The organism is Psychromonas algicola (assembly GCF_004378355.1).
Lineage (GTDB): Bacteria > Pseudomonadota > Gammaproteobacteria > Enterobacterales > Psychromonadaceae > Psychromonas.
Genome location: NZ_SNUB01000003.1, coordinates 115,343 through 173,013 on the forward strand (window position 1 = coordinate 115,343; position 57,671 = coordinate 173,013).

The 57,671-nt window shown below is 35.6% G+C and carries 62 protein-coding genes and 4 tRNA genes (2 of these 66 running past the window's edge); 40 read left to right on the plus strand and 26 right to left on the minus strand.

Annotation, left to right across the window (positions count from 1 at the left end; genetic code table 11):
- The 6 genes from E2R67_RS02490 to ccoN all read right to left on the minus strand — a co-directional run.
- Positions 1-1,131 carry the start of a heavy metal translocating P-type ATPase gene (locus E2R67_RS02490; RefSeq protein ID WP_134289360.1) on the minus strand. The gene continues 1,275 nt to the left of window position 1, outside the view, so only the first 1,131 of its 2,406 coding nucleotides appear in the window; its start codon is at positions 1,129-1,131; its stop codon lies off the left edge, out of view.
- On the minus strand, positions 1,132-1,608 hold the full coding sequence (locus E2R67_RS02495) for a FixH family protein (RefSeq protein ID WP_134289361.1): 477 nt from the start codon (positions 1,606-1,608) through the stop codon (positions 1,132-1,134).
- A gap of 138 nt (positions 1,609-1,746) precedes the next feature.
- Positions 1,747-2,706 (minus strand): cytochrome-c oxidase, cbb3-type subunit III, encoded by a 960-nt coding sequence (gene ccoP, locus E2R67_RS02500; protein ID WP_134289362.1) that lies wholly within the window; start codon positions 2,704-2,706, stop codon positions 1,747-1,749.
- The gene (locus tag E2R67_RS02505; protein WP_134289363.1) at positions 2,706-2,897 is read right to left on the minus strand and encodes a cbb3-type cytochrome oxidase subunit 3; all 192 of its coding nucleotides are present in this window, start codon (positions 2,895-2,897) and stop codon (positions 2,706-2,708) included. Before E2R67_RS02505 ends, ccoP begins: the two co-directional genes overlap by 1 nt.
- 49 nt (positions 2,898-2,946) lie before the next feature.
- Entirely contained in the window at positions 2,947-3,549 is a 603-nt protein-coding gene (gene ccoO / locus E2R67_RS02510) for a cytochrome-c oxidase, cbb3-type subunit II (RefSeq protein WP_134289364.1), read from the minus strand.
- Between the two features lie 13 nt (positions 3,550-3,562).
- Positions 3,563-4,993 carry a cytochrome-c oxidase, cbb3-type subunit I gene (gene ccoN / locus E2R67_RS02515; protein WP_134289365.1) on the minus strand — a complete coding sequence of 477 codons (1,431 nt, stop codon included), beginning with the start codon at positions 4,991-4,993 and terminating at the stop codon, positions 3,563-3,565.
- A gap of 220 nt (positions 4,994-5,213) precedes the next feature.
- Between ccoN and E2R67_RS02520 the strand changes: the two genes are divergently transcribed.
- Complete coding sequence (locus tag E2R67_RS02520; protein ID WP_134289366.1) at positions 5,214-5,711, plus strand: hypothetical protein; 498 nt, start codon at positions 5,214-5,216, stop codon at positions 5,709-5,711.
- Positions 5,712-5,780: 69 nt separating this feature from the next.
- Here E2R67_RS02520 and E2R67_RS02525 read toward each other — a convergent pair whose 3' ends face one another.
- The 4 genes from E2R67_RS02525 to E2R67_RS02540 form a co-directional block, all read right to left on the minus strand.
- Positions 5,781-6,236, minus strand: coding sequence for a DoxX family protein (locus E2R67_RS02525; RefSeq protein WP_134289367.1), 456 nt, complete (start codon positions 6,234-6,236; stop codon positions 5,781-5,783).
- Positions 6,233-7,030 carry an HvfC/BufC N-terminal domain-containing protein gene (locus tag E2R67_RS02530; RefSeq protein ID WP_134289368.1) on the minus strand — a complete coding sequence of 266 codons (798 nt, stop codon included), beginning with the start codon at positions 7,028-7,030 and terminating at the stop codon, positions 6,233-6,235. The genes E2R67_RS02525 and E2R67_RS02530 overlap by 4 nt, the downstream gene beginning before the upstream one ends.
- Positions 7,023-7,862, minus strand: a complete 840-nt coding sequence (bufB, locus tag E2R67_RS02535) for an MNIO family bufferin maturase (RefSeq protein WP_208379441.1) — start codon at positions 7,860-7,862, stop codon at positions 7,023-7,025. The genes E2R67_RS02530 and bufB overlap by 8 nt, the downstream gene beginning before the upstream one ends.
- 71 nt (positions 7,863-7,933) lie before the next feature.
- Positions 7,934-8,194 (minus strand): BufA1 family periplasmic bufferin-type metallophore, encoded by a 261-nt coding sequence (locus E2R67_RS02540; RefSeq protein WP_134289370.1) that lies wholly within the window; start codon positions 8,192-8,194, stop codon positions 7,934-7,936.
- 313 nt (positions 8,195-8,507) lie between these two features.
- Between E2R67_RS02540 and E2R67_RS02545 the strand changes: the two genes are divergently transcribed.
- The 12 genes from E2R67_RS02545 to E2R67_RS02600 all read left to right on the plus strand — a co-directional run bounded on the left by E2R67_RS02545 (position 8,508) and on the right by E2R67_RS02600 (position 19,298).
- A complete protein-coding gene (locus tag E2R67_RS02545; protein ID WP_134289371.1) occupies positions 8,508-9,071 on the plus strand; it encodes a sigma-70 family RNA polymerase sigma factor in 564 nt (187 codons plus the stop codon).
- Complete coding sequence (locus tag E2R67_RS02550) at positions 9,064-9,780, plus strand: DUF3379 family protein (RefSeq protein ID WP_134289372.1); 717 nt, start codon at positions 9,064-9,066, stop codon at positions 9,778-9,780. Before E2R67_RS02545 ends, E2R67_RS02550 begins: the two co-directional genes overlap by 8 nt.
- A 339-nt stretch (positions 9,781-10,119) precedes the next feature.
- Positions 10,120-10,195: transfer RNA gene (locus E2R67_RS02555), tRNA-Asn, on the plus strand.
- Between the two features lie 279 nt (positions 10,196-10,474).
- Positions 10,475-10,550, plus strand: a tRNA-Asn gene (locus E2R67_RS02560).
- Between the two features lie 143 nt (positions 10,551-10,693).
- Positions 10,694-10,769 (plus strand) — tRNA-Asn (locus E2R67_RS02565).
- A 218-nt stretch (positions 10,770-10,987) separates the two neighbouring features.
- Positions 10,988-11,063: transfer RNA gene (locus tag E2R67_RS02570), tRNA-Asn, on the plus strand.
- A gap of 530 nt (positions 11,064-11,593) precedes the next feature.
- Entirely contained in the window at positions 11,594-11,905 is a 312-nt protein-coding gene (locus E2R67_RS02575) for a hypothetical protein (protein ID WP_134289373.1), read from the plus strand.
- Positions 11,906-12,149: 244 nt separating this feature from the next.
- Positions 12,150-13,178: a CNNM domain-containing protein gene (locus tag E2R67_RS02580; protein WP_134289374.1), complete on the plus strand. Its 1,029-nt coding sequence runs from the start codon at positions 12,150-12,152 to the stop codon at positions 13,176-13,178.
- Between the two features lie 157 nt (positions 13,179-13,335).
- On the plus strand, positions 13,336-14,553 hold the full coding sequence (locus E2R67_RS02585) for an ammonium transporter (RefSeq protein ID WP_134289375.1): 1,218 nt from the start codon (positions 13,336-13,338) through the stop codon (positions 14,551-14,553).
- Between the two features lie 215 nt (positions 14,554-14,768).
- A complete protein-coding gene (upp, locus tag E2R67_RS02590; protein ID WP_134289376.1) occupies positions 14,769-15,395 on the plus strand; it encodes a uracil phosphoribosyltransferase in 627 nt (208 codons plus the stop codon).
- Positions 15,396-15,474: 79 nt separating this feature from the next.
- Positions 15,475-16,749, plus strand: coding sequence for a uracil-xanthine permease family protein (locus E2R67_RS02595; RefSeq protein WP_134289377.1), 1,275 nt, complete (start codon positions 15,475-15,477; stop codon positions 16,747-16,749).
- A gap of 134 nt (positions 16,750-16,883) precedes the next feature.
- A complete protein-coding gene (locus E2R67_RS02600; protein WP_134289378.1) occupies positions 16,884-19,298 on the plus strand; it encodes a DNA polymerase II in 2,415 nt (804 codons plus the stop codon).
- 69 nt (positions 19,299-19,367) lie between these two features.
- On the opposite strand, the gene E2R67_RS02605 is transcribed toward E2R67_RS02600, so the two are convergent.
- Entirely contained in the window at positions 19,368-20,420 is a 1,053-nt protein-coding gene (locus E2R67_RS02605; protein ID WP_134289379.1) for an aldo/keto reductase, read from the minus strand.
- A 390-nt stretch (positions 20,421-20,810) separates the two neighbouring features.
- Here E2R67_RS02605 and E2R67_RS02610 point away from each other — a divergent pair, with 390 nt between their 5' ends.
- Both E2R67_RS02610 and E2R67_RS02615 read left to right on the plus strand, forming a co-directional pair.
- On the plus strand, positions 20,811-21,062 hold the full coding sequence (locus E2R67_RS02610) for a hypothetical protein (RefSeq protein ID WP_134289380.1): 252 nt from the start codon (positions 20,811-20,813) through the stop codon (positions 21,060-21,062).
- Between the two features lie 110 nt (positions 21,063-21,172).
- Positions 21,173-21,535, plus strand: a complete 363-nt coding sequence (locus tag E2R67_RS02615; protein ID WP_134289381.1) for a DUF1294 domain-containing protein — start codon at positions 21,173-21,175, stop codon at positions 21,533-21,535.
- A 49-nt stretch (positions 21,536-21,584) separates the two neighbouring features.
- Here the strand turns inward: E2R67_RS02615 and E2R67_RS02620 are convergent, their stop codons facing one another.
- Positions 21,585-22,184, minus strand: coding sequence for a hypothetical protein (locus tag E2R67_RS02620; RefSeq protein ID WP_134289382.1), 600 nt, complete (start codon positions 22,182-22,184; stop codon positions 21,585-21,587).
- Positions 22,185-22,454: 270 nt separating this feature from the next.
- Between E2R67_RS02620 and E2R67_RS02625 the strand changes: the two genes are divergently transcribed.
- From E2R67_RS02625 to E2R67_RS02645, 5 genes are all read left to right on the plus strand, one after another.
- The gene (locus E2R67_RS02625) at positions 22,455-23,048 is read left to right on the plus strand and encodes an imm11 family protein (protein ID WP_134289383.1); all 594 of its coding nucleotides are present in this window, start codon (positions 22,455-22,457) and stop codon (positions 23,046-23,048) included.
- Between the two features lie 106 nt (positions 23,049-23,154).
- Positions 23,155-23,745, plus strand: a complete 591-nt coding sequence (locus E2R67_RS02630) for an imm11 family protein (protein WP_134289384.1) — start codon at positions 23,155-23,157, stop codon at positions 23,743-23,745.
- Between the two features lie 138 nt (positions 23,746-23,883).
- Positions 23,884-24,201, plus strand: coding sequence for a hypothetical protein (locus tag E2R67_RS02635; RefSeq protein WP_134289385.1), 318 nt, complete (start codon positions 23,884-23,886; stop codon positions 24,199-24,201).
- 314 nt (positions 24,202-24,515) lie between these two features.
- A complete protein-coding gene (locus E2R67_RS02640) occupies positions 24,516-25,070 on the plus strand; it encodes an imm11 family protein (protein WP_134289386.1) in 555 nt (184 codons plus the stop codon).
- 498 nt (positions 25,071-25,568) lie between these two features.
- A complete protein-coding gene (locus E2R67_RS02645) occupies positions 25,569-27,545 on the plus strand; it encodes a DNA topoisomerase III (RefSeq protein WP_134289387.1) in 1,977 nt (658 codons plus the stop codon).
- 164 nt (positions 27,546-27,709) lie between these two features.
- Here the strand turns inward: E2R67_RS02645 and ylqF are convergent, their stop codons facing one another.
- Positions 27,710-28,660, minus strand: a complete 951-nt coding sequence (ylqF, locus tag E2R67_RS02650) for a ribosome biogenesis GTPase YlqF (protein ID WP_134289388.1) — start codon at positions 28,658-28,660, stop codon at positions 27,710-27,712.
- A 606-nt stretch (positions 28,661-29,266) separates the two neighbouring features.
- Between ylqF and E2R67_RS02655 the strand changes: the two genes are divergently transcribed.
- From E2R67_RS02655 to E2R67_RS02680, 5 genes are all read left to right on the plus strand, one after another.
- A complete protein-coding gene (locus tag E2R67_RS02655) occupies positions 29,267-30,025 on the plus strand; it encodes a hypothetical protein (protein WP_134289389.1) in 759 nt (252 codons plus the stop codon).
- Positions 30,026-30,364: 339 nt separating this feature from the next.
- Positions 30,365-30,802, plus strand: a complete 438-nt coding sequence (locus tag E2R67_RS02660) for a hypothetical protein (protein ID WP_134289390.1) — start codon at positions 30,365-30,367, stop codon at positions 30,800-30,802.
- 256 nt (positions 30,803-31,058) lie between these two features.
- Positions 31,059-31,382: a hypothetical protein gene (locus E2R67_RS02665; protein ID WP_134289391.1), complete on the plus strand. Its 324-nt coding sequence runs from the start codon at positions 31,059-31,061 to the stop codon at positions 31,380-31,382.
- A 258-nt stretch (positions 31,383-31,640) separates the two neighbouring features.
- Entirely contained in the window at positions 31,641-32,228 is a 588-nt protein-coding gene (locus E2R67_RS02675) for a hypothetical protein (protein ID WP_134289392.1), read from the plus strand.
- Between the two features lie 284 nt (positions 32,229-32,512).
- Positions 32,513-32,950, plus strand: a complete 438-nt coding sequence (locus E2R67_RS02680) for a hypothetical protein (RefSeq protein WP_134289393.1) — start codon at positions 32,513-32,515, stop codon at positions 32,948-32,950.
- 514 nt (positions 32,951-33,464) lie between these two features.
- Here the strand turns inward: E2R67_RS02680 and E2R67_RS02690 are convergent.
- Entirely contained in the window at positions 33,465-34,508 is a 1,044-nt protein-coding gene (locus E2R67_RS02690; protein ID WP_134289394.1) for a polysaccharide lyase family 7 protein, read from the minus strand.
- Positions 34,509-34,907: 399 nt separating this feature from the next.
- On the opposite strand from E2R67_RS02690, the gene E2R67_RS02695 reads away from it, so the two are divergent.
- The 14 genes from E2R67_RS02695 (at position 34,908) to E2R67_RS02760 (ending at position 45,470) form a co-directional block, all read left to right on the plus strand.
- Complete coding sequence (locus E2R67_RS02695) at positions 34,908-35,114, plus strand: hypothetical protein (RefSeq protein ID WP_134289395.1); 207 nt, start codon at positions 34,908-34,910, stop codon at positions 35,112-35,114.
- On the plus strand, positions 35,083-36,561 hold the full coding sequence (locus E2R67_RS02700) for a sensor domain-containing diguanylate cyclase (RefSeq protein WP_134289396.1): 1,479 nt from the start codon (positions 35,083-35,085) through the stop codon (positions 36,559-36,561). Before E2R67_RS02695 ends, E2R67_RS02700 begins: the two co-directional genes overlap by 32 nt.
- 127 nt (positions 36,562-36,688) lie before the next feature.
- A complete protein-coding gene (locus E2R67_RS02705; RefSeq protein WP_134289397.1) occupies positions 36,689-37,426 on the plus strand; it encodes a MipA/OmpV family protein in 738 nt (245 codons plus the stop codon).
- Positions 37,427-37,616: 190 nt separating this feature from the next.
- Positions 37,617-39,074: a hypothetical protein gene (locus E2R67_RS02710; protein ID WP_134289398.1), complete on the plus strand. Its 1,458-nt coding sequence runs from the start codon at positions 37,617-37,619 to the stop codon at positions 39,072-39,074.
- 85 nt (positions 39,075-39,159) lie between these two features.
- Positions 39,160-39,597 carry a GNAT family N-acetyltransferase gene (locus E2R67_RS02715; RefSeq protein WP_134289399.1) on the plus strand — a complete coding sequence of 146 codons (438 nt, stop codon included), beginning with the start codon at positions 39,160-39,162 and terminating at the stop codon, positions 39,595-39,597.
- 48 nt (positions 39,598-39,645) lie between these two features.
- Complete coding sequence (locus E2R67_RS02720) at positions 39,646-40,443, plus strand: hypothetical protein (protein ID WP_134289400.1); 798 nt, start codon at positions 39,646-39,648, stop codon at positions 40,441-40,443.
- A gap of 54 nt (positions 40,444-40,497) precedes the next feature.
- On the plus strand, positions 40,498-40,923 hold the full coding sequence (locus E2R67_RS02725; protein WP_445177025.1) for a cupin domain-containing protein: 426 nt from the start codon (positions 40,498-40,500) through the stop codon (positions 40,921-40,923).
- 89 nt (positions 40,924-41,012) lie between these two features.
- Positions 41,013-41,642, plus strand: a complete 630-nt coding sequence (locus tag E2R67_RS02730) for a LysE family translocator (RefSeq protein WP_134289401.1) — start codon at positions 41,013-41,015, stop codon at positions 41,640-41,642.
- A gap of 278 nt (positions 41,643-41,920) precedes the next feature.
- Positions 41,921-42,598: a DUF3047 domain-containing protein gene (locus E2R67_RS02735; protein WP_208379443.1), complete on the plus strand. Its 678-nt coding sequence runs from the start codon at positions 41,921-41,923 to the stop codon at positions 42,596-42,598.
- 36 nt (positions 42,599-42,634) lie between these two features.
- Entirely contained in the window at positions 42,635-43,516 is an 882-nt protein-coding gene (locus E2R67_RS02740) for a DUF6279 family lipoprotein (RefSeq protein WP_134289402.1), read from the plus strand.
- 203 nt (positions 43,517-43,719) lie between these two features.
- A complete protein-coding gene (locus E2R67_RS02745; protein ID WP_134289403.1) occupies positions 43,720-44,034 on the plus strand; it encodes a DUF4144 family protein in 315 nt (104 codons plus the stop codon).
- A 137-nt stretch (positions 44,035-44,171) separates the two neighbouring features.
- Complete coding sequence (locus E2R67_RS02750) at positions 44,172-44,777, plus strand: glutathione S-transferase N-terminal domain-containing protein (RefSeq protein ID WP_134289404.1); 606 nt, start codon at positions 44,172-44,174, stop codon at positions 44,775-44,777.
- Positions 44,778-44,817: 40 nt separating this feature from the next.
- Positions 44,818-45,051 (plus strand): DUF1272 domain-containing protein, encoded by a 234-nt coding sequence (locus tag E2R67_RS02755; protein ID WP_134289405.1) that lies wholly within the window; start codon positions 44,818-44,820, stop codon positions 45,049-45,051.
- 80 nt (positions 45,052-45,131) lie between these two features.
- Complete coding sequence (locus tag E2R67_RS02760; protein ID WP_134289406.1) at positions 45,132-45,470, plus strand: rhodanese-like domain-containing protein; 339 nt, start codon at positions 45,132-45,134, stop codon at positions 45,468-45,470.
- Positions 45,471-45,555: 85 nt separating this feature from the next.
- On the opposite strand, the gene E2R67_RS02765 is transcribed toward E2R67_RS02760, so the two are convergent.
- Both E2R67_RS02765 and E2R67_RS02770 read right to left on the minus strand, forming a co-directional pair.
- Complete coding sequence (locus E2R67_RS02765) at positions 45,556-46,020, minus strand: hypothetical protein (RefSeq protein ID WP_134289407.1); 465 nt, start codon at positions 46,018-46,020, stop codon at positions 45,556-45,558.
- Positions 46,021-46,179: 159 nt separating this feature from the next.
- Positions 46,180-46,359 carry a DUF6435 family protein gene (locus E2R67_RS02770; protein WP_134289408.1) on the minus strand — a complete coding sequence of 60 codons (180 nt, stop codon included), beginning with the start codon at positions 46,357-46,359 and terminating at the stop codon, positions 46,180-46,182.
- A gap of 83 nt (positions 46,360-46,442) precedes the next feature.
- Here E2R67_RS02770 and E2R67_RS02775 point away from each other — a divergent pair, with 83 nt between their 5' ends.
- A complete protein-coding gene (locus E2R67_RS02775; RefSeq protein WP_134289409.1) occupies positions 46,443-46,943 on the plus strand; it encodes a GNAT family N-acetyltransferase in 501 nt (166 codons plus the stop codon).
- Between the two features lie 74 nt (positions 46,944-47,017).
- Here the strand turns inward: E2R67_RS02775 and E2R67_RS02780 are convergent, their stop codons facing one another.
- From E2R67_RS02780 to E2R67_RS02825, 10 genes are all read right to left on the minus strand, one after another.
- Positions 47,018-47,764 (minus strand): amino acid ABC transporter ATP-binding protein, encoded by a 747-nt coding sequence (locus E2R67_RS02780; protein WP_134289410.1) that lies wholly within the window; start codon positions 47,762-47,764, stop codon positions 47,018-47,020.
- 11 nt (positions 47,765-47,775) lie between these two features.
- A complete protein-coding gene (locus E2R67_RS02785; protein WP_134289411.1) occupies positions 47,776-48,858 on the minus strand; it encodes an amino acid ABC transporter permease in 1,083 nt (360 codons plus the stop codon).
- Between the two features lies 1 nt (position 48,859).
- Complete coding sequence (locus E2R67_RS02790) at positions 48,860-50,044, minus strand: amino acid ABC transporter permease (RefSeq protein ID WP_208379444.1); 1,185 nt, start codon at positions 50,042-50,044, stop codon at positions 48,860-48,862.
- 63 nt (positions 50,045-50,107) lie between these two features.
- Positions 50,108-51,121, minus strand: coding sequence for an amino acid ABC transporter substrate-binding protein (locus tag E2R67_RS02795; protein ID WP_134289412.1), 1,014 nt, complete (start codon positions 51,119-51,121; stop codon positions 50,108-50,110).
- 514 nt (positions 51,122-51,635) lie between these two features.
- Positions 51,636-53,333: a BatD family protein gene (locus E2R67_RS02800; protein ID WP_134289413.1), complete on the minus strand. Its 1,698-nt coding sequence runs from the start codon at positions 53,331-53,333 to the stop codon at positions 51,636-51,638.
- Positions 53,333-55,234, minus strand: coding sequence for a vWA domain-containing protein (locus tag E2R67_RS02805; RefSeq protein WP_134289414.1), 1,902 nt, complete (start codon positions 55,232-55,234; stop codon positions 53,333-53,335). Before E2R67_RS02805 ends, E2R67_RS02800 begins: the two co-directional genes overlap by 1 nt.
- A complete protein-coding gene (locus E2R67_RS02810) occupies positions 55,224-56,207 on the minus strand; it encodes a vWA domain-containing protein (RefSeq protein WP_134289415.1) in 984 nt (327 codons plus the stop codon). Before E2R67_RS02810 ends, E2R67_RS02805 begins: the two co-directional genes overlap by 11 nt.
- Positions 56,200-56,700 carry a DUF4381 domain-containing protein gene (locus E2R67_RS02815; RefSeq protein ID WP_166739295.1) on the minus strand — a complete coding sequence of 167 codons (501 nt, stop codon included), beginning with the start codon at positions 56,698-56,700 and terminating at the stop codon, positions 56,200-56,202. Before E2R67_RS02815 ends, E2R67_RS02810 begins: the two co-directional genes overlap by 8 nt.
- Positions 56,687-57,625: a DUF58 domain-containing protein gene (locus tag E2R67_RS02820; protein WP_134289417.1), complete on the minus strand. Its 939-nt coding sequence runs from the start codon at positions 57,623-57,625 to the stop codon at positions 56,687-56,689. The genes E2R67_RS02815 and E2R67_RS02820 overlap by 14 nt, the downstream gene beginning before the upstream one ends.
- A protein-coding gene (locus E2R67_RS02825; protein ID WP_134289418.1) for an AAA family ATPase crosses the window boundary here: on the minus strand, positions 57,625-57,671 show its end. Its footprint extends 913 nt past the window's final position; the window shows 47 of its 960 coding nt (coding positions 914-960); the start codon falls outside the window, past its right edge; the stop codon is at positions 57,625-57,627. The genes E2R67_RS02820 and E2R67_RS02825 overlap by 1 nt, the downstream gene beginning before the upstream one ends.

Below are 57,671 nucleotides of genomic sequence, written 5' to 3' on the forward strand. Positions count from 1 at the left end.
CTGTTTAAAAACAGGCAAATGCTCACCTGTTAACATGGACTCTTCTATATTACTTTGTCCATCAATGATCTTTCCATCTACAGCAATCGTTTCACCTGCTTTTACTAAAATTCGTTGGCCTGCAATTAATGTTTTAGCTGGAATAAGCTGATGTATTATTACACCGTCCTCTGAGTCTAAAAGCGTGGCCATTGAAGGCAATAAGCGTAACAAATTACTGCTTGTTTCCGAGGCTTTACGTCGAGCTCTTAATTCTAATAAACGTCCCAATAACAGTAAAAAAGTAAACATAGACACAGATTCAAAATAAACTTCACCTTGCTCCATGATTGTTGCATAGCCAGAAGCAGTGTAAGCGCCTAATAATGCGATAGAGATCGGAATATCCATGCCAAGCGTTTTATTGCGAATATTGCGCCATGCATTAACATAAAAGGGTTGTGCACTATAAAGAAGAACAGGCGTGGCTAAAATAAAGCTTACCCATCTAAAATAATGAATAAACTCTTCTTCCATACCTGAGAAAAAATCAGCATATAAGGCAATTGCAAACATCATGACTTGCATGGTAGCTAAGCCTGCTAGCCCTAAACGTCTTAAATAGGATTTTACTTGGGCATTGTAAAAAATTTCTTGTTGGTTAACTTGGAAGGGGTAGGCTTTATAACCAATTTTTTGTATTTTTTGAAGTATTGTACTTAAGGCAAGTTGTTCATTATCCCAACGAATCACTGCGCGGTTTAATGTTGTATTAACATTGACAAATTGCAGGCCAGCTAAAAAACGTAATTGTTTCTCGATCAACCAAGCACAAGCAGCACAACTTATACCTTCGACAGTTAAAGTCACTTCAGTGATTGAGCCAGCTGTTTTTATAAAGTCTGATTGAATTTGTTCAAGATCGTAATGCTCAAGCTGCTGTAATTCTTCGGGAACTAAAAACTCACCTTTACTCGCTACTTCTGTTCTATGCTCATAATAAGAGCTTAACCCACTATCAACAATGGTTTGGGCTACAGCTTGGCAGCCAGGGCAACACATTTCTTGTGTCTGACCATTGATAGTAACCTGAAAACTTAAGTTACTTGGATTAGGCTCTCCACAATGAAAGCAGTGATCTTTGTCTTGCATTTATAGTGCGATATTCTTAGCTGGGAATTGTACTGCTTGTTGTAAGCGCCATTGTTTATCAAAAGGCTCTATACGAAGTGTCCATTTACCTGTTAATGAATCTTCCGTTTCATAACGATAATCACCGTTTGCATCTGCTGTTAACATTTGTGCTTTATCGCGTTTCGATTGTGTAGAGTGGTATAAAGAAAAACTGATTGATGCGTTTGTTTCTAAACCTTCAAGTTTGATCAATAAACCATTTGGTTGTTGAGTGACTAAGCCAGAAATACCTAACTCTTTGGCTTTTGTTAGTAAGCTTAAATCGGCATTAATTGCTTTACCTGTTTTATAATAATCATCAACCACCATCTCAGGCTTGTTATCGGTAGCAATAATAAGCGTACTGATACTAGCAACTACGGCTGCCATTGGTAAAATAATTAAAAACCAAGGCCAAAATTGTTTAAACCAAGATTTTTTTGTATTTGTTTGCATGACAGTTCCTGTTGTTTATAGAGCGGGTGACAATGGCCAATAATTTAGCATCAACGATAAATTTTAGCTATAAAAAAGCCCCGATTGACGAGGCTTTTGATATCTATTTCACTTAAATAAAGCTTTGTTTAGTTAAGTCTATTTTTGTTGTGATAAAGAGTAAACATAAGCAGAGATAACTTGAATCTTATCTTCACCTAAAATACCGCTCCAAGCAGGCATTACACCATTTCGACCGTTGTTAATTGTATCTTCAACGGCTTTACGTGAACCACCGTATAACCAAACTTTATCGGTGAGGTTAGGCGCACCAAATGCTTCCATTCCTTTACCATCTGCTCCATGACAAGCAGCACACATAGCAAAACGTTCTTGACCAGCTTGCGCTTCGATTGAGTTAACACGACGACCACTTAATTGTAATACGTAGCTAGTTACTTCAGTTACGCCTTGCTCACCTAGAATATCTTTCCAAGCTGGCATTGCTGCAACACGACCGTGCATTAAGGTTGCTTTGATTTGCGCTGGATTACCGCCATATAACCAATCATTATCAGTTAAGTTAGGGAAACCTTTACCACCACGAGCATCTGAGCCATGACATTGAGCACAGTTTTGTAAGAAGAGGCGTTGACCTACTTTTACTGCTTCAGGATCGTTAGCAATGACTGCGATATCTTTATATGCTCCAGATTCATCATAAGCGAGTTGTTTAAATACTGCGCCATACTTAGCTTCTGCATCATTAATTTCACGTTGGTATTGCGAGTGCGATGTTTCAGCTAATTTTTCTGATTCTTCAGGAGATTTAACGCTTTGCTCTGAACTTGACCAATCCAATAAACCATTCCAGTTTGCTGTATAGCTTGGGAATGTGAACGAGTAAATTAGTGCAATGACGATAGTGAACCAAAATAAACCTACCCACCATTTTGGAAGTGGGTTATTTAATTCTTGAATGCCATCAAAAGTGTGAGGCATTGGTTCGCCTTCTTCAACACCCGTTGAGTTTGTATTTGCTGATTTCAGAAGCACTGCACAACCAATAATGACGGTTAGTGTGATAACAGTGATCCATATTGTCCAAAAAATGCTCATTATTTTTTAGCTCCCGTATGTTCGCTTGAAGTGCTTTCATACTTTGTTGTATCCAGATCGTCATCTAAAATTGAATTACCCATTTCTTCAAACGTCTGTTTATGTTTTTTACTGTAAGCCCACAAAATCAAAGCAACGAAAATTATAATTAAGAACAAAGTATATAGTCCGTTAAATGTTGCAAAATCCATTATAGCCTCCAGTAGTTGAGAAGCGCTTATTGCTAAGCGCTGTTATATATTATTTAAATGCGTGACCTAGTTTTTGTAAGTATGCAATCAATGCTTGCATTTCAGTCTTACCTTCAACCGCCGCTTTTGCTCCAGCGATATCTTCATCGGTATAAGGCACCTTGAAGTTATTTCTGAAAATCTCTAACTTACGTGCAGTATCTTCACCTGTTAAAGTATTTGTTGCTAACCATGGGAAGCCAGGCATATTAGATTGAGGTACTACATCACGAGGATTAAGTAAGTGTACTTCATGCCATGCATCTGAATAACGACCACCAACACGTGCTAGATCAGGACCGGTACGTTTAGAACCCCATAGGAATGGATGTTCCCATACATGCTCACCAGCCATACTGTAGTGTCCATAACGTTCTGTTTCAGCACGGAAAGGGCGGATCATTTGGCTGTGACATACACTACAACCTTCGCGAATATAGATATCACGTCCTTCCATTTCTAATGCTGTATACGGAACAAGTGTATCAACAGGTTCATTGGTTTCTTTTTGAAATATTAATGGCGTGATTTGAGCCAAGCCACCAAAACTAATCGCGATGATAATGAAGATAGCTAATAAGCCAACATTCTTTTCAATAAATTCGTGTTTCATTATTAACTCTCCTCTAACCTAATTCTTGAGGCTTGATAGAGCCTTCTTCAGCAGAAATCGTTTTGTATGTGTTGTAAGCCATAATAAACATACCGCTTAGGAAGATAATGCCACCTAATAAACGCATTGCGTAGAATGGGTAAGATTTTTCTAATGACTCAACAAATGTGTAAGTTAATGTACCGTCTGCGTTTACCGCTCTCCACATTAGACCTTGCATCACACCTGAAATCCACATTGCTACGATATAGAAAACAGTACCGATAGTGGCTAACCAGAAATGTAAGTTAACTAATGCCGTGCTGTACATACCATTTTGACCGAATAAACGAGGAATCAAGTGGTAAAGAGAACCGATTGAAACCATTGCAACCCAACCAAGTGCACCTGAGTGTACGTGGCCGATTGTCCAGTCTGTGTAATGAGATAAAGCATTAACCGTTTTAATTGCCATCATTGGACCTTCAAACGTAGACATACCGTAGAAAGATAATGAAACCACTAAAAAACGTAAAATAGGGTCAGTACGTAGTTTATGCCAAGCACCAGAAAGCGTCATGATACCGTTGATCATACCACCCCAAGATGGAGCAAATAGAATTAAAGACATCACCATACCTAAAGATTGAGCCCAATCAGGTAATGCTGTGTAATGTAGATGATGTGGGCCAGCCCAGATGTATACCGCAATTAAAGCCCAAAAATGGATAATTGATAAACGGTAAGAGTAAACAGGACGGTTAGCTTGTTTAGGTACGAAGTAATACATCATGCCTAAAAAACCTGCTGTTAATAAGAAACCAACTGCGTTATGTCCATACCACCATTGCACCATGGCATCAACGGCTCCAGCGTAAACTGAGTATGATTTCATTGAACTCATAGACACAGGAATTGCTAAACTATTTACAATATGTAATACCGCAACAGTTAGAATGAACGCACCAAAGAACCAGTTAGCTACATAAATATGAGATGTCTTACGTATTGCTAATGTCCCAAAGAAAACCGTCGCATAAACAACCCAAATAGCAGTAATCAATAAATCGATTGGCCACTCTAGTTCTGCGTATTCTTTAGAGGTTGTGTAACCTAGAGGTAAAGAAATTGCAGCAGAAAGAATAACTAATTGCCATCCCCAAAATACAATTGAAGCTAACGGACCACCAAACAATCTTGTTTGACAGGTACGTTGTACCACGTAAAAAGAAGTTGCCATTAACGCTGATGTACCAAATGCAAAAATAACAGCATTAGTATGTAATGGACGTAAGCGGCTATAAGTAAGCCAAGGCGTATCGAAATTTAAAGCAGGCCAGACAAGTTGAGCGGCGATAATTACGCCAACTGCCATACCTACAATACCCCAGAGGATAGTGGTAAGCGTAAACTGACGAACAACTTTCATGTTGTAATCAGGTTGTATATTGGTTGCGGTTGTCATTGTATTGATTCCATGCATTTATTTATAATGTACGTTTATTAGACGTAATAATAAGTATTCAATAATAGAAACTATCAAAGTAAATTCAAAAGTTCTATATTTGAGGCGAAGTTTACGCGACAATTGAAAAAATAAACAGATTTGCATTGCTTTAATGTTAATAAAACTAAGGTTTATGTTAAAAAATGCGCGTTAACCATTATTTTTACAGGGAATTACAATGTTAACAAAAAGCAGATTGATTCAATTGCTTATTATGCTGTGTTTGCTAATCGGGCTTTTTATCTGGCGTACCATTGAATCAATGACTGACAAACAAGCAACGACGAGTGATGAAACATCGATTGAAGCACTAATTTTAGATGAAAGTGTTTGTGATTTTTCTAAAGATTGCACCTTTAATTCCCCTTTTGGGGCATTCACGTTATCCGTTGAAGAAAGGGAAATTACACCTGAAAGTTGGTTTCATCTGACGCTAAAAAGCGAATTGAAAAATTGGAAAGTGTTGAGCGCAAAAACAATTGGCAAAACTATGTTTATGGGAAAAATACCAATGCAATTTTCTCAAGTAACAGAAATTGAAGGACAATTTATTTCAACTACAAAAAGTATGGTAGGAGTCTGTACTACTGATAGGATGTTATGGCGCTTTGATATTACTGTTGAAGTCGATAATACGCCTGTTAATTTATATTATGATTTCTTAATTATTCGATAGTTAGTAATCAAAAATATGCATAACAAGTGAAAGTAGAACAATCATTGTTATGCATATCGAGTGTATGTTTTAGAATTTATCTAAACGGTTGTTTTTTCTAGTTAATAAGTGATCAACTGAAATTTTACCAGCGCCCCACATAATGTTCATCAAAATAAGTGCTCCCCATAACTGATGGTCATAAAAACCACCTTTCCATAATACTGGGTATGAAATAACTGCCACCATATTCACCATAAACAGACCAATCGCTACCGGGCGAGTGAGTAAGCCAAGGACAAAGAAAATAGGTAATACTAGTTCAGCAGCCGTTGCTAAATAAGCAGCTAATTCCCAAGGAATTAAAGGAACTTGATATTCTTCTTTAAATAAATATAAAGTGCTATCCCAGGTGGTTACTTTTAAATAGCCTGATTTCCAAAATACATTAGCAACCCACAAGCGAGCGGCTAATAACACTAAAGGCTCTATATATTGCTGAAGAGCCTTAACTGCTTGCTCATAAAAATTGATTAATGCATTCATTGTTTTCCCTTATTTTCATTGATAGTAAATCCACTGATTAAATTTGCTGTTAATAAGTCACTTAACTGCTCTTGCAAACTGCTAGGTTGCAAATTTTCTAAAGTCACCTTTTGTTGTAGTTGTTTAATTAATTGCCATTGAGGCTCTGACAGTTCAATTACATTAATAGTAAAGTCTGGGTTCTTTTGTAATAAAAGGTAGCACTCATGGTTAAGATCAGCCTCTTTAACATCATTGTTTTTTATCATATTGAATAATAAGTAGATGTTTTGTGTGCTATCAAAAACAAGGTAATCAGATCTGATTAAAAATTGTAGTTCAGCAAAATCATCAGCTGCAACTTGTTGTAAAGCTTGAGGATCAAATGCACTTTGTTGTATTGGTAAATTTTGAGAATGCTCATATAACGATTCAAATTTAGCCATTTCTGCTATATAAGGCATCTCCGCTAACTGCGGTAATGTGCTTAGGTATTCGGGGAAGCCTTCGCCATATACTCGAATATTATTTTCCGTAGGTGGATTATTTAACAGATAGTGCCTTGCAACGCTTTCAAAAAACTCGTCTCCCACTAATTGCAGAGTACAGTTATAAACTGCTTTTAAGCTATCCGTTACGCTGATTACAAAATTATTACGATGTATCTGTAATAACTGATCCGCACTAAAGCCAACTTTTTCTTTTAATTGCGAAGCAATATCTGAATCTTGATATAATAGTGTTTGGCTAAAAGCTTCCTGGAGGGCTTTAAGTTTTAAAGGAGTAAATTTCCCCATATTTGTATCGTTATCCATGAGATGAGTCCGTTAAAATATGTTTTGCTTTATCACGTTCACTTAATAAAACAGAAATATCAGGTAAATCTGCATCCCACTCGATTAAAGTGACTGCATTATGAATTTTGCCAATATTATCTTTATATAACTGCCAAACGGGTTGGTTAATTGGTTTACTGTGTGTGTCGATGAGAATATCACCGTTTTCAAATTCTTTACGCGTATGTCCTGCTAAATGGATTTCTTGCACTTTGTTAAAATGAATTATGTCTAAATATTGCTGTGCTGAAAAATCATTATTTACTGCACTCACATAAATATTATTAATGTCTAGCAATAAACCACAGCCTGTTTTTTCACTAATTTGATTAAGAAACTCTGCTTCAGGAAGATCAGTTTCTTGATACTCTAAATAAGAAGAGGGGTTTTCAATAATAATTTGCGTTTGTAAATAATCTTGTACTTGATTGATATTGCTAACAAAACGCATTAGCGCTTCGTATGTATAAGGTACAGGCAATAAATCATTAAAATAAGCACCTTGTAATGAGCTCCAACTTAAATGATCAGAGACTAAAAAAGGGTTAAATTCATTAATTAACGTTTTTAATTGCTTTAAATGTTTAATTGAAACTGCTTCATCACTGCCCAGAGAAAGGCCGATTCCATGAAAGCTTAAAGGGTAATGTTGGCTGATTTGTTGTAGATAAGAGTAATGTAATGAGTGCGGGTCAAAATAGTTTTCACTATGTACTTCTAGAAAATCTATTGCAGGTTTAGTTTGTTCAATTACTTGATAGTGTTCAGGCCTTAACCCTATCCCTACATTAGTTGTTTTTGGACTATGCACATTTATGTCCTTGTAAATGCTGTATAATGACCGGGTTGCCCCGGTCTAAATTCATTAAACGTAAATAATTATTAAGCTGTAGGAGTTAAGCTTCCGCCTGTAATTTTTCCACATAAACCTTTTGGTACTGCGATGAATGCATCACCTTGGTTATCAACAGTTGACGTACCAGCACAAGAACTTGTGTTCGTTGCACAATCATTTTGACCAGCAAGTGCAATTCCGTAACATTTTTCTTTGCTTGCTGCCATTGCTGGAGCTGAAACTAGGCTGCCGCCAACTGTAATAAGAGTAGAAACTGTCGCTGCTAGTGCAAGATTTGATTTTTTCATGAGATGTATCCTTTATTTTTAATGTAAAATGGCACGTATTACGTGCGTAGATTATATGTTCAATGATATATACCGTATATCTAGAAAAAAAATTTCAATTAATTTAAAATTTTTTTTTACAAAAATGTAACTTTAGTTCTTTTTAGATAAAATCATTTTTTTCGACAATTTATTTAAAGGTTGGTATTTAATCATTACCAATCAAAGTACCTTATTCAGTCACTAGCTAAGACTTTAAATTAAGGCTTTATAAGATAACAACGGATAGGCTTTCTAAGTGATAACGGATATAAATAAGTAGTTAAGGAATTTAATGAATCTTTTTACAAAAAAGCGAAATAAAAGTTCATCATCCTCGGTCATTAAGGATATGGATAGAAAACAAAAAAGATACGAGTCATTAGTGAACGTCTACAGTGCCGACTTATACCGTTATGCTTACTGGGTATGTCGTGATTCTGAGGTCGCTCAAGATCTAGTACAAGAAACTTGCTTACGAGCTTGGAAAAGCATTGATAGCTTATTAGATGACAAATCAGCCAAAGGTTGGTTATTCACTATATTAAGGCGTGAAAATGCACGACGCTTTGAGCGTAAACAATTATCTTTAGTAGATATCGATGATTACGAGATCGCTGCGGAAGAAGACACTAACCATTATGATAAAGAACTTATTAACCAGAAAATAGCTGCATTACCAACGGATTATAAAGAGCCGCTACTTTTACAGTTAATTGCAGGTTTTACAGCTGATGAAATAGCTGAACAATTAAGTTTGAATAAGAACACCGTTTTAACACGGTTATTCAGAGCGAAGAATTTGCTCAAAACCAATTTGAAAGTTGAGATTGAAAATAATGGAGAAGCGCATGGATGATATATTATTTCGTCATACCGCGATTGCGACACCTAATGAAAAGTCAGAAGATTTTTTAGACAAGTTAGCAGAGTCGGAGTGTGCACAAAAGTTAGTAAAAGAAAGTAAAGAATTCGATCAACTATTAAAAGATAGTTTAAAGATCGATGTTCCAGATGATCTCGCTAATAAAATTCTTTTAGAACAAAGTTTTGCGATTGAGCAAGACAGAGCCGTGAGCAATCGCTGGCATATTGCAATCGCTGCTTCAATTGCGTTTGTTATCGGATTAAGTGTACCTGTGGTAAACAGTACTCTTAACCATCAAACACCGAATATTGGTAGTGTTGCTTTACAACATGTTCAAGAAGAGTACTTTTTAACAGCAAAAGTGAACGAGCAAGCTAGTTTACAAAATGTAAATGTTAAATTAGCGCGTTATGGTGCAGAAGCAAGTGGCGGGTTAGGTAATGTTTACTTTGTAAATTATTGTAGTTTTGAAGGTACTTCAGCATTACATATGATTTTACAAGGTGAAAAAGGACGTGTAACTGTATTTATTGTTCCGGATGATGCAGATTTCACACCGGCTGCTGAATTTGATAACCAACACTTTAAAGGTATTTCAGAACATATCGGTAAAGCAAAAGTTGTTATTGTTGGTGAGCACGATGAACCACTTGAAAAAATGAAAACAATGTTAGATAAAAACATTAAATGGGATATCTAATTTCTGCTTTTATTATAGAATAAAACAGGGATTTGCCTATAATTGTGATTGGTTGCTTGAATTATCAGCAACCAATTTTTTTATCTGCCTTTTTTGTTGACATGGGTAAACGCAAAAAATATACTGCGGCCCTCTTTAACGAGACACTGTTAATTTATTGTTAGTGTTAACGGTTTTAAAAAAAATCCTCTTTAGCTCGGTTGGTAGAGCAATAGAGACACTGTTAATCCGTATTTAGATTTTTCAGTGAAAAAGTTACAATTCCTCTTTAGCTCGGTTGGTAGAGCAATAGAGACACTGTTAATCCGTATTTAGATTATTCTGTGAGAAAGTTACAATTCCTCTTTAGCTCAGTTGGTAGAGCAACGGACTGTTAATCCGTGTGTCGCTGGTTCAAGCCCAGCAAGAGGAGCCACATTTAGTTAAGCTTGATGATTCGAGCATAACGAAGTCGCAAGACTTAAAATTGTTAGCTCAGTTGGTAGAGCAACGGACTGTCCTCTTTTGAAGGTATAGCGTGTGTCGCTAGTTCAAGCCCAGCAAGAGGAGCCACATTTAGTTAAGCTTGATGATTCGAGCATAACGAGTCTGATAATTTGAAGACTTAAAAGAACAATTCCTCTTTAGCTCGGTTGGTAGAGCAATAGAGACACTGTTAATCCGTATTTAGATTATTCAGTGAGAAAGTTACAATTCCTCTTTAGCTCAGTTGGTAGAGCAACGGACTGTTAATCCGTGTGTCGCTGGTTCAAGCCCAGCAAGAGGAGCCACATTTAGTTAAGCTTGATGATTCGAGCATAACGAAGTCTGATAATTTGAAGACTTAAAAGAACAATTCCTCTTTAGCTCGGTTGGTAGAGCGATAGAGACACTGTTAATCCGTATTTAGATTATTCAGTGAGAAAGTTACAATTCCTCTTTAGCTCAGTTGGTAGAGCAACGGACTGTTAATCCGTGTGTCGCTGGTTCAAGCCCAGCAAGAGGAGCCACATTTAGTTAAGCTTGATGATTCGAGCATAACGAGTCTGATAATTTGAAGACTTAAAAGAACAATTCCTCTTTAGCTCGATTGGTAGAGCAATAGAGACACTGTTAATCCGTATTTAGATTATTCAGTGAGAAAGTTACAATTCCTCTTTAGCTCAGTTGGTAGAGCGATAGAGACACTGTTAATTCATTGTTAGGATTAACAATTTAGAAAGACAATTCCTCTTTAGCTCAGTTGGTAGAGCAACGGACTGTTAATCCGTGTGTCGCTGGTTCAAGCCCAGCAAGAGGAGCCACATTTAAAAGCCTACTCATTTGAGTGGGCTTTTTTTTGCTTTCGTTTTGTAAAAAGATCAAAAAATAATTCCTATTTTGCTCAGTTGGTAGAACAACGGACTGTCCTCTTTTGAAGGTATAGCGTGTGTCGCTGGTTCAAGATCCGTAGATAGTCGTATTTACAATCCTGCTTAGATCAGAATAATAAGGTGGATTAAGGAGTTATTATTAAAGAATGAAATTAGTTGGTAGTATTGCCAGATAAACTGTGTCATTTTACATTCAGTATCATAACTTGAAGTTTAATAAGAGTGTTTGTGACATTAAAGTTAAAATATCCAACACAATGATTTATATATTTTAAAAGGTGAATACTCGCTGTCGTTATGGCCTATATTCAGGCTGAAAATAACCTTGTATTATGGTGTTATTCATTGAGAATAAAAACATCTATCAATCAGGATATAATCTTTATTTCTATAGCATTAAATTATATTGGATTTTATAAGTTGATATCTCATTAAATGATAAAATATAAAAAGGTATCATTGTGAATGAGAATAAAGTTGGCAAAAAAGTAGTAAGAATAGCTGAAATTCATTTAAAGCATATTGAGCGAATTATTGGTGTTGAAGTTGATGTAAACGAGAAAGCTAAGTTTGCTAGTTTTTCTGATATAGATGAACTCACTAAATCACGAGTGAGAGATATTTATTCTCAATCGGATGAATTGAGAGCTCAAGCTTATCTCATTTATTTACTGCCTAAGAATATTGATCGTAGCAAAGTTTTTAGTTTTTTATTTGAAGTGATTATTGAGGGGGTAAGTCAAGAAGAATGGGAAGTTAAGTATGATGAATAAAGTACTTCTGAATACCCTCATTGCTTGTCATAAAATGTTACGTTTTTTAATCAGTATTTTTCTGAATCTTAACTTGAAATAAAACACCTGCACATATGGTCGATAGCTTGCATTCACACTTAATTGTTGTGAATTGCTTCATAGGTGTGCAACCAGTTAAAGAGAAGAGCGCCTTTTTACTGTTTAAAGGGGGCATTATGTTGTATAAATTAAGTACGATTTTAAATGGAGTACTTAATTCTCAATGACACTACTTATAATTTATCTTAGTTTGGCTATTGGTATCTCTTTCATTTGTTCTATCTTGGAAGCGGTTTTGTTATCTGTTACCCCGATTTATATTACTCAGATAAAAGAAAAACAACCCGGTGGTGCTGCTGTACTTAGTAAAGTAAAAAATAAATTAGATCAGTCTATTTCAAGTATTTTAATTCTTAATACTTTTGCTCACACAATGGGCGCGGCAGGTGTCGGTGCTCAAGCAATTCGTATTTATGGTGAGCAATCAGAAACATTAATTGCACTATTATTAACTTTAGCTATTTTATATTTCTCTGAAATTATTCCTAAAACACTAGGTGCCACATTCTGGCGTCAATTAGCGATCCCTTCGGCTTATACCATCAGTTTTTTAGTGAAATTAGTTTTCCCATTAGTTTGGATATCAACTCGTCTTACACAATTATTTAGTGGCAATAAAAAAGATTCAATAAGTCGAGATGAAGTATTAGCCTTCACCGCCTTAAGCTATAAAGAAGGTGCGTTAGCAACGCAGGAAAATGTACTCGTTGAAAATATCTTAAAATTAAGGGAAGCCAAAACAGGCGACATTCTAACGCCGAGAACCGTCATGCATGCTTTATCTGAAGAGTTAACCGTTGAAGCTGCATTAAATGAAGAGAAAACCGCAGTATTCTCTCGTATCCCTGTATTTCAAGATAGTAAGGACTCCATTACTGGACTGGTTTTAAAAAACGAACTTTATAATTATGACAGGCAGGGTAAAGGCGATGTTTTATTAAAAGATATTTGTTCACCCGTTCATAGTATTTCAGAAGCTTTTCCTGTTTTAAATTTGCTAGATTTATTTATAAAACGGCATGAGCATTTATTTGTAGTTGAAGATCACTTTGGCCAAACCTCTGGTGTGGTGACTTTAGAAGATGCAGTAGAGACCTTACTAGGGAAAGAAATTGTTGATGAAAGCGACCGAGTTGAGGATTTACAACAGATGGCAAAACAGCAATATAGAGAACGACTGCGCAAGAAATAAACACATCCAAACCATAAAACCAGTAATACAAGATGTATTGCTGGTTTTTTTATTTAAAAAAAGGTAAAACCGACATAAAAAGCATAAATTTCTACTAACGAGGGCATTGATCAGTTAAAGTTGCGTGATTTTTTTAAAGGGCTTGAAAGAGGGATTCATGGAGTTAATAGAGAACCACGTTACTGCTTTAGTGAGTAGTGCAGATACATTATTTATTTTATTAGGTGCAATCATGGTTTTTGCCATGCATGCAGGCTTTGCTTTTTTAGAAGTCGGCACCGTTCGTCACAAAAATCAAGTTAATGCATTAGTTAAAATCATGTCTGATTTTGGCGTTTCTGCATTAGTTTATTTTTTCTTTGGTTATTGGCTTGCTTATGGCGTGACCTTTTTTGATAGCGCATCTGTGCTAGCTGAAAATAACGGCTACGAGTTAGTGAAATTTTTCTTCTTAATGACCTTTGCTGCTGCGATCCCTGCCATTATTTCAGGTGGTGTGGCTGAGCGAGCTAAGTTTAACCCTATGTTAATCGCTGCCGCTTTATGTGTTGGTTTAGTTTACCCATTTTTCGAAGGTTTAATGTGGAACGGTAACTATGGTTTTCAAGAGTGGTTAGAAGTTACTTTCGGTGCACCTTTCCATGATTTCGCAGGTTCAATTGTTGTTCATGCCGTTGGTGGTTGGATTGCATTTGCAGCGATTATTGTTTTAGGTAGCCGTAAAGGTCGTTACCGTAATGGTAAATTAGTTGCCTTTGCACCATCTAATATTCCATTACTTGCTTTAGGTGCTTGGATTCTATCAATTGGTTGGTTTGGTTTTAATGTAATGTCAGCACAAGCGATTGAAGGAATCAGTGGTTTAGTGGCAATGAACTCATTGATGGCAATGGTTGGCGGTATTATTAGCTCGCTTGTTATCGGTAAAAAAGATCCTGGTTTCATTCATAATGGACCGTTGGCTGGTTTGGTTGCTGTATGTGCAGGTTCTGACTTAATGCATCCTATGGGCGCATTATTTACAGGCTTGGTTGCTGGTGGCTTATTTGTTTGGTTATTTACTTATGTACAAAATAAATTCTCTAGTTTTGACGATGTACTAGGTGTTTGGCCATTGCACGGCGTGTGTGGTTTATGGGGTGGGGTTGCTGCTGGTATCTTCGGCCTAGAAAGTTTCGGCGGTTTAGGTGGTGTTAGCTTTATTAGTCAGTTCATTGGTTCTATTCTAGGCGTGGTATTTGCAATGGTTGGCGGATTTATTGTATATAAACTTGTCAGTGTGTTTGCTCCACTTCGTTTAAGTGAAGAAGAAGAGTTTAATGGTGCCGATATAGCCATTCATAAGATTGGTGCAACCAATATGAATAATAACTAAGATTATTATTAAAAGTTAAAAAATAAAAAGGCTAAGAAGAAATTCTTAGCCTTTTTTTGTCGCGCTTTATTTCTAGTAAATAAACTGAAATTATCTATATAATAGCTACCCAATATGTGGCTAAAGTCGACTAATAATGATGTAACACATTATTTGAATCTTTTAGCGCTGCTATTATCACCCGATTTTAAATTTTACCCATTTGGAGAAACATCATGAAAGTAGTTGAAGTAAAACATCCCCTTATCCAACATAAATTAGGTTTGTTACGTGAAGCGGATATTAGTACCAAACGTTTTCGTGAGTTAGCTCGTGAAGTAGCAAGTCTATTAACCTATGAAGCAACTAAAGATTTAGAGTTAGAATCGGTAACAATTCAAGGTTGGGAAGGCGAGTTAGAAGTTCAACAAATAGCAGGTAAAAAAGTAACCGTTGTGCCTATCTTACGTGCCGGTTTAGGTATGATGGATGGTGTTTTAGATTATATTCCAAGTGCAAAAGTAAGCGTTGTTGGTATTTACCGAGATGAAGAAACGCTAGAGCCTGTTCCATATTTCCAAAAATTAGTGAGCCAAATTGATCAACGTTTAGCGCTAGTTGTAGACCCAATGCTAGCAACGGGTGGTTCAATGATTTCTACATTAGATCTAATTAAAGAAAGTGGCTGTACTAACATTAAAGTCTTAATTCTCGTTGCCGCTCCTGAAGGTTTAAAAGCATTAGAAGAAACGCATCCAGATATCGAAGTTTATACTGCTTCAATTGATTCACACTTAAACAAAAGTGGTTATATCGTACCGGGTTTAGGTGATGCGGGTGACAAAATATTTGGTACTAAATAAGTAAACCGATAAAGCTTAAATTATTAACACCAACGAATACTTGAAACCTGTAATCTAAAACCATTAAATGGAGTGTGAAATGTCGGTAAGTCCTTCAACCGAACAAGAAAAACAACCAGTGGAAGATATCACCAAAAACCTTAACGTTTTCCAGCAAGCACTTGCTGGTTCACAAATGTTATTTGTTGCCTTTGGTGCCTTAGTATTAATGCCATTAATCACAGGGCTAGATCCAAATGTAGCCTTGTTTACTGCGGGTATTGGTACCTTATTATTCCAATTCGTTACCAAAGGTCAGGTGCCTATTTTCTTAGCATCTTCTTTTGCATTTATCGCTCCGATTGCTTACGGCATTCAAACTTGGGGCATTCCTGCGACTATGTCTGGTTTATTTGCCGCAGGTGTTGTGTACATGCTGATGTCTTACGCAGTGAAACTAAGAGGTGTTGAATTTATTCATCGCTTATTACCACCCGTTGTTGTTGGTCCGGTGATCATGGTGATTGGTTTAGGACTTGCGCCTGTTGCCGTTAACATGGCATTAGGAAAAACTGGTGATGCTAGTGCGATATTGATGGATCAAAATACCGCGATGATTATTTCATTTTCATCGTTAATCACGACATTATTAGTATCAACATTAGCAAAGGGCATCTTTAAATTAGTGCCTATCTTTTGCGGTGTCATTGTCGGTTACGTTTTATCACTTGGTTTTGGTGTATTAGATTTTTCAGTAATTAGTAATGCTGCTTGGTTAAGTTTCCCACAGTTTGTAACCCCTGAGTGGAATTGGCATGCAGTGTTATTTATGATCCCTGTTGCGATTGCACCTGCCGTTGAACATGTTGGTGATATCCTTGCCATTAGTAACGTAACGGGTAAAGATTACCTTAAAAAACCAGGGTTACATCGCACGCTATTTGGTGATGGTATTGCAACAAGTGCAGCTTCATTATTTGGTGGTCCACCTAATACCACTTATTCAGAAGTAACGGGTGCGGTCATGTTAACACGTAACTTTAACCCTAAAATTATGATGTGGGCGGCTGTTATTGCCATTTTATTAGCCTTCGTTGGTAAGTTTGGTGCGGTATTACAAACAATTCCAGGTGCAGTAATGGGTGGTATTATGATGCTGTTGTTTGGTACGATTGCATCCGTTGGTTTAAATACAATGATTCGTCATCGTGTTGATTTATCACAACCACGTAATATGTGTATTGTTTCTGTTACGTTAGTATTTGGTATCGGTGGAATGGCATTAGGTATTGGCTCGTTTAGTCTACAAGGCGTAAGTCTATGTGGTATCGTAGCTATCTTACTTAACTTATTATTACCTCGTCATAGAATATAAACTTTACTGTTTATATTGATGATTAAAAAAGACTGCTTGCAGTCTTTTTTGCTTTTAGTCGCCTTATTTAAGGTAAAGCTTAAAGACACTATTTAAAGGTAACGCTTAAGCTTAAAGTACTTTAAAATATGCTTATGACAGAAACATCTATCACTTCACTCTCGGGTTTAATCTTATCGCGTCAGCAAGCTGAAACCGCGAATGGTGTTGATCTTATCTTTTGGTTAAGCACTGAACGTGGTCCTTGTCGCGTGGTTGTTCCTCAACAACGTTATGTGTTTTTAATCGAGCAAGATCAGCTTGAACAAGCTCAAGAAATTTGGGAACAAGAAAACTGTCGTCCAGATTTTATTAGACCTGTGGATATCAAAACCTTTAATGGCAAAACCGTTTGCGCAATTTACACGTTGAAACAGCAACTTCATAAATGGTGTCAGCTTGCCTTAATGCAAAAAAATATCGCTACTTACGAAGGCGATATTAAATTAAGTGACCGCTTTTTAATGGAACGCTTTATTTATGGTTTAGTAAAAGTGTCCGGACAAATTGATTGGTTAGGAAACTACTGGTCATGCCAACAAGCGACTTTATCAAGTGAAACTAGCGTTGATGTTATTGAAGCAAATACAAAACTACGTATGGTTTCATTGGATGTTGAATGTAGTCCTGAAAGTGAGCTATATAGTATTGGTTTAAGCTACGGTAACACTGCTAACTCAAAGCAAGTGCATCAAACCGTACTAATGATTGGTAAACCTCAAGTAGCAGAAGATATTAACATTGTGTGGGTGAAAGATGAACGTGCGCTATTAAGCAAGTTGATTGAGTGGTTTATTACGCATGATCCCGATGCAATTATTGGTTGGGCCGTTGGCAATTTTGATATGCGTTTATTAGCTAAACGAGCGCAGCTTCTAAATATCCCATTAACCATTGGACGGGATGGTAGCGCCTTAAAGTGGTTAACACATAGAGATGATCCTAACGCTGGTTCAGTCATATTAAATGGGCGAGTCGTATTAGATGGCATAGATGCATTAAGAAACGCAAGCCTACATTTCGAAAGTTACAGTTTAGAGTTTGTCAGTCAGGCGTTATTTGGAGAAGGTAAATTAATCGCTACGAATAACGATAAAGGATTAGAAATCAAACGTCAGTTTGAACAAGAGCCTGTGACATTAGCGCGTTATAATTTACAAGATTGTTTATTGGTAGAGCGCATTTTCGAAGACAAACAACTCGCAGAGTACACCATTCAACGAGCACGTTTAACCGGCTTAGCTTTAGATAGACGTGGCGCTTCAGTGGCTGCATTCACTAATTTATACTTACCTTTATTACATCGTAGCGGTTATATCGCACCTAATTTAGGGGATATTCAAGCGCAACATTCTCCCGGTGGATTTGTAATGGATTCATTACCTGGGTTGTATGAATGGGTATTAGTATTAGATTTTAAATCGCTTTATCCCAATATTATTCGTAGTTTTAAAATTGATCCACTAGGTATGATCGAAGGATTGTTAGAGCCTGAAGATAAAACTATTCCGGGGTTTAGAGGAGCAAGGTTTAGCCGAACACAACATCATTTACCTAAAATATTAGATGCGCTCACCAGTGCCCGTGAGCAAGCTAAAAAAGAAAAAAATAACGCCTTCCAGCATGCCATTAAAATCATAATGAACAGTATGTACGGTGTATTAGGATCTTCTGGTTGTCGTTTTCATGATACGCGTCTTGCTAGTTCTATTACTCTTCGCGGTCATCAAATAATGCAACAAACCGCTGCTTTTATTGAGAATAAAGGCCAACGCGTTATTTATGGTGATACCGATTCTACTTTTGTATTCCTAAAAGATTGCCAAAATTTACAACAAGCGAATCAAGTTGGGCAAGAGCTTGCTTTGCAAATCAATAAATATTGGTCTGAATTATTGCGTGAAGAATTTGATTTAGACTGTTACCTAGAAATTGAATTCGAAACCGCTTTCTCTAAGTTTTTTATGCCCACGTTACGTGGCCAAGATACAGGCTCTAAAAAACGCTATGCAGGTTTAAAAGCTACAGAAGAGGGCGAAGAGATGGTGTTTAAAGGTTTGGAAACGGTACGTTCAGATTGGACTGAGCTAGCACAAACATTTCAACAAACCTTATATCAAAAGATATTTGCAGGCTTACCTGTTGATGAATACATCATAGAAACGATTGATCAGCTCAACCAAGGTTTATTGGACGATAAGCTGGTTTATCACAAACGATTACGTCGACCATTAGCCGATTATGTGAAAAACATCCCTCCGCAGGTGCGTGCAGCTCGTTTAGCAGACCAAAAAAATGCACAGTTAGGATTGCCACTACGCTATCAAGAACGAGGCAGAATAGGGTATTTGCTCACAATTAACGGTCCTGAGCCAAAAGAGTATTTACAGTCTAACATAGATTATCAACAGTATGTTGACAAACAGTTGAAGCCTATTGCCGAAGCGATCCTGCCTGTATTAGGCAAGGATTTTAATATCATTACCTCAGATCAGATGTCACTGTTTTAATTTTCTAAAAAACAAAAAAAAGCGACTTAAATTAAGCCGCTTTTTAAACTAACTATTATTTAATATCAATTAGAAAGGTGCAGGATACTTTTGTAATACTGCACGAATATCCGCTAATGCCTGCTCAGATAGTGGCTCTTTAAAGGCATCAATATCTTCTTTTAATTGTGCAATACTGGTTGCACCAATAATCGTAGACGTTACTCCATCAATTTGATCACACCACTTCAAAGCTAACTGTGCGGCTGTAATACCATTAGCTGCTGCAATTTCTTGGTAGGCAGTGATCGCTGCTGTGCTGGCTTCAGTATCACGGAATAAGCCATTACGTTGTTGAATCGTCCAACGGCTACCTTCAGGACGTTGTCCGTTAAGGTATTTACCACTTAGCATACCACCAGCCAATGGTGACCAAGGTAAGAAAGCAACATCTTCATGAACACAGTTTTCAATTAAATAAGGCCAATCCTTTGCGTGTAACAAGTTGAATTCATTTTGAATTGAAACCATGCGTGGCAAATTATGTTGTTCGCTTAATTTTAAATAAGTATTAATGCCCCAAGGCGTATCATCAGATAAACCGCAATGGCGAATTTTACCGGCTTTAACACAGGCATCTAAACCTTGTAATACGTCTAGCATCAATTCAGTTTGTTGAGCGCTATCGCTGTCTGAAAATTTGTAATGGTTCGGCGCGTGTTGACCAAAGTGCGGAGATTGACGATTTGGCCAATGTAATTGGTATAAGTCAATGTAATCTGTTTTTAAACGTTTTAATGATGCTTCCACAGAGCTGATCACTGCATCACCAGTGATAATCCCACCATCGCGTACCCAAGCCATGCCAGGACCTGCAATTTTAGAGGCCAATACAATATTTTCACGTTGGCTAGGGTTATTGGCTAAATAATTTCCTATGATAGATTCTGTTTTACCATAGGTTTCTGCAGAAGGGGGAACAGCATACATTTCAGCAGTATCAATAAAATTAACACCTTGCTCTAAAGCATAAGCTATTTGTTGGTCTGCATCTTGTTGGTTATTTTGAAGCCCCCAAGTCATACTGCCTAAACAAACTCGAGAAACGGAAACCTTGCTACTGCCTAATTTTGAAAATTGCATGTTTACCCTTTTTGGTTATCTAATCTATAGTAATAGAACTTATGATTATTTAATGAATAGTTATCTAAATCAACAGGCTTAATGTAACTGGTTATCATGCACTTGTATATTAACTAGGGGCGATTCAAACGATTTAAACATCAAAAAACAAATAAAATCCTGATGTAAAAAGCGATAAATTGTGATGTTTTATAAGGAATGAATCAGAAGCTCAATTTAGTTGAATTTTTTTATCGATTTTTATTTAATTATGAGTTAAAAAGACAATATATGGTTTTTTATTCATAGGGAATAAAAGCTTCTCCATATTTATTTAGTATTTTTTAAAATTTTTGTAGTTATAAATGGCCTGTAAGCGATATTCATAAATCGCATAATTGGAGAATTAAAATGGCAAGTACTAACAGTAACTCTCTACAAATTGAAGACGAGACTCAAGATCAAGAATCTGCTGAATTCTTTTCAGAAGAGGATTGGGAAGAAGAGGAAGAAAACCAAGCTTCATCTTCTAAAAAGAAGCAGATCTTAAATGATAGAAAACGAGGCAAAATTCGCCGCAATATTGAAGAGATTAAAGAAAGAAGACGTTTAAAAGAATTATTAGGTGATGACTACGACGACTTTGATTATCTAGATAGTTAAAGCAAAGATTTACCTGATTATCTTAACGCTATTTCAGAAAGGGCTGATGACAACATCGGCCCTTTTTTTTGCCTTAACATCATTGATGATTGAAAAGAGTTTCCTTTTGCATGAAAAATTTATTACTTATTATTCTCTCTGGACTTCATATTGCAGGTTTAACTTATTTGCAATCCATTGAACAATTACCTTTATGGTTCTTGTTGTTTTTTATTGCTTGCAACGTATTGAGTTTTATTTTCTATGGAATGGATAAATTAGCTGCTGTGAAAGGTTGGCAAAGAACGCGTGAGCGTCATTTCTATGCTTTAGCGTTATGTGGAGGTTGGCCGGGCAGTGTATTAGGGCAAATCATTTTTAATCATAAAACGAGCAAAATCAGTTTTAGACGATGGTTTTATTTTATGTCTAGCATTAATCTTTTATTAATGGGTTGGTACTTGAATCACTATCTGTTTCATTTATTGTCATAGTCGCGGCTTCCTTTATATAGTCACGACTTAACAAAAATTTCAGCTTCGCTTAAATCTCGTCACTATCAAAAGCTTCATTTTGTTTATTAAATGCATCGGAGGCACTGTCTGAACTATCGATATCAAACTTCTTAAACATTTCTTCCATTTTATTACTGTTTTCTTGCCAGATTTTTTCGCTCGACTCTTCAATCACTTCCCATGTTTCAGCTGTTTTCTCTTTGCTTTTTCCCCAAAGCGCTTGGCTCTCTTTTTTACTTTCTTGCCATAATTCTTGACCTGATTCTTTACTTTCTTCCCAAAGTTTTTTACTTGTTTCCTTGCTTTTTTCGAAGGCTTTTTTGCTTGTATCTTTACTTAAAATCCAAACGTCTTCTCCTGCCACTTTACTTTTTACCCAGATTTCTTTGCCTGCTTCTTTAACATCATCCCATGATTTTTTAGTTTCACCATTTTCAGCCGTTTTACTTTCTATAGCATTACTTTCTAAAGCTTTGGAATCATCAACGACAGCTGTTTGCTTTGTTACGTTTTCTGACTCCACTGGTGTTGTTTCATTTTCTGGATCGCCATAACAGCCTGAAATAAACAGGGCTGAGGCAAGGCATAAAGTCGTGATTATATTTTTAGCTATATTGGCAGAAGTCATTTTTATTTCTATCTTTTATTTAAGTAAATAGTCTGATTTAAAGTTTGAATCCAACTCGATTGTAAGAGGAACTGTTTATTAGTCAAACATTAGTCTCTTTAGTTGCAATAAATTAAAAGGCATAGGATGGAACAATGGGACTTTTAAATCCAGCTTGGGTACAATCTGTCATCGCAAAAGTAGAAAAAGTAAACTGTCACTCACCCGTGAAGATAAATAAGCCTTAGGTGATAAAGGCAAATATGACTCATTGCAGTTGGAGAATTTCAAATGAAATATTGGGTTTTTAAAATCTCGGCGCCTGAAGGTGGTGCTTATCTTTCAAGAGTGCCAAGTAAGGGGCCTGAATCTTATCGATACAAAAAAGGTGAAAGCCTTATTCAAGAATTTAAAAAACATGAAAGTTTGGGGATGTACTTTGATCCGGATTATCCAGACGATACGGAGTTGTTTGATTTTGTAGACAATATCAATGACTTGATCATAGCTAACCAAAAAATACGTGATGTTTTTGTTGCTTTAGATTTTCCAAATATTGAGTTTTTACCCATCTGGTTGTATGACCACCAAGATCAAGTTGCGTCAAAAGAATATGCGATTGTGAACGTCTTGGGTAGCGTGGATTGTATTGATATGGAAAAGTCTACGATCAGGATGAATTCTTTAATAAAAGATCAAGTTAGTCGAATTAAAAATTTAGTGCTTGATTACGATAAAATCCCCGAAGATGCGAGCATTTTTCGCGCAACGACTAAATTAAATGAAATCTTTGTTCGTGATGATGTGAAAAACGAGATGGAGTCTGCGGGGTTGGAAGGATGTGTATTTATTGAAGCCGATGGCTGGAATGGTCTGGTTTTTTAATTGGTGTTTAATACAAGTTGAGAACATCCATTAGTTATTTGAAATAAAATCAAATGGTTAAGGCTTAAAGTAATTGGGTATCATGTAATTAATAATAGGTGGTTTTATGAAATACTGGGTATTTAAATCTGATTTTGGTGGTGATGGTGTTTATTTGTCGTCTCTTCCTGGTGAGGGACCTGAAGATTATGAGTATTCTGATGGTATTGTTTTGGCCGATAGGCATCCTAATGGGAAAGCATCTGCAATGTATTATGATCCGAGTTATCCTGAACGCACCAAACTTTTTGATTTTATAGATAATTTGGATGGTGTGTTAATTGCGAATCAAAAAGTTGTTAATCTTTTAAAAGATTTTGGTGTTGATAATGTTGAATATCTCCCTGTTTGGCTAATGGATCATCAGGATAGTCTGGTATCAAAAGATTATTTTATTTTGAATGTCTTGGGTGGTGTTGAGATTATTGATATGGAAGCCTCTACCTATAGAATGGGTGTTTTAATCGAAGATCAAGTGGATCGTATTAAAAATCTTGTTGTTAGTTATGAAAATATTCCGAAAAATGCTCATTTGTTTAGAGCTTCTAAAAAGACAAATGCATTTTTTATTAGTGACGATCTTAAACAAGCTTTTGAGCAAAATAAGGTTAAAGGCTATCGGGCTATTGCAGCTGATGGGTGGAATGGTCGAGGTTAATTTGTAAATCGTGAATAGGTTGCGGAGATGCGGTTTATGAAATACTGGGTGTTTAAATCTGATTTTAATGAAGAGGGCGTATATTTATCATCCCTTCATGGAGAGGGGCCGAAGGATTATGAGTATTCTAAGGGGATAATGCTTTCTGATAGGTACCCTAAGGGGGATGCGTCGTCAATGTATTACGATCCTGCTTATCCCGAAAGAATTAAACTCAAGGATATTATTGATAACCTAGATGATGTATTGATTGCAAACCAAAAGGTTAAAACATTATTGTCTGAATTCGGTGTTAAAAATATAGAATATCTGCCAATTCTATTAAAGGATCATCAAGATAAACTGGTTTCTGAAGATTATTCCATTCTAAATGTATTAGGTGGTGTGGGTATAGTCTATATGGAAGCGTCTGAATATCGGATGGACGTATTATTAAAACTCAAATTAGCTGGATAATCAGTCTTACTGTGGATTATCAAAATATTCCTGAAGGTGCTCACCTATTTAGAGCCTCTATGAAATTGGATGAGTTTTTTATTAGCGATGAACTTAAGAAAGCTTTCGAAAAAAATAATATTACCGGATATAGCGTCATGGCTGCAGATGGTTGGGATGATTAGCATTTTTAATTGGTGTTTAAAAAGCATCTGACTATGGAGCTAGAATGTAATTATAGCTCGAACTATTTTTATCAATGAACATATTATTTTATGATTGATGGCTAAGCTTTGTAACCCTTATCGTTAGTGTTTTTTAATAGGAATTAAATAATGTACTTTACCCTAGTGAATGATATTTTAAGTCATTCACAAATCAAATTTAAAGAACCAGATAGCCTTCCCGTTGAATTGGATTTTATGGGAGGAGAAACGATTAGTTTAGATATTGAACTGCCGATGGTTTTTTCCACTAACGCAAAATCCGGGGATAAGCTTCCAGACTTTAAAAAAGGAAGTTTTACTATAATGTCTCAGCGTTTTATCGACTTACTCCAGTCTGCTGGCGTCGATAACTTACAAATATTTCCGATCATTATTAAAAGTGAAGTCGATGGCACCGTTTGGGATGGATATTTTGGGGTTAATATTCTAGGAGTGATCGAGTGTGCGGATTTAAATAATTCAACTTACGATGAAATTATGCCTGAACATTATATTTTTGATGAGTTGGCTATTCACGCTGAAAAAGCACAAGGCAAGTTGTTGTTCCGTTTAAAACAACACCTGCCGACTATTATTATGCACAGAAGTGTAGGCCGATACATTAAGGATTCTGATCCAGAAAAAACCTTGTTAGGCTGGACTGTTAAAAAGATTATTCAGTAAGCGTATTCATTCAGAATTTACACTGTTTGAGAGCATAAAGCGTAAGCGGCAAAGCAATTACGACGCCGCATAACTACATTCTAAATCATTAACATGCTCTTCATTAATCTATTAGAATAAACAGCATTCATAAAGTTGGTATATATTCCATTTCTGGATAAGGTATAGAACGATGAGCTAAAGTACTTCAAGCAGATGCCTCGTTATTTTCCTTTATGGGTATGCTCATTTCTTAGGTTTTTATTGAAATTAAAATAAAAGTACCATTTATCTCCTTTCGTTTTATTGCTGAAACTTCACTTTCTCTGCTTATTGAATCGCTTTTATTTAAATAAAAACGATTCAATTCGATGATAAGTGGAACCATTTGTTAGCCAAATATTAGTCACAGATAAACATCTAGTTGTAAATAAAAACATCTAAAACTTGAATTATTGATGTTTATAAAATACTGTTCATAAAGACAGTGTTTAAAATGTAAAAAGATGCGAGATAACCGTGAAATTATATATTGCTGAAAAACCAAGTTTAGGACGTGCCGTTGCCGATGCATTACCTAAACCACATCGTAAAGCCGATGGCTGTATTTATGCAGGAAATGGTGATGTGGTCAGTTGGTGTATCGGGCATTTATTAACACAGGTTGATCCTGAAGCTTATGATCCTAGTTTTAAACAATGGAAGTTTGAACACTTACCGATTATTCCTGAAAAATGGAAACTAAAATCTGTTGCACAAACTAGCAAACAATTAAGCATTTTAAAAAAACTAATCAAACAAGCGGATCGGCTTGTTCACGTTGGCGATCCAGATCGTGAAGGGCAGCTGCTGGTGGACGAAGTGATCCATTTCAGTGGCGTTAAAGGTAACAAGTTAAAACAAGTGCAGCGTTGTTTAATCAGTGATTTAACCGTTAATGCGGTTAAACGTTCTATCGGCCAATTACGCTCAAATCAAGATTTTATTCCGCTTTCAACCTCTGCCTTAGCGCGTACACGAGCAGATTGGTTATATGGTTTGAACCTAACGCGTGCTTATACATTACTTGCACAGAAATCAGGTTATCAAGGCGTTATATCAGTAGGGCGAGTGCAAACACCATTATTAGGTTTGGTCGCAAGGCGTGATAAAGAAATTAACGCCTTTGTCAGTAAACCTTTTTATGAAGTGTTGGCGCATTGCAAAGTGAATAACAATGCCAATGAAATGCCCTTTACTGCGAAATGGCAACCTAGCGAAGCATGCGAACCTTATCAAGACGAAGAAGGGCGAGTATTAGTTAAAGCCTTAGCGGAAAATGTAGCAAACCGTATTACCAATCAGCCTGCAACCGTTAAAAGCTTTACTAATAAAAACAAAAAACAAATTGCGCCTTTGCCTTATAACTTATCAGGGTTACAAATCGATGCCGCGAAACGTTTTGGTTATAGCGCACAACAAGTATTAGATGCCGCACAAGCACTTTATGAACGTCATAAACTCATTACTTATCCGCGCTCTGATTCGCGTTATTTACCGCGTAATCATCACCAACAAGCAAAATATGTTACGCAAGCCATCGCTAACAACGAGCCTATGATGAAACAAGCTGTGCAAGACGCTAATTTATCAATCCGAGGTCGAGCATGGAATGACAGCAAAGTGGACGCTCACCACGCTATTATTCCAACGGACACCAACAAATCCACAAGCTCATTAGATCTGGTTTCAAAGAATATTTATCAGTTGATTGCTCGTCAGTATCTTTGTCAGTTTTACGATGATTATTGTTATGCGGAATGCATTGCTGAAATCGAAATAAACAAAGGCTTATTTATTAGTAAAGCTAAGTCTAAGCAAAGCGATGGCTGGAAAATACTCTTCCCACAAAAGGAAACGGAAAGCTTTTTACCGCCACTTAAAAAAGGCCAAGTGATTCATTGTGAACGTGGTGAAGTAGTAGATAAAAATACGCAACCGCCAGCACATTTTACCGATGCAACCTTACTTGCCGCGATGAGTAATATCGCGCGTTTTGTACAAGATCCTGAATTGAAAAAAGTGCTTAAAGAAACCGATGGGTTAGGAACGGAAGCAACACGAGCAGGCATTATCGAATTGTTATTTAAACGCCAATTTTTGCAACGTGTTGGCAAAACCATTCAAGCAACGGAAGTGGGAAGTAAGTTAATTGAAAGCTTGCCCGACAGCTTAACGTTGCCAGATATGACCGCTTTATGGGAAATGCAATTAAACGCAATCAGCCAAAAAGAACAAAGTTACCAAGGGTTTGTTGCACCATTACAAGAACGTTTGCGCGGAATCATTAATAAAGCGATAGAAGATGGACCGCAAGCCTTAGTGAATTTACCTGCCGGAAAATCGCCTTTTAAAAAGTCGTCATTCAAAAAATCATATAGTAAAAAAGGGACGGCTTCTAAAAAGGCAAGTACTTACAAGAAAGCGGGGACTTACAAAAAATCCGTGAAGAAGTAATTAATCATGCGTTAAGCCGTTAACGATAAACAATCACTAAGTATGAATTCCCACGGAGGACCATGGGAACTAGATCGAAGCTAAAAAACAACACTAACAAGCATGATCACAAAGCAAAATATAGCATAACATTTTGCTTAAAGACTTGGTCTTACGTTGAACATTTAGTGCTTGTTTTTATTTTTCTTGTAACGTTTACGTCGCGCTGCTTTCACTTCAATTTTATTTAAACGTTGCGCTTCTATGAGTGCTGCGGCTTCTACTTTCTCAACGGCTGCCATCTCTGGTGTTTCAATACTTAATGGACCTAACGCACCTGAGCGTAATTCATTGAGTAAAATAGTCGATACTTTATAAATATCAAAATGACCACCTGCACGTAACGCGCCACGACGTTTAGCAATTAATTCCATTAATTCATGGTCAGAGGTTGGCGTTTCTTCAAACTCATAACGTGCTTGTAAGCGTGGTAAATAATGTTTAATCAAATAATCTGCAGCGTAATAGGCAATATCTTCATACTCAATCGCCGTATCTTTGATCGCGCCTGTCACCGCTAAACGGTAACCTGAGTGGGCGTTTTCAATCTTAGGCCATAAAAATCCCGGTGTATCAGATAACATAATGCCACTCGGTAAACGGATACGTTGTTGGTTTTTAGTCACCGCTGGCTCATTACCTGTTTTAGCGATAATACGATCCGCTAAAATGTTGATAATAGTCGATTTACCTACATTCGGAATCCCCATGATCATCGCGCGGATCTGTTTATCTTGTCCTAATCGGTTAGGTAACATTTTTTCACAAAGCTTAGTAATTTGATGTACTTGCTCTGGCTTGCTTGTCGTGATCGCCAAGGCTTTCATATCTTGCTCTTGCTCAAAATAATCAATCCATAATTTAGTGATGTCTGGATCCGCTAAATCAGATTTATTAAGCACTTTAATACAAGGTGTTTTTTCACGAATAGCGGCGATCAGTGGATTTTCACTACTGTAAGGAATACGCGCATCGACAACTTCAATGATGATATCAACCTGTGGTAACACTTCTAATATTTGTTTATGGGCTTTGTGCATGTGACCGGGAAACCACTGGATATTCGCTTTACTCATTTTATTGCCTTTAATTTTTTACTTTGATGACTGTGAGCAGTCTTATGCGCGGTATTTTAACTGATGATGAAGGAGATAGACATTAATGTTTTTAAGGTGTTTACCTTGAATGTTAGCTCGTCTGCGCTCGTTGGGGCTGTTTGGTATTTATTAGCTTTGGTTTCGCCCTGTCGGCGATACCCTTTCTTTTGCCAGAAAAGAAAGGGTACAAAGAAACTGGCCACCGAATCGCTTTCTGATCCAAAAAATGCAGAACTTTCTTAACGCACCAGTTCATACGACACGTCCGTGTGTCGGATGAACTTACAGCAAACGTCCTGTTTGCTGTTGCTGAAAGTTATCCATTATTTGGGAAAGCTCAACGGCGGGGATATCGTAGCCGTATTGAGTGTTGTTTAATTCCATATTTCTGTCGTAAATACGGAATCTTTTCGTTTATCTACATGATAAAGGTTTTATCTTTTTCTTTAATTAATTGATTTAATGTTTTATTACGCTATCGTAAGGTAAATTTTTTAAAATTAAACTATTTCGCCTTTCCACCGTAAATGCGGAATAAATCGGCTTAGTTAGGCTGTTAGTTACTAGTGAGATATTTGAGACTACATGATAAATCCTTGGGTTAGATATGACGATGTTGAAGAAAAAAGAGATGGATATTATGTCTCGTATAGCCCTGTCTTTACCGATCAAGAATTTGCGATAGTAAAGGTCTATATTTACGACTCAAATCTATCGAGTAAGATCAAAAATATTGCAGAGTCAGAGTTAAAATATTGGGCTTTGAAATACCCGACTCCCATCATGTTAATGATTGATAATAAAACGGATGAAGAGTGGCGTACGAAAGATAAATTAGGTCATAATTTTTTGCTTGGCTATCCAAAGCTTGAAAAAGTAATCTTACATTGGGATAAATACCCTGAAAGTGAAGAACCTGATATAGATCTTTCAAAAGAGAGCTTAGCTAAGATTTACTCAGGGTTAAATTTTTCCACATACGAAGAGGTTGTAGCTAAACAAAAAACAGAGGCTAGAGGCAGAAAGCTGCTGTTACTCATTTTAACATTATGGGTTTGTGTTATACCTGCATTAATAGCATTTCTTGGTTGGTCTAATCCTATTGTTTCATTATTAGCGCTTGCATACAGTTGGTATGTTGCATTTAGTAAAGCACTAGAACTTTGGGGTCGTAAGAAAAAATCAGAAAAAGAATTAGCTAAAGACAAAGAGGAATTAGCTAAAAATCATCACCACTATCATTGCCAGCTTAACCCTGAAGCGTTTCTTAGGTTAAAAAATGAAAATTTCAAAAAAGAGCGCTTGGAAAAAGAAAAACTTAAAATCGACAGTATGCGCAATTAACAAGCTGTTAAACAATGCAAGTTGTGGACACCCGTTAGTTGGTTACAATAAAATCAAACAAGTAAGTTGTGGATACCCAATCATTTAACTAAATAATATCGCAAATAAGTTGTGAGTTCTCATTTGTTTTTTGATAATAAAATCATGTGGTTAAGGTTTTAAGTGATTGGTGTCCTGTAATTATTTATAACAATCGCAAGCACGCTCGCCCGCAAGCGTAAATTAACGGCTATCCAAGTTTGTTATGGAAAAACAGCGAGAAAAAGCTCGACTTGAAGCAAGTGCATATGAAAAAATTGTTGCATTTTTTAGTGTAAATAAATTTAAGGAATAAAATATTTGATTCAAAAAAAACCAATACATTCGGCAATGGCTACACTCAATTTATTAACTGGTCTAATTTTCTTTTTTGGCATTTTTTGTGCCTATGTATTTTTCACGAGTAATGGAGGAAGAAGTATGGCTATAGCAGCTATAGCTGTTATTGGATTAATATCATTAGCCACTTTACCATTGTTCCTTCATGGCCTCTTATTCCGAATACATTTGAATAGTTTTTATAAAATGAATGAAGTGTTGACGCTAATTATGATTGCAGAATTGTTGTTTATCTATTTTAGTACGCAGGGATTTTTCGATATTTTCTATAATAATGACCCTTATGAATTGTCTGAGTTTATTGTTTTTTTGCTGATGCTATCTTACTTAATCGTTCAATTTTTTATTTTCTCTGGCGTATTAAAGTCTTCTATCGGATCAGTTTTTAAGTCAAAATAATTATATTATTTATATCTCAATAAGTAAGTCGTGGATACCTATTAGTTCATTGCAATAAAATCAGGTGGTTAAGGTTTAAAGTGATTGGGTGTTCTGTAACTATTATTTGTAACTATTTAATTTTTTTAGATCCTTTTATGGGTTCCAAATGCATTACTCAATACATTAAAATTGGTTAGAATGCATTACAGGTGCTCGATTTTTAGTTATTTTTTGCTGTAGGAGTCATTCTACAGCCTCATTAGGTTTACACTGTATGACTTGCCAATATTTAAAATTAAGCGACGATTTTATATGGATAAATATCGATCAACAGTTCTCTGAAGAAAAGTTTTTAAGTGTTTTAGAAAGACATTCAGAGCTCAAAATTCTAGATAAAAAAACAACTTATAGCGCAATTGGCCCCTTGGAGCTGGAACGTGAAATTTCGACCAATCTTGGGGTAATAAATATAAAAAGTGTGTTTGAAGGATATGAAGAGGACTGTGGAACAAGCATTTCGTCTACCAGTAAAACGCTAATGGCTAATGTTTTTTCAGCTTTGGATAAATCAGATACTATTGTTGAAGGTCAAACCTAACAAATAAAAAGTTGCTGGCACCCATTTATTGTTCATCAAAATATAGAGGGTGATATTTTCTTCCCTCAAATTCCCAAAATAATTACTGTAATGTATTTGAACAGCACTTCACCTCAAACCTAGATTACACTTATCGTATTTGGCAGAAATTGGACTGAAGGAAATAGATTCATTTACTTTAAAGAAGATTGTTAACACTTAAACCTTGAATTCATTAATTTCTGCGTTTTTTAATTTTTAATAGGCTACTGACTGTACATGGAATTCCTTTACGTTCTTATCATTGTTTTATCGCCTGTCTTGCCATGGGTTTTTCTTTTTTTACTTGTTCGATATTTTTATAAAAAAGTACCTAGACCATATCTTTTGCCAATGGGGTTCTTTCTCGTTATTTCCCTTATCTATATTTATGAGCTGTACCATAAAGAATTGCTTTTTGAGTCAGTGCCTTATGGATTAATACCTGAAAAAATTATTTACAGCAATGAGGATTATAGTGGCTTTACTCCAAGTGGAAGAGAGTCTGGTGTTAGAATATTTCGAATTGCTGAAATGACAAAAGACGGGAAGTCACTTGAAACGTTAGCTGAAACTTTTTCTAAAACCCCTGTTATAGAAACCGCTGATTGGGGGCTACAGATGGGAGACTGGGTACCAAGTAATACTGAGCTTGATATTGACGATTTTATATGTAGATATGCTTTTTGTCTTGACCTTAGGCCTGATGTATTAAAATTGTTGAATGAAATGATTAATGAACCTGGTCATTTTTATTCTCTTGGCCGATATTCTTTAGTTATTTTAAGTCCGAGTAAAAAGTTATTTATCTATGTTTATGCTGATTAATAAATGGAAGTTTTTATATCTAAACCTTGAACGTATCAATATCAAAGGGTAATTAAACTTTTCCATAAAAATAATGACGGTTAATTTTACATTTTGCCAATAACTTCACAACGGGAAATTCCTCTTAATTATAAAATAATTAATTCTGGTATATCTTTTTCCAGATTAAATATTACGTAGGTTTTATTCTGTTCGCTTTATAGAAATAACCGCAGGCAATGTTATTTTCTATTTTAAAAACTTTAACTTAAACCTACTACCTCAAAACAACATGGATGTATGAAATGAAAACACCTTTATTTTTTATTACTGTTTTAACGCTAGTTTTCAGTTCTGTAGTGAGCGCTAAAAGTATTGATTCATTAGCTGAGTATGAAACCGACCTAGTCGCTTGTTTAAGTACAGCTAAAGCTAGTAAAGTATGTTTGACAAAGCTTAGTGGAGAATACTTTTATACTGAGGGGACGCTTGAAAAGGGTATCGATACTATCGTTAATAGCTATTTAACTTGGATTGGTGAAAATAGTGTTTTTCATGTTTATAAAGTGAATGATATTCATAAAGGGGACTTTCAGGTTAAGCAGGATTTTATAGTTGAAAATACTAAAGGTAATCTTTTTGTTGTTAGTATTTCTTATAGGAAGAAGTTAGGCATGTGGCAGCTCAATAACATTACTGTTTCAAGTAAAAAGAATAAAATTTCAGAAATTTTAAGTCTTTAAATTAAGTTTTATTGTTTTTAAATCCTATGAATATTCAGGAATATATTTTATGTTTTTAGTTTAATGAGGCTTTAAAGTGGAAATAAAACCAATACATAAAGCTAGTTGCCATTGTTGCTTCATTTTATTAGGAAATTTAAGGGTAATGAAGTGTGAATATAGCCTGTCGTTGTATTAATTTAATACGATGACAGCGAAGCGTTATTTCTGTGGAACCTGTGGTATTTATACATATCACCAAAGACGTTCTAAGCCTCACCAGTTTACAATCAATGTTGCTTGTTTATATGGAGGTAATGCCTGTGAACTTGAACCCGTAAAATTTATGATAGAACACATCATCTCAAATACACTATAAAGCTATAACAATATCATTGTCGTTTACGAATAAAATGAAGTGTATTTAGTGATAAATGTAATTGGTAGAAAGAAGTGTTTGATTGGAGATGATGGTTTTTTATCAGCATGCTAATAAAAAACCATCCTAGACAATAAGCTTAAAAAATTAGGCTTATTATTTACTTAACTCTAAAGCTGAGAACGTTGCGCTGTTGTAGTCGCCATTAGCTTTATCTGTTTTAAAGTCGCCTGTACCTGCACAACCAGGACCCCAAACTGGGTGCGCTTCTTGAACACTACATTGGCCGTATACACCTGCTTTGTAGTAGAAAGAGTCTTGTGCGTAACCTGTTGCAGAATCTTTAGCATCAACCCCTTTGCTTAAGTCTATTTCATACTTAACCGTATCGTGTTTTGCTGTTTCAAATGTTAGTGACATGATTGTGCCTTTAACATCTACTTTGTAACTAAACTCTTCACCTAGTGCAATACCTGCGTTACCTGGTTCATTTGGGTTTTCCCAAGTGTTTCCCCATACTGGATAAGCAATATCTGCACGGTTTGGATCTTTCTTTTCTAAGTTACGTTCGTATGTCCAAAAAACTGATCCCATTTTATGCTCTGGGAATTTTTTGTAGAAGATTTTAAGTGGCTCGTTACCGTGGCCATAACCTGTTTTTGCTTTAATTTGTGCTTTATCTTTATCTGCATGAATTTGACCTACCACGACAGAATGCGCTGGGAATTTTTCTGGGTATTTTGCATGTTCAGAAACATGGTTCACTTTTAATGTTGCTGATAATACGCCACCGACGCTACCATATTGGTCTGCATCTGGATGGCTTGCAAGTACCCAGTTATTTTTAGGTGCGTGTGTATCAATAGAGAAGTCTGCACCACGTAACATTTGACGTAATTCAGAGCGTGCATTTTTTGAGTTTTTAGTTGTGATCGCTTTGTTTTGTACTTCAAAAACCATGTTGCCATCTTTATCTACATGAAAAAAATCTTCATGCGAATAGCTCATCATTGCTACGCCTTCGATTTCATCAACACGTCCATCTTGGTTGATATCGGCAGGAATGGTGATTTTCCAGTTCTTCATATCAAATTTATCAGCAGGAACAGGATATGAAACGCCATTATTAGCCACATCTGCTAACACAGTTAATGGTAGGGACAATAATAGTGAACTGGTGATGATATTTAACTTTTTCATTTTTACCTCTTATGTAATATTTGTCTTATTGTCAGACAAACTAATTGTTCGACATAATAGGGATACAATCATTTAAAGGAATGCAATAAAAGGCAATTTGTTTGTTTGATCACAATTCAAAATCTAATTTTATTAGCTAGATCATATATTTAGACTTCTTGATTTTTATTAACCAAGTCATTGAAAAGTAAAGTTCTAAGCGTTTTTAAATGATTTTAAAAGAATAGGAAATAGGGAGGGGGAGGTTTAACTAAGCTTTCTTTATTGATTTGAAAGGACTAAATGAATACAAGATAGTGCATAGATATTTAATTAACCTTATTTTTTTAATGAAAAACAAGAGTTTTTTGAAATAAGTGACTAAACTTTAAATTCTAACTATTTGATTATTGGTGACATATGAAAAAATTGTTAAGTAAGATCATTCCATCGCATATCACCATTAAACTATCTTTGCTTGTTTCCTCGTTTGTTATCGTAGCTTTTACCACGCTTGAAACCTACAATTTTTTACATGCTAAGTCAGAAATTACACAAAAAATAAATACTGAACAATACGCTCAAGCAAAATTTATTGCTAAAGATATTAAAGAAAAAAATAATTGACCGAGTTAGGTTTCTCAATGGGTTAGCTAATATTATTGCGTCAGAAAAAATACAATCAGAAGCTTTATTATTAGAAACAATAAAAAGTCACCTTAATCTTACTACTATTTTTCCCCAGGGATTTGCAGTATTTCGTCCCGAAGGTGTTGGGGTTTTTGCAGAGCATCCAACTATCATTGGTAGAAACGAATTTTCATTTGCAGAATCAGAATGGTTTATTAAAGCTAAAAATAGTCAAACTGTGATTATTGGCACTCCTAATATTTCTAAAGTGAATGGTAAATTATTGATGCCTATTGCAAAGGCGATTAGGAATGAAAATGGTGAAGTAATAGGGGTGCTTGCTTCACCTGTTTTCTTAGATGATCCAGGGCTTATGGATTATGTTTATGATGAAAATCATAGGCAACAAGGTGATATTTTAGTTATTTCAAGAGAGAAAGGCATTTTTATAGGCTCTAGTAACCGAGCTTATTTATTAAAGCCAACACCGGCATCAGGAGAGAATAAATTTCACGATGCAGTTATGAATGGTTTTAATGGTTACGATGAATCTATTATTAATGGTAATCAAGTTATGTTAACCGCAGCGGCTGATGTTGATTTTCCTGATTGGTTTGTTGTTGTTAGAACGCCTATCGAAGATGCATATGAAGATTTATACGAGCAATTATACTCAACTATTGTTAACGGTTTATTAGTTAGCTTGATCGCACTTATAACCATCACTCTTACTTTATACCTCTTTTTTAGACCACTTAGAAAAGCAGCAAGCTCTGTTAAAGAAATGGTTGAAAATACCCACCCACTAACTCAAATAAAAATTTACAAGGACGATGAAATTGGTGATTTGATTGCTGGTTTTAATTTATTGATTGAAATGGTTAACGAACGGAATTTAAACCTTAAAAAAGCAAATATTGTCCTTGAGTCATTATCACAAACTGACGGATTAACTGGAGCTGCTAATCGACGTTACTTTGATGAAACTCTTCAACACGCTTGGCGTGTTCAAACTCGTCACCAACAACCTTTAACTCTTTTGCTGATCGATATAGATTATTTCAAAAAGTATAACGATACATATGGCCACACAGCGGGCGACGATTGTTTGAAAAATGTCACTAAGGCAATACAAGGCGTGATTAATCGCCCCACGGATTTCTTTGCTCGTTATGGCGGGGAAGAGTTTGTGATCTTATTACAAGGAGACCTTAAAGAAGGAAGTCTTGTTGCTGAAAAAGCACGTCTAGCTGTGAGTGATTTACAGATAGATCATACGGGCTCTACTTGTAAATATCTCACTATTAGCTTAGGTGTTACATCTGTTATTCCTCAACTTCATCAAGATCCTGTTGATTTAATTAAACAAGCCGATCAAGCTTTATATCAAAGTAAAGCAAATGGTAGGAACCGTTATGAGTTGTATGAAAATATAAAACATTAATTTTTTTGTTATTTGTTCTTTTCTCTGAAATTAATACTTCTCTCTTATCTTTTCATGATCTTGAAATTTTTTATGCCTGACTTTGTTCTTGTTAATGAGTTATGGATAATAAAAATTGGAGAATCGAATGAAAAAAATAAAGTATTTAGGATTGTTAATTGGTGCATGTTCTTTAGCTAGCTTTCAAGTAAACGCACAAGATCAATATTATAATTTCGGATTCGTTGGTGGTGCCGCAAGTGTTGGGCAATCTGTTTTTTCTGATGAAAGTGGAGCGACCGGCAGCGTTGGACCAAATTTATTTTATAACGGCGAGTTTGGCTTTATAGATGGCCCTTTAATTAATGTGTCTGTATTGCCTTATTTTGGTCTTACTGGGCAATGGCGATTTGCTGAAGTCACCGATGATAATGTTTCATTACCCAATGGTATTGATGATCGCGATGGTAATGGTGAGCTAGGATTTACTTTAGGTACTGTGGGCGCGCGATTAACCTATTTACAAGATGTTACCGATGAACATGATGGCTATGAGTTACAGCTCCACTTAGGTTATGCCTTTGATAGTGTCATTAAAGATCTTACCTTAACGCCTTATGCCGAAATTGATTATAGAGATAAAGATTTTTCTCAACACCTTTATGGTATTTCTGCCGCAGAATCTACTCGCTCAGGGTTAAGTCAATTTGATGCTGACAATTCGTTTGTTTATAGAACGGGTGTGATTGGGCTTTATCCAATCACATCAAATTGGTTAGGGTTAGCTAGGTTTGATGTTGAACATCATGATAGTGATAGTGCACTTGTACAGCGTGATGTCGGGTGGAATGTCAGTTTAGGCATCACTTATAAGTTTACTGATTAATTTTATTACCTTCTATTATTTATGGTTCAAGCGAATGGATTGATGCTTGAACTTTTTTTCATTGCTTATTGATGTTGTTTTCATTTATTAGCCACTCTGATAGTATTTGTCGAAATACTTTTATTAATTGATTATTCAAATCTAGTAATACACTCATTTCTCTCATTTCTGTTTATTCTCTAGGAACATTATGGATACTGTACCAACACTTTCTGATAACTCGACCGTGTTACTGATCATGATAGCCGTCGCGATGTTTATCTTTTTTCCTACTGCTTATTTTGGTGGTAAAAAAAGCTTAATTATTGCTGTTTGTATTTTGACTGGACTCACTGCATTTGTTTATCTTTATGCTCTCGGTTTAGGGCGCTCCTTTGCAAATAGTAATGCAAGTGGTGCTATCGATTCATCTCAGCTTATTATGTTTGTGCTTTTTACTTGTTTTTATTTGTTAATGGCTTATGGCAATTATAGTCTTGTTCAAACCATAAAAGGTGAAAGTGGTTATGGTATTCAACTGGTGGTTTGGTTAGTGCTTTGTGTCAGTTACCCTGTGTTTGATTATGCCAGCCAATCTTACCAATATAGCCAACATTTAGCGGAACAAAAAAAGTATTACGAAGCGGAAATTGTTATTGCTCACCCGGTCAAATTTCCCGTTTTGATTGATCACATTCGTTTCTTGAATGTTGAAAGTGGCTCTTCATCTGTTATGGACAATCCATTTTCTCGAGATGACGAAGAAGAATATGTTTATGATTTTGAAAAGTTGAGAGGAGAGTCAGAGGAACATTTAAAAGGACATGTCTATTATGCGATTGATGATCCTCGACATGATTATTCTAAAGGCCCTTTTTCTAAAGGCGCTTTAAAAGTGCCCGTTGATTTTGATGCGTTTGAGCTTTCTTGGTATTCCATTGCAGATAAAAAGTTTTATAAAGATGTCTTTCCGTTAACTCAAAATAAATTAGAGATTAGTGAAATACATGGTACTCACGTAAAAAAAATTAACAATTTATTAATCAATATTTTACCCACAGGCCAAGTCGATTTATTAAAACGTAAAGGCAGGGATATTTTACATACAGTTCCGTATTGGGATATTGCTTATACGGATGTGGGAAGTGATGATTTATCTGACATATTAACGCACTTTACTAGCAAAGAAATCGATGGGAAAAGATTAGAGGAGTTGACTGAAACGTATCAAAAAGCATTGAATGATACCGCTGAGAATAACCCTGATGAAGTGTTGAGATACCGCAGTGTGCAACCCTATGGTATCGAAGTGAAGTTTGATGAAAGCCAGAATACTTTGTATAAAATGCAAAAAATGACACTAGTTGATTTTTATTTGGGGCAATATCGCCGCAGTATTAATGCTTTCCAACCAATACGTGAATTACCTTTACCCAGTCATTTAATGATTGATATCACTGACCAAGCTAAAAAGTGGTCAGAAATACATATCACTTTTAATAAGGCTTCATTGTTTGAGCAATTTAAGACTTTTAGTGCTGAAAATGAAGGTGATATTTACTTTGAGCTTATTTTGAATAAAGATGATTTAACAAAGACAAGCATTTCACTTAACGCGAATGGTGTAAGTAGAAAATTGACTGATTTCAAAGTGTCATCGCCGTATTAGGATTTAAGTATTTGTTAGTATGTTTTTAATATTGCTCGATAAATAATACGCCCTGAACTGTATTCGATCTGTTAAAGGAGAATAAATGTCGATTCGTCGATATCAAAAATCTGATTTTAATCGCTTAGCTGACATTTATGATGCATCACGACCAGATGAGTTTTATGCAGAAAAGGGGGATTTTACTTTTGTGCCTTGGGCTGAAAATAATTACATGATGACGATTTTTAAAGGATCTGAAATTTATGTTTATGAAGAAGAAATGGTATTAGGGTTTTGTGGTTTCACTGACAATCATATCAATTGGTTCTTTGTGCATCCAGACAGTCGAGGTAAAGGTATTGGCGATAAACTGATGACGCATTTGTTAACTAAGCTTGAAAGGGGGGCAACGCTCTCTGTTTGGAAATCCAATGAACGTGCTAAGTCCCTTTACAAAAAACATGGTTTCTTAGTGTACAAAGAATTTTATATGAATTTTCAAGGGGAAAAGCTGTTTTTAAATAGAATGGTTTATGCCTAGTCGTTATCAATTTCAGCTTAACTCTCCTTCATTTAATTAAGGAAATATATGGAAGTTTCATTAGATATTAATGGAAAAATTAGCAACTTTACCTTTAAAGTGGATTGTATTGAATCAGAAGAAACCCTCAATAAACTGATTGATGCTTATCTCGAAATATTCAGTAAAATTGACCAACATCTTAAGCATTATTCGCTAACCCCTAGTTTTAAATCAATATATCTTTGCTTTACTATTCTTACTCCAACAGAAGAAATATCTGAAGAACGCTTTTTTCATTATTTAACTGCTTATCCTTCGTTGTTGAAAAAAAGTAAAGTGTTTATTGAAAACGTCATAAATTGGATGGAAATCAATAATATTCGTTTATGGCAAGACGCAGAGAATCCTTTTGCTGAAGCTGCGGCCTATTCTTTAGCCTTGTTTGATCAAGAAAATATTGATTTATATATTCGACGATTAATTTTATGCGATATGAATCATGAGGTTTATCAAGTCGAGCACATTAGCTCTTTAGTTGAAAAGTATGGATTTACTGAAAATGTCATTCGCTTATTAGCTTATAGATTAGGCGAAGTGGGTGGACAATTTGGCTGGGAACAATTGGATGGATATAAAACTGATTTGTTAGCCTTTTTTGATGAAAATATTGAACTTAGAAATTTGTTTTTTGAAGTCGCATTCAATTCAATTATTAAACTGCATAAAGGCAGGCCTTTTTATTTTGAGTATATTAGGATCTTAGGAGAATTCATCGCTGACCAAGAAATAAGAAAGCAATGGCTAGTAACACAAGAAAAATTAATTAAAGATACGTTTGGTGAGAATGCTGTTGATATGTCCTGATTTTTATAAGCGTATTCATTCTTAAACAATATTTATTTTTTACCTTTATAAGGAATGCTTATTTTGACTCATATTACCGTCCCTATTTTATCTTCGGTTGTTATTAGTAATGAAGATAACACTTCAAGTTCTGGTTGTTCGGTTTTTAATGATCAGCAATATTCTTTGGAAGATTATAATGGCTTATGGATCACCGATAGAATGAATGCGCTTAATTTTCGTCATCGAATGAGCGAGCCTGGTTACTCAAGTTCATGGCATGTCGCAGGGGATCCGACCTTAATTATTATTCGTGCTGGTATTTTACGTATTGGTTTGCGTAATGGTAAATCTCGAGACTTTAAAGCTGGCGACCAGTTTATTGCCATGGATCGTTTACAAGAGGGTGAAACTTTTGATGATCAAGTTCATGGGCATACCGCTGAATTGATTGGCGATCAAACCTTGTTCGCTGTTCATATTAAGTTAGCGAGTATATAAGAACTCATTTGTAAATTTATCTTTGTGAATATGATTAACTTTATTGCTAGTTCATGACTGTTTTATTAAAAATGTTATAGGAAGGTTTAATGGAATTTATACACGGTTTATTATTGATCACTTCAATCCATATTCTAGCCGCTGCTTCACCTGGGCCGGATTTTGTGTTGGTTTCACAACAAACATTATCTAATGGAAAGAAAGCGGGATTAATGTGTAGTATTGGTATCGCACTTGGGTTATCTATTCATATTATTTATTCTGCCTTTGGGTTAGCGGCGATTATCGCTAATTCATCTAATACGCTTTGGGTGATTAAATTATTAGGGGGCGGATATCTTATTTATTTAGGTATTAAAGGGCTGATGTCCAAAGCGGCTGCTAACGAAGGTGGAGAAGCGAAACAAGCGGTAAAATACTCAACTAAGAAAAGCATCGGTATTGGTTTTTTATGTAATGCTTTAAATCCAAAAGCGCCTGTTTATTTTGTTTCTTTATTTACTTTAGTGTTATCGCCAGATATGCCGTTACATCATATTGCTTTTTATGGTGTGTGGATCATGCTGATCCAATTTGCTTGGTTTGCCTTTGTAGTGACTTTATTATCTCACCCTAAAGTGAATAAAAAATTCAAGAAAATGGGGTATTTGATTGACCGAATATTAGGCGGAGCAATGGTGGTGTTAGGGCTGAAACTACTATTAACTCGTGCTAATTAGTTAAGTTTAATTGCTTTATCACACGCAAAGGAATGTGAGTGATATCGTTTAATATTAAAACCTAATTGTAATAGAAATAACCTTCATTCTATTCAACAAATCTGAATAGATATCTACTCTGTTAATCATCAATATTGTTCATTTTTTGTCATTTACTCTATTCATTCAACACTATCCGTGCTTTTATATGTCTATTAACATTAATTTAACCTTTATTTTTATTCTTTTAATTGGTCATTACTATGTCAGCTACTATGCGAATTACTAGGCAATTTGTTATGCAATCGAGTAGATATTTATTTTGTCTGTTTGGGTTATTGTTTGTTATTCATCCAAGTATCGCTGCGGAGCAGGGGGATGTTTCTATCAATCAGCGGTTAATGATTGGTGAATTTTCTAAAGCGAATTTAACGGATTGGCAAGAAAAAGAATTTAATGGCAATACCGATTATAAAATTATTAGCGATGTAAATGGCACAAACGTATTAAAAGCGAACAGTCATAACAGTGCGTCTGGTTTGTTTAAAGAGCAACGTATTGATTTGCAGAAAACACCATATCTTAATTGGTCTTGGAAAACCGATAAATTGTATTCAGGACTTAATGAGAGAGTTAAATCTGGCGATGATTTTGTTGCACGTATTTATATTGTTATTGATGGTGGAATGTTTGTTTGGAAAACGAAAGCATTAAATTATGTTTGGTCATCCTTTTCCGAAGTTGATACGTATTGGCCTAATCCTTACATTGATAATGCGACTATGTTTGCTATTGAATCTGGTGAAGCAAACTTAGGTAAATGGTTAAGTTATAAACGCAATGTAAGTGAGGATTTAAAAACCGTATTAGGCAAAGATATTCGTTATATTGATGCGATTGCGGTAATGACGGATAGTGATAGTTCAGGCCAGCAGGCTGTTACTTATTATGGGGATATTTATTTCTCGAAAAATTAAATAGTTGTTTTTACTTTTTGTAAATAGGAGCTTCACTTGATAAAAAATAAAAAGATTAGTGTGGTTTTACTGATATCACTTTTGTTTGGAGTGGCATCATGCACCAGTAAAATGGCTTATAACAATCTCGATTGGATTGCCGCTTGGTATGTTGATGATTATGTCACCTTAACGGATACACAAGAAAAAGAATTCGACAGTGCGATTAAGTCCTTTGTTTCTTGGCATCGAAAATCTGAGTTACAAAATTATATTCTGCAAATTAAATATATAAAAGTAGATGTTAAAAATGGAATTAAACATTCAAATGTCAATAATTATACGGACTCTCTGAGGCAGTTTTTAGACGTGGCATTGACCAAGTTTGAACCTGAAATCACTAAATTTGCCTATTCATTATCTGATAAACAAGTCGATCAATTTCTAGCTGAAGTGGAGCAACGAAATATTGAACGAATAAAAAAGGCTGCAAATGAAGGTAAACAAGAGCGCTTAGAAAACAAACTTGAACGCATTGAATCTCGTGTTGAATCTTTTATTGGTGACCTTAATACTTCTCAAAAACAACTGCTTAAAGAAACCAATCAAGCCCTTTTACCTACTTTTGATCATTGGATTGAATTCCGTCGCAATTGGGCTAACGCTATACGCAATGCGTACACTCTAAGAAGTGAAGTGATTGCTATTGAAGGACTGGATAGTGAACATGCGAAAACTGTATTTAGAGAAGCCTTAAAGCCAACCATTTTGGAAACCAACTCATTGCGCAGTGAAGCTCATTTAGCTGTCTTAGAGCATAATCAAGCAATATGGGCAACGACTATTGAAAAACTGGTCACTTCTTTAAGCAAAAGACAGTTAGCAGCGTTAAACGATAAATTAAATGAAACTATTGAAGATTTAGAAGCCCTGATCTGAGTGCTAAATTGAATTGCCATTAAGTACATATTGCAAACTTTAGTGTATTTTTGATGTCCATTATTTGTGTTATTGGTTACTGAAGTTTTACTTATTCATTATCAAGTTCAAATAGTTGGCATTTGCTTGTTAACAATCCTTCAGTCTGAGCAGCTTGCTCTTGTTAGGCTTATTTAAAATGTTATATTTAATGAGGTGTTTTGATGGTTTCTTGGCCATGTTTGTTAAAGCTTGAAGGTGATGACGAACTTATCTATTTAAAGGATAAACAAGATCTTATTTCAGAATGTCAGGAGTTAATTTTTAGCGATGATGATCATGTTATTGATTCTTCTGGTCTCAGTTACATCATTAAAACAAGCTTAAATGAATTAACGCTGGTGGATAATCAAAAAATATTTACCGTTGAACAGGTCACTGACTTAATTCGTTCACATGAATTTAACAAAGCAGAAGTTTGTCTTACTAAAATTTATTTTGAAACCACTTCTGATGCTATTGAATCATTAAATAGCTAAATAATAGTTTAAAAAAATAAAGGTGATAGTGGACTGTCATCTTTTTTATTGTGCTTAAGAACAACCACAATAAGAAGGACTTATTGGTTGAGTAACAATAAAAGATAAACATAAATTTTTAATAATGGAGATCAAAAATGGAGTTAGTTGTTGGAACGGATTCAACATGGTCGTTAAGAGTTTGGATATGTTTACAAATAGTCAATGTCAAAGCAACAGATGTTGTTATTGACTTAACGGATGCAGATTATAAAGCAAAAATATTAACGCATTCGTCTACGGGGTTAGTCCCCGCTTTTATTGACGGCAATATTGAAATACATGATTCTTTAGCGATTACTGAATACCTTAATGAAAGTTCGCAGGGTGGTTTATATCCCGATAGTGTTAAGCAAAGAGCTTTTGCTAGAAGCTTATGTGCTGAAATGCATTCTGGTTTTATACATCTTCGTCAGCAATTTCCTTTTACATTGAAACCTGTTGCAAAGAAGGCTGAATTAAGCGATGAAGTGAAACAAGAAATTGCACGTGTTGAAGCTATTTTTGAGTTAGCTGAATTGCCTTATATGTTTGAATTTGCAGGTGCTGTTGATGCTTTTTATGCAATCCTAGCATTCCGTTTAAAAAGCTATGGCATTAGCTTAAAAGGGAAAGCAGGTGAATATCAACGTAGCTTATTAAAATGGGGGCTATTAAAGCAAGCCATTGCTCAAGCTGAAGAATGGGAAAAAAGCGTTAAATAGTTAAGTATTGATAATACATTAAATGGTTGCAAGGGGAGCGATGTTAGCGTTGATACCTAATTGTGAGTGTTGTGATAAAGATTTACCAGCAGACTCACTGGAAGCGATGATTTGTACTTTTGAATGTACCTTTTGTTCAACTTGTGCAAGTGGTGTGTTTAATCATGTGTGTCCGAATTGTTCAGGCAATTTCACACAACGTCCTATTCGTCCTGCTGCAGCTTTGATCAATAATCCTGCTTCTACAAAACGAGTTTTAAAAAAGCATATTTAACTTTATAATCGTTGAACGCAAGGAATAAAATACGTCAAATATGTTAAATTTAGACTTGATGAAATACCAAGGAATGGATCATGATTAAGATTAAAACGCCACTGTACGCTGCGGCTATTATATCGGGAATGTTATTTAATTCATTCGCTTACGCAGAGCAAATTTGGGTAGACGTACGAACGGCAAGGGAAGTTAAATTAGATCGTATTGAAGGTGATCTTCAAATATCACATTTTGATATAGACAAAGAAATCATGCGTCTTTATCCAGATAGAAATACTGAAATTGGCATCTATGGTAGCAATGGTTCGCGCTCTGGTCTTGCTATGTTTTTCTTGAAAGCCGCAGGATATGAACATGTATTTAATGCTGAAACGATTAATAATGCCCGTAGAATTAGAGGTATTGTTAAAGAGTAGGTTGATGATTTTAAGTAAAATACTGTAGTGTAAACAACCAAAGCTATTGATGGTAAACATCAATAGCTTTTTTATTTTTGCTAAATTAGTTAAGTTTATTTTTAACTTTACCTAACCAAAGTAAAACCACAATAAACGCAAAGAAAACAAGATGTAGCCAAAATTTCGGACCAATATCAGTATTGATCGCAGATAGATTGGTAAAGCTAGGGAAGGACTGTGAATTAATCATTTTTACAACCCATTCGTTAGCCGGTGTTGCTGTCATCGTTGTTATCCAACCTAATGCAACAACTTGTCCGATACTTGCCAATATCGTGTTATTTGCGTTAAAAATAAGTATTGAAATAAACGCATAAAAAACAGAAACACTAATATGCACTATCCAAGATAAAACAATCGCCACTGTTTCGTTATAACCTCCTGTCATATAGGCTGCTGCATGACGAGACGTTAATGTAGACATGCCAAAAAATGGCTGAGCAATAATAAAGGCGATGCTCGCAATTAAACCGACAAACAGTGCTTTAACTATAGTGTTTTTATTCATAGTGTTATCCAATTAATAAAAGTAAGCGATGCTTTGTAAAACAGCACAAAGGCAAATACTAACAATTATTAATTTAATTAGCTATAAGTTTTGAACGATCGTTCTTTTTGGTGTCGAGTTATTAAAGCTGTTTATTTTTATACCAATATCTGAAAAAAATTATGCTGTCTGTTTATTTTCTAGTGCTACGATTTGTTTGTCTATTTCTTCAGCCTCGGCGCTCAGTTGTGAATAAGTTCTAATGTCACCATTGCGTTGTGCATTCATTGCCTGTTCTAATTTGATAGAAAGTTGTTTGTTCAGTTTTTTGATTGGATCTTGTTTGAATATTGAGAACATAGTTGACTCCATTAATTGTATTATTGGTTATACGCGCTAAGTTCTCTCTAGGTTTACTATTGGTATAACATTAAAGGTAAAAAATGCTACGTTTTGAAATTTGTAATGCAAAGTCCTGTGCTGAAGAGCTATTAGCATTAGGGAAAATCAATATGAAAATGTGGTATCTATTTGAATGGCTTACATTACATGATGAATTACGTCATGGCACACAAGCCGAAGTCGTTAAACTGTATATCGATGAACAGCTTGTTGCTTATAGTTTGTTAGAAAATTATGAAGCTTGCACAGATAAAATTAAAAGCTTTAAGGGGAGGGTATATCAAGATTTGGGGGTAATACACTTTGTCACTGTACCTGCGTACCGTAAAAAAGGTTATGCAAGTTTATTAGCTGAAAAGATGTACCAGGAAGTGATTAAGCCATTGTTAGCTCGCTATCCTGATGTTATTGCCTATGTGACCGCTACGGGGCGTGCAGTGCCGTTAATGCAGCGTACAGGCATTAAAAAAACTCAGCTGGTGACTCAATTTTATTCTGACCTGACTTTTGAACAAAAAGTGGTTATTCCATTGAGTTGTTAGTTCTGTTTAGATAAACCGAAGATATAAAAAAAGGGCTAATGAATTAGCCCTTTTTTTGTTATTCAATCACATGATTAATGCGATAGGATTTGATCCAAGAATAATTTTAATCGATCTGATTGAGGGTTATCAAAGAACTCATTTGGTTCATTCTCTTCAATAACTTGTCCTGCATCCATGAAAATAACGCGGTCTGCTACTTTTTTAGCAAAGCCCATTTCATGCGTTACACAAATCATTGTGATACCTTCATCAGCTAACTCAACCATCACGTCTAATACTTCCGATACCATTTCTGGATCAAGTGCTGATGTTGGTTCATCAAATAGCATGATTTCTGGGTTGATACATAGACAACGAGCAATCGCTACACGTTGTTGCTGACCACCAGATAATTGGTTTGGGTATTTATGTGCTTGATCTGCGATTTTTACACGCTCAAGAAAGTACATCGCCGTTTCAATCGCTTCTTTACGAGGTTTTTTATGTACCCAAGTTGGCGCGATTAATAGGTTTTCTAACACAGATAAATGAGGGAATAGGTTAAAGTGCTGAAATACCATTCCTACCTGTGAACGAATGTGGCGTACTACTTTTACGTCTTCAATCAATTCAGTACCATTGATATTGATGCTACCTTCTTGAAATTTTTCAAGATGATTTAAACAACGAATAGTGGTTGATTTACCTGATCCAGAAGGACCACAGATAACCACTTTTTCGCCTTTTTTAATATTTAGGTTTACATCTTTTAGTACATGGAAATCACCATACCACTTGTTGACGTCCTTCATTGATATCATAAATTCTTGTTCTGACATGACGATTCCTTTTAATGCTCGGTGTTAAACTTGCGTTCAATTGCTTTAGAGTATTGTGACATTGAGAAACAACATACCCAGTAAATAAGTGTTACAAAAACATAACCTTCAGTTTCAAATCCAAGCCAGTTCGTATCACTGTTTGTTAATGTAACCATTGCTAAAATATCGAATAATCCAATAATTAACACTAAGGTTGTATCTTTAAATAATGAGATAAATGAACCCACTAGGTTTGGAATAGATATTTTTAATACCTGTGGAAGAATGATTAAAATCATACCTTGCCAGTAGCTTAATCCTAGTGCTTCACTTGCTTCATATTGACCTTTAGGTATTGCTTGTAAACCACCACGTACTACTTCTGCTATGTAAGCGGCTTGGAATAAAGTAATACCAATTAAAGCACGTAATAACTTATTAAATTCAATTCCATCTTGGAAAAATAATGGCAGCATAACTGAAGCCATGAATAAAATAGTGATAAGTGGAACACCACGTACAAATTCAATAAAACCAATACATAAGTTTCTAAGCACTGGCATATCAGATTGACGACCTAGCGCTAAAACAATACCGATAGGGAATGACGCGATAATACCCACAGCAGCGACTAAAATTGTGAGCATTAATCCGCCCCATTTTTCAGTTTCTACTACTTCTAAACCAAACCAACCACCACTAATTAAGACGAAGCAAACAAATGGAAACGCAATAATTAATCCGATTTTTACCTTATTGTTTTTTAATAACTTTAAAGAAACTAATAGAGCAACAGATAAAAACGCTACAAGGTTAGGGCGCCAATGTAATGATTCAGGGTAAAAACCGTAAATAAATTGGTCAAATTTCTCAACGATAAATATCCATCGAGCTCCACCATCTGAAGGAAGTTCTGCTTTTGTACCACTCCAAGTCGCATCAAAAATAGCCCAGTTCAATAACGGTGGGATTAAAGCATAAAGAATATATAAACCAAATAACGTTAATAATGAATTTTTAACATCTGAAAAAAGGTTTTCTCGTAGCCAAAAAACAACACCTTTATTTGCTGACGGTGCTGGCTTGGCTTCTTTCATTGTATAAGTTGCCATTTTATCGTCCTTTTATAGCCATTTTAGCGTTAACCCAGTTCAGTATTAGGGAAATAACAATACTGATAACAAGATAAACAGCCATGGTCATTAATATAATCTCAATGGCCTGACCTACTTGGTTCAATGTTGTACCAGAAAAGAGGGTGACTAATTCTGGGTAACCAATTGCAGTTGCTAAAGATGAGTTCTTAGTTAAATTCAAAAATTGATTAATAACAGGGGGAATAATTACGCGCAACGCTTGCGGTAATACAACTTTAGACAGAATGACATGATCTTTAAGGCCTAATGACTTAGCTGCTTCTTTTTGTCCTTTAGGCACTGACTCAATACCTGCACGTACCGCTTCAGCAATATAAGTTGCTGTATAAATACTTAATGCAAATAATAAAGCTAATAACTCAGGAACAATCGTTAAACCGCCTTTGAAGTTAAACCCTTTTAAAACTGGATATTCAGCTGTTACAGGTTGTCCTGAAACAAAATAAACCAGTGTGGGAGCAAGTATTAAAATCGCAATTGATACTTTGACAATAGGAAATTCTTCACCTGTATCGTCGTGGCGTTTTTTTGCCCAACGTTTCAGGTATATCACACCTGCAACAGCAAGAATGAAAGAAATCAAAATTGCACTACTACCTGCTTCAAAAATAGGTTCTGGCAGTAGTAAACCTCGGTTATTTAAGAAAATGCTATCTAGGTAGTTAAAACTTTGGCGTGGGCTCGGTAACGCCGCAAGTACCACGTTATACCAAAATAAAATTTGTAATAAAATTGGAATGTTACGAAACGTTTCAATATAAATTAAAGAAAGTCTAGAAACTAAGTAGTTATCAGATAAGCGGCCAACACCAATTAACAAACCGATGATAGAGGCAAAAATAATACCTAATATTGATACTAATAATGTATTTAATAGACCAACAATAAATACATCTCCAAAAGTAGAGGTGCCATCACTGTATTCTATTAATGTCTGGCTAATACCAAAGCCTGCAATGTTATCTAAAAATCCAAAGCCTGTTGTAATATTACTCGCTGCAATATTATTAAACATATTGTTAGTGAAATAAAACGCTAAGAATAAAACGATTGCTAAAGCTAAAACTTGGAAGAAGATAGAGCGATAAAGAGGATTATTTAACAATCCAACATTGTTTGATGATACTTGTTTATTTTTCATAATGTGCCTTTTAATCAGCGGGGAAAAAGGGGGCAGAAGAGCCCCCTAAGATACTGTTTAAAATTAACGAACTGGCATTGGGTACATTAGACCACCTTGATTCCATAGTTTGTTTAAACCACGGTCAATTTTTACTGGAGAATCTTTACCTACATTCACATCAAACATTTCTTTGTAGTTACCTACTTGTTTAATGATTTGGTAAGCCCAGTCAGATTTAAGACCTAAGTTTTCACCAATTGTACCTGAAGTACCTAGTAGACGTTTGATACCTGGGTTTTCTGATTTTAGCATTGCTGTTGCATTGCTTGAAGAAACACCTAGCTCTTCCGCTTCTAATACCGCAAATAAGCTCCAACGAACTACGTTGAACCAAGCATCATCACCTTGACGAACTACAGGACCTAGAGGCTCTTTAGAAATGATTTCAGGTAATACTGTAACAGATGATGGATCATCCATTTTTAATTTCAAACCGTATAACTGAGAAGCATCTGATGTTACTGCATCACAACGACCGTTTTTGAAACCATCGATTGTTTGGCCTGATGTATCATAAGTAACCGCTTTGTATTCCATACCGTTAGATTTGAAGTAATCAGTTAAGTTTAATTCAGTTGTTGTACCAGCTTGAATACAGAAAGTTGCACCATCTAATTCTTTAGCAGATGTTACGCCTAATTTGTTACTTACTAGGAAACCTTGACCATCGTAGTAGTTAACACCAGCGAAGTTTAAACCTAGAGATGTATCACGTGTAGCTGTCCATGTAGTTGCACGAGATAGAAGATCAATCTCACCACTTTGTAATGCTGTGAAACGCTCTTTTGCTGTTAATGGGATATATTTTACTTTATTTGCATCACCAAATACGGCTGTAGAAACGGCGCGACAAAAATCTACGTCAAGACCTTTCCATACACCTTTTGAATCTGCAGCAGAGAAGCCTGGGATACCTGTTGAAACACCACAGCTTAATACACCTTTTTTAGCGACATCTTCTAATGTGCCCGCTTGTGAAAGCGTAGGTACTAATGCTGTTAGACCAAATAATAGAGCTAGTTTTGTCGATTTCATTTTATTTTCCTTGTGGCTTTTAAAATAGTTATACAAATCAATTATGAATATAAAAATACATGGTTTAAAAATATTCACATGTAATAGCTAGAGCAAGTTGCATGCCATTTATATATTGAACTATATTCATACTAAGTAGTCGGAGCAATTTATATGCCACTCCAAGTTTGAACCATATTCATCATATGTAAGAGATACGCTATTATCATCCCCTAGTGTAGTTATCTGTTGGCTTTTTTGATTTGAGTCATGTTTTATTGCAGTTTTTAACGAAAACTGCGTTTTGAGTTTAATTAGTGAACAATTGGTTGTTACAAAATATTACAATCGATTACAAAATCTTACTCACTTAGGAGTATGGGTTTAAACAGGAGAGGAAGTTTACAAGTGAGTTGCTTGTTTTTTTGCAACTTCATGGTGCGGATTTTCAGTGTGACCTGTCTTTTTTGCCTCTAATTAGTGCGTTTTAATGCAAACTAATGCTTAAATTAGTTTGCATTAAGCATGGTTATTTTTAAGGATTAATATCTGAAAGGGGATTTAACTCATCACGATTTCTTAATTGATGTTCTTGTTTAATCAATTTAGTGAGCTCTCCAGCATTCCATTGATGTGTTTGACCAGAGCACGCTAATTCAAGTTGTTTTAGATTTAACAACAATTGTTGCTTTTTCTCTTCATTCAATCTGCTGTAATTTTCTATTTCTTGAATTTGAGTAATTGCTGGATATTTAGATTGTAAGTATCGCAACAAGCTATTATAGACAAGTTGAGGTTGTGCATGTTGCAACGCGATTAATAATGCTTTGTATGGTTGTTTACTTTCTACAACATTATTTACACTGTTATTATCCTTTATAGTCATCCCTTTACGCTGCGTAAAGTGATAAATCGTACCGATAACCAATAATAAGAAAAGTACTAGGGTGCTGATTTTCCAAAATAACAACTCAGCGGTATTATTTACTGGCTGGTTATTACTTGTATTTAATTTTGCTTGATCAAGTGCTGCATTTCCCAGTAAAGGTGTTGAATTGCTTTGATTGTTGTTTGTTGATGGCGCCGCTTTAATTGTTAATGTTTGTGCTGGTAACGTCGCAAACTCTTGTTTGTCGGTAACACTATTCCACCATGGTATTTTTATTTCGGGTAAAACTAATTGCCCAGCTTTATTAGCAATAATTGCATGTGTGATTGTGCGTTGAGTATAAAGTTTATTGTTAATTTCACCCTGTTTTAAATCATCTTTGTCCGGGTAATAGCGCATTGAATTATTATAATTTAATTTGATTTGTGGCATTTTATCTAGGCTGATAGAAGCAACCTGTAAACTAATACTACGGGTAATAGGATCACCAACGGCGTATTCTTTACTATGTAAGTCATTGTTTTCTATTATCCGAACATCATCACTCACCAACCAGTCACCTTGGAAGTTACTTGGAATGTCTTTTACCGTTAATGCAACGGTATTCCCTCGGATATTGATTGCTTGATAAGCTGATTGACCTTGCCATTGGTTTACTCGGCGATTCATTTGCCCTGTTAATAAAGGCGATGGGATCACCATTTCTTTGGCGATAGAAGGCGTTATCTTGTATTGATATGAGAAAACTTGATAGCGGATGCCATTACGTATTATTTGAGATTGAGGTTTAGGATCAATGCGTTCAACGTCAACCGAGTCAAGTGCAGGTGGAAGTACATCGGCATTGCTTATGTTTTCTGATACATAAATTTTAGTATCCAAAATAACTTGTTGTCCCAAGTATATCTTCGATTTGTTGAGTGAGTTCTCAATAAAAATGGCATCTCCCTGTACTGATTTTTGTTGCGCACTCGGTTCAATAACTTGAATTTTTATTGCTTGAGTTTGTACATCACCAATTTTAAGTGAGGGGATCGTAAAAGTACCAATTTTATTAGCTTGTAAACGAACTTGCCAAGTTGTTTGCGCTTTGAATTCGCCATTGATGTACATCTGCTTCTGACCTCTAGAAGGCAGGAATACAGTGAACTTATCTTTTAATACATCAGTATCTAATTGATATTCTGAGCCTGTGTCATCAACTTCCACATTTAGCATGAAGATATCGCCAAGATAGACTTGATTGTTACTCACTGATGCCGTGGCTTGTGTCGCAGCAAAAGCGTGCATAGTCATAGTGAATAGTATTAAGGTAATACTTAAACATTTTTGTAAAAACGTCATTACCAGATTTCTCCATTTTCTTTTCGTATAACTGGTTGGTCAGCAGAGCGTTTTTGATACTCGAGTCGCATTTTATTTCTTAATAACAAAGACGGATCATCTGGCATATTTTTTAACCAAGTAGGTAGGTCTTCATATTCTTGATTTGCTTGCTCTTCTGTATTTATTGCTTGTGAAGCTGCTTGCTGTTCTTGTTCGTTTTGTTGATTATTTTCTTCTGCTGCTGCTTGTTGTTTTTGTTGTTCAGCATCTTGCTGTTTTTGTTGTTTAGCATTTGATGGTTGGTTTTGCTGTTGAGACTGCTGTTCATCTTGCTGATGATCACCTTCATCTTGGTCAGAAGATTGTTGTTGGTTTTGTTGCTGATCACTTTGCTGTTGTTCAGAGGCTTGTTGCTCATTGCTCTGTTGATCGTTTTGCTCTTTTTCAGAGGATTGTTGATCGTCATTCTGTTGTTGATCAGAGGATTGTTGGTCCTTATTATTTTGCTGTTGCTGTTGCTGTTCTTGCTGTTTTAATAAGTCTTCAACGGCTTTTTTATTCGCTTGTGCTTCTTTAAAATCAGGATCGATAGCTAATGCTTTATTAAAGCTATCTAATGCTTGTTGATAGTTTTGCTGCATTGCTTGGCTATTACCTAAGTTATATAGCGCCTGCTTATTGTTTGGATCTGCATTGTATTGATCTGTGTAAACCGCTTCAGCCTGTTTATATTGCTTATCTTTAAATAAAGCAGCGCCTTTCCATTCAGGGGTTTCAAAATGTTCAATAGCTTCTTGGTATTGACCTTGCTGAAATGCTTGGTATGCGTTTTGTTGATCGTTTTTCCAGATTGAAGCTTCTACTTTAGATGTTGTTAATGGCAAAGTGACAGCCAATACGAGAGCATAAAAAACACCTTTTCTGAAAAATAATAAAAATAAAGGAAGCAATAAAAAGCTTAGCCAGTAACCATCATCAATTAACTGTTTATTATCTGTTTTTTGTTGTGCCTGTTGAGTCTCTTTCGACTGAGTTTTATTGTCGTAGTGCTGTGTTAACAATTGAACATCTTTACCTTGCGCATCAATATTCAGATATAAACCATTGTTTATACTTGTAATTGGGTAGAGCATATTAGTTTCAAGTTTTGGGATAATGATATTATCTGAAGCATCTTTTAATAAACTATCATCAGGTAATTTAATCGGAGCACCATTAGGCGTCGCTACTGCGAGCACTGACACCATCCAATCGGTTCCTTCGATCATATCCTTCATTTTATCTAGACTATCTGAATCAAACCCATCGGTGATAAATACAATATGGCCTTGTTGATAACCTGCATTTTTAAGTAATTCGATAGATTTTTGCAACGCTAAATCGGGTCTTGAACCACGCGCAGGCATTAACAAAGGGGAGAGGTTGGGAACATGGTTAATAATCGAATTACTGTCACGCGTTAAGGGAGTAATTGCAAAGGCATCTCCAGCGTAGGCAATCAGTGCTTTGTCACCTTCAGTCCATTGTTTAAGTAAATCAATTGCTTTGTATTTTGCTTGGCTTAAACGATTAGGTTTTATATCGGTTGCATACATTGAAAAAGATAAGTCAAAGGCAATAACCTGTGCTTTTTGTATTTCATAAACCGGGAGTTTAATACTGCGAATACTCGGGCCTGATAATGCAATACAAGCGATAACAAGCAGACTATTTAAAACCCAACGATTGCTTTTAGTTGTTTCGGGTAAGGTCACCAAATGTTCGCTGAGATGACTAGCTATGATGTTTGTCTTTTTAGATTTATTGCGCTTGAACTGCCATAAACTAAAAGCTAATACCACAACAATACCGAGTAACCAATAAGGGCGCATAAATTCTAATGCTGTAAATGTGCTTTCAAAGGCGTCTTTAAAGTTCATCTTCACCTCTTATTTTTAACCAAAGAACAACACTTAATAAAATGAATACAGCCAAAGAAAGTGGCCAATAAAAAAGATTCTTCTCAGGACGAAATTCCAAAAACTCACTATTAACCGGTTGTAGTTGATTAATTTCTTCGTAAATTTTTTCAAGGTCGTCTTGGTTTCTTGCGCGGAAATATTGTCCGTTAGTGACTTTGGCAATTTCACTTAACGTCTTTTCATCTAAATCAGCAGAAGGGTTAACTCGCTGACTGCCAAAAAAGCTGCGTTTAACCATTTCATCGGCACCGATACCAATGGTGTAGATCTTAATACCATTTTTAGCAGCTTGTTGCGCTGCGGTGATTGGTTTTATGGTGCCTGAAGTATTTGCTCCATCAGTTAATAGAATCAATACGCGTTGTTCATTTTTATTTTCAACAAAACGTTTAATTGCCATCGCAATAGATTCACCAATCGCGGTTCGATTACCTACTAATCCTATTTGAGTTTCATCTACCATGGTTGAAACGGTTTTTAAATCAAAGGTTAATGGTGTTTGCAAATAAGCATGATCGGCAAATAAAATCAGCCCTAAACGATCACCTTCTCGTTTAGCGACGAAGTCTTTGACTATCGATTTTACTAGGGTTAACCGATCAACGGTTTTCCCATTTAATGGCATATCCACTTCTTCCATACTGCCAGATAAATCTAACGACAGGATCATATCGCGGCTTTTTTGTTGAATACGTATTGGCTCATCAAACCATATTGGTTTAGCAACCGTTGCTAATAATAAACACCATAATAACCAAGGGATCACAAAGCCTATTAATGGATTCGCTTTCGTTGATTTTGGCTGTTGCAGTCCCTCTGCTAAGGGTATCCAAACTTGAGTAAAGGATTGTTTTTTTCGTTTTAATAAATAGCGAGCGAGTAAAGGCAAAGGCAATAAAACAAACACCCAGATATAGCTAAATTCAAACATTGTGTTTACCTACTTGCATTGATTTTTGTAATACGAGCACCTGTGCAGGAAAGTCTTTTATCCATTGTTTTGCTGCTTCAAAATCCTGTGATGTGCACAGAGAATGTTGCTTATATAAACGTTGGCAAAAGGTGTCTTGATCCTCAAATAATAGGGATTGTTTTTGGGCATTATGCTGATTGATAAAAATAAACCATTCTTTACCAGCTAATGAAGCCACTTGAGGACGCGGGTAATATTGCAAACATAAGCCTTTAAATAATTGATTTAACGCTACAAAATCAGCTTCACTTTTTTGTAATCGTTTTAATGAAGCAAGTGCTTGCTTAACTATTTTTTTATTATTTTTACGATGCTTAATAAACCAAATTAACCCTACAATACTAATAATAGTTAAGCAGAGTATTACCCAATAAATGGGAGCTGGAGGCCAAGCAGAAGGGGCTTCATTAGGTAAAATTATTTGTTCAAAAGGGTTGTTAGGCGTTGCCATTGAATTGCTCCAATAGTGGTGTCGCAGCACTAATATGGTAATGCGCAATACCATATTTAAGTAAGTTACTTTCCATAATTTGTTGGCGTTGACTGGCAGCTTGTTGATATGATTTTTGTTGTTTTTGATTGCGTAAAAAACCACTTCCTTTAAGCGAATCAATTTTTAAACCTGAATGTAAGGCTTGTTTGGGCAAATGCGATTCAATGGGATCGCTGATTTGCCACACTGTCACTTGGTTATGACGACGCATCAAATTAATCAATTTATAACACGCTTCATCCAACTGTGAAAAGTCACTGATCAAATGAACTTGGCTACCTGTTTGTACTAAATGAGAAAGTCGTTTTAGTTGATCTAGTAGGGATTGTTGTTGCGTTGATTTAAAAGCGACTTTCTTACAGAGCAGTTGGCTTTTGTGTAAAAAAGCCATTAAACCTTTGCTACGAGAAGTTGGTTTTAATTCGGCCACTTCTTGTTGATTAAATACAATGCCACCTAGCCTGTCATTGCGTTGTTTAGCTTGCCAACTTAATAGCGCTGCTAGATGACAAGCTTGGACTGATTTGAAAACCAGTTGGCTACCAAAAACCATACTGTCGGAGACGTCAACTAACAAAAATACAGGACGTTCTTTTTCTTCTTGGAATAACTTGGTGTGTGCTTTACCTGTTCTTGCGGTAACCGCCCAATCAATTGAGCGAACGTCATCTCCTGCTTGGTAGTGACGCACTTCCGCAAACTCCATTCCACGACCTTTAATATTCGCTAAATAGTTGCCTGATAATTGCCGAGAAGCGGGTAAACGTTTTGCATTTAAAGTTAGTTTACCGTGTTGTTTATAATTTAATAATTCAGCTAGTTGTATATCTACGCCCGTCGTATAGGGCGTATTTTTTAAAATAGCTGGTGTATTAATATCCATTATCCTGCAATCGCCACCTGATTAATGATTTCTTTGATAACTTGGT

Excerpts from the sequence above, each read along its gene's own strand:
- ylqF (WP_134289388.1), bottom strand. The coding sequence starts at position 28,660 with ATGAGTAAAGCGAATATCCAGTGGTTTCCCGGTCACATGCACAAAGCC.
- E2R67_RS02610 (WP_134289380.1), top strand. The coding sequence starts at position 20,811 with ATGGCAAGTACTAACAGTAACTCTCTACAAATTGAAGACGAGACTCAA.
- E2R67_RS02625 (WP_134289383.1), top strand. The coding sequence starts at position 22,455 with ATGAAATATTGGGTTTTTAAAATCTCGGCGCCTGAAGGTGGTGCTTAT.
- E2R67_RS02600 (WP_134289378.1), top strand. The coding sequence starts at position 16,884 with ATGACAGAAACATCTATCACTTCACTCTCGGGTTTAATCTTATCGCGT.
- E2R67_RS02680 (WP_134289393.1), top strand. The coding sequence starts at position 32,513 with ATGAAAACACCTTTATTTTTTATTACTGTTTTAACGCTAGTTTTCAGT.
- E2R67_RS02820 (WP_134289417.1), bottom strand. The coding sequence starts at position 57,625 with ATGGATATTAATACACCAGCTATTTTAAAAAATACGCCCTATACGACG.
- E2R67_RS02750 (WP_134289404.1), top strand. The coding sequence starts at position 44,172 with ATGGAGTTAGTTGTTGGAACGGATTCAACATGGTCGTTAAGAGTTTGG.
- E2R67_RS02580 (WP_134289374.1), top strand. The coding sequence starts at position 12,150 with ATGACACTACTTATAATTTATCTTAGTTTGGCTATTGGTATCTCTTTC.
- E2R67_RS02635 (WP_134289385.1), top strand. The coding sequence starts at position 23,884 with ATGCTTTCTGATAGGTACCCTAAGGGGGATGCGTCGTCAATGTATTAC.
- E2R67_RS02620 (WP_134289382.1), bottom strand. The coding sequence starts at position 22,184 with ATGACTTCTGCCAATATAGCTAAAAATATAATCACGACTTTATGCCTT.
- E2R67_RS02520 (WP_134289366.1), top strand. The coding sequence starts at position 5,214 with ATGTTAACAAAAAGCAGATTGATTCAATTGCTTATTATGCTGTGTTTG.
- E2R67_RS02710 (WP_134289398.1), top strand. The coding sequence starts at position 37,617 with ATGGATACTGTACCAACACTTTCTGATAACTCGACCGTGTTACTGATC.
- E2R67_RS02800 (WP_134289413.1), bottom strand. The coding sequence starts at position 53,333 with ATGACGTTTTTACAAAAATGTTTAAGTATTACCTTAATACTATTCACT.
- ccoN (WP_134289365.1), bottom strand. The coding sequence starts at position 4,993 with ATGACAACCGCAACCAATATACAACCTGATTACAACATGAAAGTTGTT.
- E2R67_RS02505 (WP_134289363.1), bottom strand. The coding sequence starts at position 2,897 with ATGGATTTTGCAACATTTAACGGACTATATACTTTGTTCTTAATTATA.
- E2R67_RS02720 (WP_134289400.1), top strand. The coding sequence starts at position 39,646 with ATGGAAGTTTCATTAGATATTAATGGAAAAATTAGCAACTTTACCTTT.
- E2R67_RS02725 (WP_445177025.1), top strand. The coding sequence starts at position 40,498 with ATGCTTATTTTGACTCATATTACCGTCCCTATTTTATCTTCGGTTGTT.
- E2R67_RS02695 (WP_134289395.1), top strand. The coding sequence starts at position 34,908 with ATGAAAAAATTGTTAAGTAAGATCATTCCATCGCATATCACCATTAAA.
- E2R67_RS02790 (WP_208379444.1), bottom strand. The coding sequence starts at position 50,044 with ATGAAAAATAAACAAGTATCATCAAACAATGTTGGATTGTTAAATAAT.
- E2R67_RS02675 (WP_134289392.1), top strand. The coding sequence starts at position 31,641 with ATGGAATTCCTTTACGTTCTTATCATTGTTTTATCGCCTGTCTTGCCA.
- E2R67_RS02545 (WP_134289371.1), top strand. The coding sequence starts at position 8,508 with ATGAATCTTTTTACAAAAAAGCGAAATAAAAGTTCATCATCCTCGGTC.
- E2R67_RS02775 (WP_134289409.1), top strand. The coding sequence starts at position 46,443 with ATGCTACGTTTTGAAATTTGTAATGCAAAGTCCTGTGCTGAAGAGCTA.
- ccoP (WP_134289362.1), bottom strand. The coding sequence starts at position 2,706 with ATGAGCATTTTTTGGACAATATGGATCACTGTTATCACACTAACCGTC.
- E2R67_RS02795 (WP_134289412.1), bottom strand. The coding sequence starts at position 51,121 with ATGAAATCGACAAAACTAGCTCTATTATTTGGTCTAACAGCATTAGTA.
- E2R67_RS02640 (WP_134289386.1), top strand. The coding sequence starts at position 24,516 with ATGTACTTTACCCTAGTGAATGATATTTTAAGTCATTCACAAATCAAA.
- E2R67_RS02605 (WP_134289379.1), bottom strand. The coding sequence starts at position 20,420 with ATGCAATTTTCAAAATTAGGCAGTAGCAAGGTTTCCGTTTCTCGAGTT.
- upp (WP_134289376.1), top strand. The coding sequence starts at position 14,769 with ATGAAAGTAGTTGAAGTAAAACATCCCCTTATCCAACATAAATTAGGT.
- E2R67_RS02765 (WP_134289407.1), bottom strand. The coding sequence starts at position 46,020 with ATGAATAAAAACACTATAGTTAAAGCACTGTTTGTCGGTTTAATTGCG.
- E2R67_RS02780 (WP_134289410.1), bottom strand. The coding sequence starts at position 47,764 with ATGTCAGAACAAGAATTTATGATATCAATGAAGGACGTCAACAAGTGG.
- E2R67_RS02525 (WP_134289367.1), bottom strand. The coding sequence starts at position 6,236 with ATGAATGCATTAATCAATTTTTATGAGCAAGCAGTTAAGGCTCTTCAG.
- E2R67_RS02690 (WP_134289394.1), bottom strand. The coding sequence starts at position 34,508 with ATGAAAAAGTTAAATATCATCACCAGTTCACTATTATTGTCCCTACCA.
- E2R67_RS02705 (WP_134289397.1), top strand. The coding sequence starts at position 36,689 with ATGAAAAAAATAAAGTATTTAGGATTGTTAATTGGTGCATGTTCTTTA.
- E2R67_RS02665 (WP_134289391.1), top strand. The coding sequence starts at position 31,059 with ATGACTTGCCAATATTTAAAATTAAGCGACGATTTTATATGGATAAAT.
- E2R67_RS02755 (WP_134289405.1), top strand. The coding sequence starts at position 44,818 with ATGTTAGCGTTGATACCTAATTGTGAGTGTTGTGATAAAGATTTACCA.
- E2R67_RS02550 (WP_134289372.1), top strand. The coding sequence starts at position 9,064 with ATGGATGATATATTATTTCGTCATACCGCGATTGCGACACCTAATGAA.
- E2R67_RS02770 (WP_134289408.1), bottom strand. The coding sequence starts at position 46,359 with ATGTTCTCAATATTCAAACAAGATCCAATCAAAAAACTGAACAAACAA.
- E2R67_RS02730 (WP_134289401.1), top strand. The coding sequence starts at position 41,013 with ATGGAATTTATACACGGTTTATTATTGATCACTTCAATCCATATTCTA.
- E2R67_RS02540 (WP_134289370.1), bottom strand. The coding sequence starts at position 8,194 with ATGAAAAAATCAAATCTTGCACTAGCAGCGACAGTTTCTACTCTTATT.
- E2R67_RS02760 (WP_134289406.1), top strand. The coding sequence starts at position 45,132 with ATGATTAAGATTAAAACGCCACTGTACGCTGCGGCTATTATATCGGGA.
- E2R67_RS02615 (WP_134289381.1), top strand. The coding sequence starts at position 21,173 with ATGAAAAATTTATTACTTATTATTCTCTCTGGACTTCATATTGCAGGT.
- E2R67_RS02595 (WP_134289377.1), top strand. The coding sequence starts at position 15,475 with ATGTCGGTAAGTCCTTCAACCGAACAAGAAAAACAACCAGTGGAAGAT.
- E2R67_RS02530 (WP_134289368.1), bottom strand. The coding sequence starts at position 7,030 with ATGGATAACGATACAAATATGGGGAAATTTACTCCTTTAAAACTTAAA.
- ccoO (WP_134289364.1), bottom strand. The coding sequence starts at position 3,549 with ATGAAACACGAATTTATTGAAAAGAATGTTGGCTTATTAGCTATCTTC.
- E2R67_RS02585 (WP_134289375.1), top strand. The coding sequence starts at position 13,336 with ATGGAGTTAATAGAGAACCACGTTACTGCTTTAGTGAGTAGTGCAGAT.
- E2R67_RS02785 (WP_134289411.1), bottom strand. The coding sequence starts at position 48,858 with ATGGCAACTTATACAATGAAAGAAGCCAAGCCAGCACCGTCAGCAAAT.
- E2R67_RS02630 (WP_134289384.1), top strand. The coding sequence starts at position 23,155 with ATGAAATACTGGGTATTTAAATCTGATTTTGGTGGTGATGGTGTTTAT.
- E2R67_RS02655 (WP_134289389.1), top strand. The coding sequence starts at position 29,267 with ATGATAAATCCTTGGGTTAGATATGACGATGTTGAAGAAAAAAGAGAT.
- E2R67_RS02735 (WP_208379443.1), top strand. The coding sequence starts at position 41,921 with ATGCAATCGAGTAGATATTTATTTTGTCTGTTTGGGTTATTGTTTGTT.
- E2R67_RS02495 (WP_134289361.1), bottom strand. The coding sequence starts at position 1,608 with ATGCAAACAAATACAAAAAAATCTTGGTTTAAACAATTTTGGCCTTGG.
- E2R67_RS02805 (WP_134289414.1), bottom strand. The coding sequence starts at position 55,234 with ATGAACTTTAAAGACGCCTTTGAAAGCACATTTACAGCATTAGAATTT.
- E2R67_RS02745 (WP_134289403.1), top strand. The coding sequence starts at position 43,720 with ATGGTTTCTTGGCCATGTTTGTTAAAGCTTGAAGGTGATGACGAACTT.
- E2R67_RS02810 (WP_134289415.1), bottom strand. The coding sequence starts at position 56,207 with ATGTTTGAATTTAGCTATATCTGGGTGTTTGTTTTATTGCCTTTGCCT.
- E2R67_RS02715 (WP_134289399.1), top strand. The coding sequence starts at position 39,160 with ATGTCGATTCGTCGATATCAAAAATCTGATTTTAATCGCTTAGCTGAC.
- E2R67_RS02815 (WP_166739295.1), bottom strand. The coding sequence starts at position 56,700 with ATGGCAACGCCTAACAACCCTTTTGAACAAATAATTTTACCTAATGAA.